This window comes from Klebsiella spallanzanii, assembly GCF_902158555.1.
Taxonomy (GTDB): Bacteria; Pseudomonadota; Gammaproteobacteria; order Enterobacterales; family Enterobacteriaceae; genus Klebsiella; species Klebsiella spallanzanii.
This window is the reverse complement of record NZ_CABGGS010000011.1, coordinates 1-48,511: the sequence shown is the minus strand read 5'-3', so window position 1 is coordinate 48,511 and position 48,511 is coordinate 1. Positions and strand designations below refer to the sequence as shown.

Below are 48,511 nucleotides of genomic sequence, written 5' to 3'. Positions count from 1 at the left end.
GCGTTTATTTTCGCTTTTCTCTGCCGGCGTTCATCGCTGAACCCCGCTAACCCGGCGGCCTGTAAGCCGTTGTTCCGTGTCAGTGGAGGCGCATTATAGGGAGTAATTCTGAAGTGACAAGAGGTAATTGCAAAAAACTTTTCGTTCGCTCAACTTTCCACCACAAGGATGATTTTACGCGCTACTTGCTGGTCATTTGCGCAATTTCCCGCGCAAATCGACCAACCTGTTGCCAGTCGGTATAAACAACCTCTTTACTGATATCTGTTTCCCCGCCAGTCATCCTCATAATAAGGCGAATCATAAAGCGGTCATACCAACGATAGCGCGGATAGCGAAGCGCCCCAGCAAACACCGCACTATGCTGCGGTTGCCACGGTGAGTTAAGCAAGAACTTACGTGTATAGCTATTGGTCTGCGGGGTGCGTTTCTCTGGTTTACGCGCCACAAGGTTAACCGAGAAAAAAGCTCCTGGCAGCGACTGCAGCGACTGTAGGTGCTTTTTCACAAATCGCTCCAGCGCCGGGTGAAAGTGGCCATAGCGGATTGATGCGCCAATCACAACGCGATCGTACAGAGGCCACGCGATGTCATGAGTACGGTTAAGGTCAATCGTATCGGAATCAATCCCCTGCTCTTTTAATTCGGATGCCAAATAAGAGGCTATTTCACGCGTTTGCCCGTCACGGGTAGAGAATAGAATTAAAGTTTTCACAGACACTCCTGTTATTCGCGCCAGAAAGTCGGAGTAAATAGCACCAGTAAGGTGAACACTTCCAGACGACCAAACAGCATATTAGCAATCAAAATCCATTTCGCGACCGGGTTCATCGTCGCAAAGTTATCCGCTACAACGCCCAACCCAGGCCCAAGGTTATTCAACGTCGCAACCACCGAAGCAAAAGCCGAGAAATCATCCACGCCGGTAGCAATAATCGCCAGCATACTGATGATAAATACCAGCGCATAAGCGGAGAAGAATCCCCAGACGGCTTCCAGGATACGCTCCGGCAGCGCACGGTTCCCCAGTTTAATACTGTATACCGCATTCGGGTGGACCAGGCGTTTCAGCTCACGGTTCCCCTGCTTGAACAGCAGCAAGATACGAATAACCTTCAAACCACCACCGGTTGACCCAGCACAACCGCCGATAAAAGCCGAGCATAGCAGGAGTACAGGGAGGAATAGCGGCCAGCGGGCAATACTATCGGTAGTGAAGCCCGCTGTCGTCGCCATCGACACAACCTGGAAGAACGCCTGGTTTATCGTCATTAGCGCTGAGCCATAGACGTTATGCAACCACAGCACCAGGGTACATACCACCACCAGCGTTAGCTGTACGCCGATAAACATACGGAATTCCGGATCGCGCCAGTACACTTTCAGGCTACGCCCGCTGAGCAATGAAAAGTGCAGACCGTAGTTACAGCCAGATATCAGCAGGAATATCGCAATAATGGAGTTAATCGTTGGGCTATTAAAGTAACCCACGCTGGCGTCATGAGTGGAGAACCCGCCAATTGCGATAGTTGAGAAGCTATGTCCGATGGCGTCGAATGCCGGCATTCCGGCAAACCACAACGCCAGCGCACAGGCCACAGTCAGTAAGACATAGATAAGCCACAGCGTTTTCGCGGTCTCAGCAATTCGTGGCCGCATCTTATTGTCTTTCAGCGGCCCAGGCATTTCAGCCCGATACAGCTGCATCCCCCCAACGCCCAGTATTGGCAGTATCGCTACCGCCAGCACGATGATCCCCATACCGCCGAACCACTGCAGCATCTGGCGATAGAAAAGAATCGCATGGGGTAACGAGTCTAGCCCCACCAGCGTGGTTGCCCCGGTCGTTGTCAGCCCCGAGAAGGATTCAAAGAACGCATCCGTCACCGTCAGGTTAGGCTGTTCAGCAAAGATAAACGGCAGCGCCCCCACACTACCCAGCACGGTCCAGAAGAGGACCACGATCAGAAATCCTTCGCGGGATTTCAGTTCGCCTTTCTCACGTCGGTTAGGCCACCACAGAAGTGAACCGATCGCAAGGGCAACAAAAAAGGTCTGGGTAAACGCCCGCCCCGCACCATCGCGATATATCAGGGCCACTAATCCCGGCAGGATCATCGTCCCCGAAAACAAAATGACCAACAGTCCAACGATTCGGGTTATCGCGCGAAAATGCATCTCTGGCGCTTCCTTTGATATGCAAAAAAATCAGGTGGGGATTATTCGTCAATCTTCAGTAATTGCAACGAACCGCGACTAAAATCAGCCAGTTTTGCTGAAAATAGCGCCACTTCAGCCAGAGGAAGCGCCACGCGCAGCTGAACAGACGCTTGATATTCGCTTTCGACAATTTTCCCTGAGAACTGAGCCAACAGCGTTTCAATCCCGGCTAACTGCCCGTATTCACACTGCAAAGTATATGCGGTCAGCGGCGTCTTGCGCTGCGTTGTGAGCTGCGCAAGCGCCTGATGAACACCGCCGCCGTATGCTTTCACCAGGCCGCCGGTGCCCAGCAGAATACCACCGTAGTAGCGCACAACGACAGCGGTTATCTCTCCGACGCCGCTACCCATCAGCTGCGCCAGCATTGGCTTGCCCGCCGTTCCTGCCGGTTCACCATCATCGGAAAAACCCAGCTGCTGTGAGTCATTCGGCGGCCCCGCCACCCACGCCACGCAGTGGTGTCGGGCATCAGGATGATCCGCCCTGACTGACTCAACAAACGCCTTTGCCGCCGTTACGCCGTTGGTATGCGCCAACAGCGTAATAAAGCGGCTCTTTTTTATCTCTTCAACAAAGGTGACCGGCTCAGCCGGTATCAACCAGCTTTCCATTACGCCAGTTTCAGGTCGCGCGTCATATTTTCGATGCTGTTTTCGTGGATCACCACGTTATCTTCAATGCGGATGCCGCCAAACGGTTTTAACGCTTCAATTTTCTGCCAGTTGAAGTGCTTGCTGAACTGCCCTTCGCGCCACGGCGCCAGCAGCGATTCAATAAAGTAGATACCCGGCTCAATGGTCAGCACCATTCTTGGTTGCAGTACGCGCGTGCAGCGCAGGTAAGGATATTTTGCCGGCGCAGCCAGGTGAGTACCGGTATCATCCTGCATAAAACCGGCGACATCATGAACCTGCAGACCCAGAGGGTGACCAATACCGTGCGGCATAAACGGCCCGGTCAGGTCATTTTCAACCATCGCTTCTTCGCTCATATCCTTGACTATCTGATGCTTACGCAGCAGTTTGGCAATGCGCTGATGGAACTGGATATGATAATCCACGTAGCTCACGCCCGCCTTCATAGTGCTAATCAACGCCAGCTGTTCATCATTAACGTCTTTAACCAGCTGCGCATAGTCATTATCGCCGTGAGCCGCCCAGGTGCGCGTCAGGTCAGCCGCGTAACCGTTGTATTCCGCCCCCGCATCCAGCAGGAAGCTACGCATTTCCGCAGGTGCGCGATGATCAAGCTTAGTGTAATGCAGCACGGAGGCATGCTCGTTCAGCGCCACAATATTGCTATAGGGGACGTCAGTATCACGATGCCCCGTCGCGGTCAGATAGGCCTGGTTGATATCAAACTCGCTCATCCCGGAGAGGAACGCTTCATGAGCCGCCTGATGACCGTTAACCGCTGATTTTTGCGCCTCGCGCATACAGGCTAGCTCGTAGTCGGTTTTATAAGAGCGATAGTAGTGTAGATAATCGATAACCCCTTTCGGGTTGACTTTATCCGCCGCAATGTCTAATCCCAGCGCACGTTCCGGTACCGGTCCGATATATGCGATATTGCCGCGTGCGGCAGGCAGCAGGCTACCAATACCCTCCGCTTTCGGCAGAGCAATCACTTCCACATCTTCAGTCCAGAATGAGGTCGGCAGCGGCTCCACGTTGTGCCAGTAATCAACCGGTAGATAAAACCACAGCTTCGGTTTGTTGACGCCGTCCACCAGCAGCCAGCAGTTAGGTACCTGCGTAACCGGTACCCAGGCTTTAAACTGCGGATTGACCTTGAACGGATACGGATGATCATCAAGAAAAACGTTGAACAGTTCACCGGAGTGGATCAGCAATGCGTCCAGCTTGAAACGAGCCAGAACATCACGAGTACGCTCTTGTAGGGTAACGATATGATTTTTATAGAGACCGGCCAGTGATTCCATCTTTTATCCTTTGATTTTATTGGATCGTGATTCTCCGCATCTTAGCACATTGGCCCCAGACCGGGCGTTTTTACCGGATGTGATCCGACCAGCATTTATTTAAAGACTTATTTGCAATTCTTTAACATAAATTCCACACTCCGTCTCATCTGGTACGACCAGATCATATTGCTGGATTCAGGAGACTGACATGCTCTACAAAGGCGACACCCTGTACCTCGACTGGCGGGAAGACGGCATTGCCGAACTGGTATTCGATGCCCCCGGCTCGGTCAACAAGCTCGATACCGCAACCGTAGCCAGCCTCGGTCATGCGCTGGACGAACTCGAAAAACAAAAAGATCTCAAAGGGCTGCTGCTGCGCTCAGAGAAAGCGGCCTTTATCGTCGGCGCTGACATTACCGAATTCCTTTCTCTGTTCCTGGTGCCTGAGGAGCAGCTCAGCCAATGGCTGCATTTCGCCAATAGCGTATTTAATCGCCTGGAAGATTTACCTGTCCCGACCATTTCCGCCGTCAACGGCTATGCGCTGGGCGGCGGCTGCGAATGCGTACTGGCGACCGACTATCGTCTGGCGACGCCTGACCTGCGTATTGGCCTGCCTGAAACGAAGCTCGGCATCATGCCGGGCTTTGGCGGCTCGGTGCGGATGCCGCGGATGCTTGGCGCGGACAGCGCGCTGGAAATCATTGCCGCAGGCAAAGACGTTGGCGCAGAACAGGCCTTAAAAATCGGCCTTGTTGATGGCGTGGTTAAACAGGAAAAACTGATCGATGGCGCGATAGCGATTCTGCATCAGGCCATTAACGGCGATCTCGACTGGAAGGCAAAGCGCCAGCCGAAGCTGGAGCCTCTTCACCTGAGTAAAATTGAAGCCGCGATGAGTTTTACCATCGCCAAAGGCATGGTGGCGCAAACCGCCGGGAAACATTATCCAGCCCCAATTACCGCCGTGAAAACCATTGAAGCCGCCGCCCGCTTTGGTCGTGAAGAAGCGCTGAACCTGGAAAACCAGAGTTTTGTTCCGCTGGCGCATACCAACGAGGCGCGGGCGCTGGTAGGTATCTTCCTCAACGATCAGTACGTTAAAGCAAAAGCGAAGAAGCTGACCAAAGGCATCGAGACGCCCAAACACGCTGCCGTGCTGGGCGCGGGTATTATGGGCGGCGGCATTGCTTACCAGTCGGCCTGGAAAGGCGTGCCGGTTGTCATGAAGGATATCAACGACAAATCGCTGACGCTCGGTATGACCGAAGCAGCCAAACTGCTCAATAAACAGCTTGAGCGCGGCAAAATCGACGGTCTGAAGATGGCTGGCGTTATTTCCACCATTCAGCCAACGCTGGACTACGCGGGTTTTGAGCGCGTGGACGTGGTGGTCGAAGCCGTCGTTGAGAACCCGAAAGTGAAAAAAGCGGTGCTGGCGGAAACGGAAGATAAAGTGCGCCCGGATACCGTCCTGGCGTCAAACACTTCGACGATTCCGATTAGCGAGCTGGCCAGCGTCCTGAAGCGCCCGGAGAACTTCTGCGGAATGCACTTCTTTAACCCGGTGCACCGGATGCCGCTGGTTGAGATCATTCGCGGCGAGAAAAGCTCGGACGAAACCATTGCCAAAGTCGTCGCCTGGGCAAGCAAAATGGGCAAGACGCCGATTGTGGTCAACGACTGCCCCGGGTTCTTCGTTAACCGTGTGCTGTTCCCCTACTTCGCTGGCTTCAGCCAGCTGCTACGCGATGGCGCGGACTTCCGCAAAGTCGACAAAGTGATGGAGAAGCAGTTTGGCTGGCCGATGGGCCCGGCCTATCTGCTGGATGTGGTCGGTATTGATACCGCGCATCACGCCCAGGCAGTCATGGCGGCGGGCTTCCCGCAGCGAATGCAGAAAGATTATCGCGACGCAATCGACGCTCTGTTCGACGCCAACCGTTTCGGCCAGAAAAACGGCCTCGGCTTCTGGCGCTATAAAGAAGACAGTAAAGGCAAGCCGAAGAAGGAAGAGGATGCCGCTGTCGACAGCCTGCTGGCGGAAGTCAGCCAGCCGCAGCACGATTTCAGCGAAGAAGAGATTATCGCCCGCATGATGATCCCTATGGTTAACGAAGTGGTGCGTTGTCTCGAAGAGGGCATCATTGCCAGCCCGGCGGAAGCCGATATGGCGCTGGTTTACGGTCTGGGCTTTCCTCCTTTCCACGGCGGCGCATTCCGCTGGCTGGATACGCTCGGTAGCGCAAAATATCTCGATATGGCGCAGCAATATCAGCATCTCGGCCCACTGTATGACGTGCCGGAAGGCCTGCGCAGTAAAGCGCGCCATAACGAACCTTACTATCCCCCGGTTGAACCTGCCCGCCCGGTAGGCGACCTGAAAACGGCTTAAGGAGTCACAATGGAACAGGTTGTCATTGTCGATGCAATTCGCACCCCGATGGGCCGTTCGAAGGGCGGCGCCTTTCGCCACGTGCGCGCGGAAGATCTCTCCGCGCACCTGATGCGTAGCCTGCTCTCGCGCAATCCATCGCTTGAGGCAAGCGCAATTGACGATATTTACTGGGGTTGCGTTCAGCAAACCCTGGAGCAGGGCTTCAACATTGCCCGCAACGCGGCGCTGCTGGCGGAAATTCCGCATTCAGTGCCCGCCACCACGGTCAATCGGCTGTGCGGTTCTTCGATGCAGGCGCTTCACGATGCGACGCGTATGATCATGACCGGCGATGCCAGCGTGTGCCTGATTGGCGGCGTGGAGCATATGGGTCACGTGCCGATGAGCCACGGCGTGGATTTCCATCCGGGCCTGAGCCGTAACGTCGCTAAAGCCGCCGGGATGATGGGGCTAACGGCAGAAATGCTGGCGCGCCTGCACGGCATTAGCCGGGAAATGCAGGACCAGTTCGCCGCCCGCTCCCACGCTCGCGCCTGGGCCGCCACGCAGTCCGGCGCGTTCAAGGCAGAGATTATCCCAACCGGCGGTCATGATGCCGACGGCGTGCTGAAATCATACGGCTATGATGAAGTTATTCGCCCGGAAACCACCATCGAAGCGCTGGCCGCGTTGAGACCCGCGTTCGACCCGGTTACGGGTACGGTAACAGCAGGAACCTCTTCCGCCCTCTCCGATGGCGCCGCGGCGATGCTGTTAATGAGCGAAAGCCGCGCCCGCGAACTGGGCCTGAAACCACGCGCGCGAGTACGCTCAATGGCGGTTGTCGGCTGTGACCCGTCAATTATGGGCTATGGCCCGGTTCCCGCCTCAAAGCTGGCGCTAAAAAAAGCCGGGCTCTCCACCAGCGATATTGACGTGTTCGAGATGAACGAAGCATTTGCCGCACAGATCTTACCGTGCATTAAAGATCTGGGGCTGATGGAGCAGATAGACGAGAAGATCAACCTCAATGGTGGCGCGATCGCCCTGGGCCATCCGCTCGGCTGTTCCGGCGCACGCATCAGCACGACGTTGATCAACCAGATGGAACGCAAAGATGCCCAGTTTGGTCTGGCCACTATGTGTATTGGTTTAGGCCAGGGTATCGCCACCGTCTTTGAGCGGGTTTAATCGAAGAGTTAATCCCCTAAATAGTTTAGTTGCCGTTCTTCCCGCCTGTCAGGGGCGGGTTTTTTATTTCTGCTATTCCGTTATTATCACAAGGAACGTCACGATTATTAAGGATAATAACGACTTATGAAAAAACTCCCACTCATCCTTTTGCTCACTACATTCTCTACCGCAGCCATTGCCAGCGAACAGGATAATGCTCAGGCATGCCTTTCGTGGGGAATCAATAAAATGGCGCAAAACCCGGAAAGCGAGCAGATAAAGAACCTCGCCATCACCCATATCAATACCGAACGCTACGATGAGAAGATAGGTAGCCAGCATATCGCGACGCAGTTGGACGCTACGCTGGAAAAAGAGGGAAAAACCGTCGGGAAAATGCTCTGTTTGCTGGAAAACGAACGGCCGCTGTACGTTTATTTTAGCGACGTCCAGTAAAACAGCATCCGGGCTAAAAGCCCGGGTGCTTTTAGGTCAGCTATCAGATAAACGCAAAGGCATCGCCAAACAGGCGGTCTTCGCGGGCACCGCGTTCGTTGCAGAACAGGTCGCGGGCAATCTTGGCCATCTCAAAGCGGCCAGCAATATAGATATCATGCTCGCCCAGCGTACCGTAATCCTGCAGAACGGCAGTCAGCACGGTTCCGGTACGGCCGCGCCACTCATCCTCAGGCTGTTCAACAACGGGCTCCACGCGCAGACCAGGATGCTGCACGCTTAACGCTTCCAGCTCGGCCAAATCGTAGAGATGTTTTGCTTCGCGTCCACCCCAGTAGATAGCGATATCCCGATTCGGATTGCGCGCCAGCGCGGTGAGCAGAATCGAACGCACGTAAGAGAAGCCAGTACCTCCGGCGATCAGAATCAGCGGGCGTTCTTCATCATCGCGCAGCCAGGCTTCGCCATGCGGCATATCAACCACGATTTCACGCTCTTTCAGGATACGATCCATCACCGCCATCGCATACAGGTTAAGTTCAGATGCGCCAATATGCAGCTCGATAAACTCCTGTTCCGATGGCGTAGAAGCCATGGAGAATGGGCGCTTATCGCGTTCGTCCATCACGACCATCAGATACTGACCAGCGCGGAAGGAAAACGCCGCTTCCGGCACTAATCGAACGCGATACACGGTATCGGTAATCGCCTCCACCGAGGTCACTTTACAGCTTAAGGTTGTCATGCGTCCCCTCTGTCGGGTCTATTGTGCAAAACAGCGGCGTAGCCCCGCTTACTGTTATTTGAAGATGGCCAGTTCATCCCAGATGGCGTCGACGCGCGCCGTCACCTCAGGATCTTTCTTAATGGGACGACCCCACTCGCGTTGGGTCTCACCAGGCCATTTATTTGTGGCATCCAGCCCCATTTTTGAACCCAAACCGGAAACCGGTGAGGCAAAATCCAGATAATCAATTGGCGTGTTTTCTACCAGTACCGTATCACGTGCCGGGTCCATACGGGTAGTAATCGCCCAAATCACATCATTCCAGTCACGCGCGTTGACATCGTCATCACAGACGATAACGAACTTGGTGTACATGAACTGACGAAGGAACGACCAGACGCCCATCATGACGCGTTTAGCATGACCGGCGTACTGCTTCTTCATGGTGACCACCGCCAGGCGATAGGAACACCCTTCCGGCGGTAGGTAGAAATCAACAATTTCAGGAAACTGCTTTTGCAGGATCGGTACGAACACTTCGTTCAGCGCAACGCCCAGTACCGCCGGTTCATCCGGCGGCCGCCCGGTATAGGTCGAGTGATAAATCGCATCTTCACGCTGGGTAATATGCGTAACCGTAAAGACCGGGAAATTATCCACTTCATTGTAGTAGCCAGTATGATCGCCGTACGGACCTTCGGGTGCCAGCTCTCCGGCTTCGATATAACCTTCCAGCACGATCTCGGCGCTGGCGGGAACTTCCAGGTCGTTAGAAACGCACTTCACGACTTCAGTTTTTGTTCCGCGTAGCAGGCCCGCAAACGCATACTCAGAAAGGGTATCCGGAACCGGCGTCACCGCACCGAGAATGGTCGCCGGGTCAGCGCCCAGCGCCACGGATACTGGGAAACGCTCTCCTGGATGCGCCGCGCACCACTCCTGAAAATCCAGCGCGCCGCCGCGATGCGATAACCAACGCATAATCAGCTTATTCTTGCCAATCAGCTGCTGGCGATAAATCCCCAGATTTTGCCGCTCTTTATGCGGGCCACGTGTGACCGTCAGTCCCCATGTGATCAGCGGTGCGGCATCTTCCGGCCAGCAGGTCATGATCGGAATGCGGGTCAGGTCAACGTCATCACCCTGAATGATTTTTTGCTGGCACGGCGCCCCGCGCAGGCGCTTAGTCGGCATATTCAGCACTTGCTTGAACTGCGGCAGCTTATCAAACAGATCGCGGAAGCCTTTTGGAGGCTCGGGCTCTTTCAGGAACGCCAGAAGCTTACCCACCTCCCGCAGGGAGCTGACATCCTCCTGTCCCATCCCCAGCGCAACGCGCCGCGGCGTGCCGAAAAGGTTGCACAGCACCGGCATGGAGTAGCCTTTGGGGTTTTCAAATAGCAGGGCCGGGCCGCCAGCACGCAAGGTGCGGTCGGCAATTTCGGTAATTTCCAGGTGAGGATCGACCGGCAGGGAAATCCGTTTCAATTCCCCCTGCTGCTCCAGTAATGTCAGAAATTCGCGTAGATCGTGGTATTTCATGGAGTTGTTATTGACCTCTATACAGGCGGCTGATTATACGGCGTTCGTTCAGGCTATGCTGTACTTTTGTTAAATTAGCGTGAAAGAACGCCGTAATTTAGTTTTCACCCGCAATGATTTCGCGATCGCACCGGGCTTTTGTTATGCTTGCTGTGAGTAGAATGGAAAGAGTCATTATGCAAGCCTGGTATTTACTTTATTGCAAACGTGGGCAGCTTGAACGCGCCCAGGAACATCTCGAACGTCAGGCCGTCAATTGCCTGATGCCGACAATCGAACTGGAAAAAATCGTCCGCGGTAAACGCACGACGGTCAGCGAACCCCTGTTCCCAAACTATCTGTTTATCGAGTTCGATCCGGAAGTGATTCATACCACGACCATCAGCGCAACTCGCGGTGTGAACAGCTTTGTACGTTTCGGCGCGCTGCCCGCTATTGTGCCATCCACCGTCATTCATCAGCTTTCCATCTACAAACCGGAAGGTATTACAGACCCGGAAACGCCTCATGAAGGCGACAGTGTACTGATTACCGATGGCGCGTTTGAAGGCCTGCAGGCTATCTTTACCGAACCAGACGGCGAAGCTCGCTCTATGCTGCTGCTGAATCTGCTTAACAAGCAGGTCGTGCAAAGCGTCAAAAATACTGACTTTTATAAAATCTGACGGCGCTTAAAAGCGTACGTTAAAGAGTCTTCTGACGTTAGCATCAGTAACTTCTTCCAGCCACTGGGCCTCTTCCCCACGCCACCCTGCGATACTGGCCAGAATATGCGGCAGGTATGCAGGCTCATTGCGGCGGGAAGCGGGTTTTGGTCGCATATCTCGCGGTAGCAGATATGGCGCATCGGTCTCAATCAGCAGGCGATCTGCCGGGATATCGCCCAGCAATTCCCGCAGCGCCAGCCCTCGACGCTCATCGCACACCCAGCCGGTAATACCGATAAATAAACCGCGATCCACGCATTCACGCATCTCCTCACGGCTGCCGGTAAAGCAGTGCAATACTGCACCTGGGAGCTTATCTAGCCAAGGATTCAGCAGAGCCAGAAAGCGCTCGTGAGCATCGCGGCAGTGCAAAAATACCGGCATCGACAGCTCCGCCGCCAGCGCCAGCTGGGCGCTAAACGCGGCCTCCTGCTCTTCAGGTGTGGAAAAGTTACGGTTGAAATCCAGGCCACATTCCCCCACCGCAACAACTTCCGGCTCGCGGGCCAGCGCAAATACCGTGGCCGCCACCGACTCCGTCCAGCTACTGCTGTCGTGAGGATGAACGCCTGCGGTTGACCAGCACCCGGAATAGCGGCGCGCCATCTGCTGCGCCTGCTCGCTTTCATGTATGTTGGTTCCCGTCAGCAGCATCCCGGTGACGCCAGCCGCCCGCGCACGCGAAATAACCTCATCACGATCGCGGGAAAACTGCGAGCTGGTCAGATTCACGCCGATATCAAACATCTTCACTCCCATATGACAACCGCCCTGACGGGCGGTTGGTGTTTATTCTTCTTTGCCCTGCGCCTCTTCGGCGGCGGCATCCTCGTCACGCGTCAGGCGCTTGCCAGTATAGAACCGCGCGAAGAAAACCCCGACTTCAAACAGGCAGTACATCGGGATCGCCAGCAGAGTTTGTGAAAATACATCCGGCGGCGTCAGCAGCATCCCGACCACGAATGCGCCAACCAGTACATAGGGCCTTTTCTTACGCAGGTCGTCCGGGGTGGTTACCCCCATCCAGCACAGCAGCACAATAGCTACCGGCACCTCGAATGAGACGCCGAAGGCAATAAAGAGCGCCATGACAAAATCGAGATAGCTGCGGATATCGGTTGAAACCTGTACCCCTTCCGGCGCTGCGTGGGTAAGAAAACCAAACGCCAGCGGGAAAACAACGAAGTAAGCAAAGGCCATACCGATATAAAACAGCAGCGTACTGGAGACCAGCAGCGGCATGACCAGCCGACGTTCATGCTTATACAGCGCTGGCGCCACAAAGGCCCAGACCTGATACAAAATGACCGGTACCGACAAAATTATCGACACCATAAAGGTCAGCTTGATCGGGGTGAAGAAAGGCGAGGCCACGTCCGTCGCAATCATCGTCGCGCCTACCGGCATCTGCCGAATAAGCGGCGCGGAAACCAGCTGGTAGATATCGTTGGCGAAATAAACCAGCGCCAGGAAAATAACCAGAATCGCCAGAATGCTGTTGATCAAGCGTTTACGCAGCTCAATCAGATGCGTGATTAGCGGTTGAGTATCGTCTACGCCCATTTTTACTGTTTATCACTCGATGCAGGGGAGGAGGAATCGGAAGCTGGCACGGCAACTTTTTCTTTCGCTGCCGGGATTTCAGTCTGCGAAGTGAGGGGCTCTTCAGCCACGTTTTCAGGGACGTGCTCTGGCGCGCTGGCCTGATGTTCAGCCGTCGCCGGCGTCACGTCTTTACGCTGCTCTTCACTCCCCTTCACGACCGGGTTATGAATGGTGTTGGCTTCGTCACTGGCTTTTTCAGGATCGTGGGCAGAGTAGGAGCGCTTCATAGATTCAGCCGCTTCTCGCAGTTCATCCATTGAGGCTTTTAGCTCAGGCGTCAGGTTATCCAGGCTGGCCTTCTCCACCTTTTTAAGGCTTTCCTGAAACTCTTGCAGTTTTAATTCCTGGGTTATTTCATTTTGTACGGTAGCCGCCAGCGACCGCAACGTGCGGATCCAGCTAACTACCGTTTTTACCGCTACCGGTAGTCGCTGTGGCCCCAAAACGATGAGGCCAATCACGAACACCAGCAGTAGTTCACTAAAACCGATATCGAACACGAATTACACCTGCTCTTTGTCGTGGCGTTTAGTCTCGTCTTTCTTTGCTTCATCTGGTTTGTCAGCGAGGGTTTTCGCCGCAAAATCTGCATCCGGTGCGGATTTCTCGGGTTTATCCTCATCGCTCATGGCCTTTTTAAAGCCTTTGATCGACGCGCCTAAATCCGAACCGAGCGAGCTCAGCTTTTTTGTCCCAAAAAGCAGAACCACGATGACGACAACAATGAGTAACTGCCAAATACTGATACCACCCATACACATTCCCCTATGACAGATGATGAATTATTAGGACGCATTATATACAGTCATACTTCAAGTTGCATATGCGTTGGCTACGCTCGTTTACCCGAATCACTTACCAGAGTAAGCTCATCGGGATGCGCTCACTTGCCGCCTTTCTGAAACTTGAATTATTTATGTATACACGTTATGCGCAGTGATAAAGGCGACGGCCGTCAGTTCGTCTTTCGCCAGCCGATAAGCCAGGTTACAACGCCAGCGGCCATCAGCCAGCCTGGCATCATGCCCCACTCAGGGCGGTGGATGAATAACAGCGTACCACTCAGTAATAAAACCGCGCCTATACCAAAAAGATAGCGGGACTGACCCTGGCGCACGTGCCGCACCTGGATGTCGCGCACAATGGTATCAACACTATTCTGCAACTGCTTGCTTTGCTGCAGGCTCTGGTACACCAGCTCAGGTATTTCCGGCATTCTCTCGATCCAGAACGGCGCTTTTTCTTTAAACGCCCGAACCAGCGCCGGAATGCCCACCTGATCTTTAATCCACGACTCAAGAAACGGTTTCGCCGTTTTCCACAAGTCTAACTGAGGATAGAGCTGGCGGCCTACACCTTCTACGTAAAGTAATGTTTTCTGCAGCAGAACCAGCTGCGGCTGGACTTCCATATTGAAGCGTCGCGCGGTATTAAACAGATTCAGCAAGACATGACCAAACGAGATTTCCGCCAGCGGCTTTTCAAAGATAGGCTCGCAGACGGTGCGGATGGCGAACTCAAACTCTTCAACGTTGGTATCCGGGGGAACCCAACCGGAATCAACGTGCAGCTCCGCAACTTTGCGGTAATCGCGGTTGAAGAAGGCAATGAAGTTTTCCGCCAGATAACGCTTATCTTCTTTGTTCAGCGAGCCGACAATACCGCAGTCAATGCCAATGTACTGCGGGTCCTCCGGATGGTTACGGCTGACAAAAATATTGCCCGGATGCATGTCAGCATGGAAGAAGCTGTCGCGGAAAACCTGAGTAAAGAAAACCTGTACACCGCGCTCGGCCAGCAACTTCATGTTGGTTCCCTGCGCTTCCAGAGCGGCGACATCGGAAACCGGTATCCCATAAATCCGCTCCATCACCATCATGCCTTCGCTGCAATAATCCGAATAGACCTCCGGGACATAAAGCATCGGGCTGTCTTCGAAGTTGCGGCGCAGTTGAATAGCGTTAGCCGATTCACGCAGCAGATTGAGTTCATCCAGCAACGTTTTTTCGTATTCGCGCACCACTTCCTGCGGGCGGAGGCGACGACCGTCCGGCAACAAGCGCGGCACCCAGCGCGCCAGGCGGTAGATAAGCTTCATATCCGCCTTGATGACCGGCACGATATCCGGGCGGATCACCTTAATCACCACCTCTTTGCCGTTCTCTTTCAGACGCGCGGTATGTACCTGAGCAATAGAGGCAGAAGCAAGCGGTTCGATAGAGAAATCATCAAACCAGGCCTCTACCGGCAGACCGCCCATCGCTTGCTCAATTTGCTTTTTGGCCTGCAGACCGTCAAACGGGGCAACGCGGTCCTGCAACATGGCCAGCTGATCGGCTATTTGCGGCGGGAACAGGTCGCGACGGGTGGAAAGCATCTGGCCAAACTTGATCCAGACAGGCCCCAGCTCCTGTAATGCAAGACGCAGGCGCTCGCCAAGAGCTTTATCTTTGTGGCGATTAGGCATCCAGAACAGCATCCGTCGCCAGATTCGTAGCGGCAGCGTAATGCGCATTTTGGGGATGAGCTCATCAAGCCCGTAGCTCAAAAAGGTGTGGATGATGAAATACAGGCGCCGTAATTCTCCTGGCGTCATTTGCCCTCCAGCGTTTCCAGCCGTTTTTCCAGCGCGGTCAGGGCTCGTTCCACCGCAGCGGTTTCCTCAGCAAACCAGGCTAATTCCAACGGACCCGGGGCCAGCCGCCACTCTTCGGTAATGGCTTCCGCGACATAGTGTTGCTGACGTTGAGCACCGTGCAGAAGAAAGCGAGCGCCGCCGCGCAAGACTTTACTGAAGCCCTCTGCAACCACATCCCCCGTATACGGAGCCAGCAGTTCAGCCGGGTCAAACTCAGCCAGATCGCACAGCGTGACGGTATTTTGCACCACCTGCAGGTCGCCCTGTACTTCAAGATCGCCGCTGCGAATCAGCGCCGTAAGCTGCTGGCGGTTGCGTAACTGCGGGAGCACGCTAAGGCGGGTAATCACGGTACAATCGGCTTCGCCTTCCCACGCTCCCAGCACATCGACCTGGCGTTCGCTAAAAACCAGTACCACGGGATCGGAAAACTCTTGCAGCTCAACGCGCAGCACTTTTCCCAGCAGACGCTGGCGAGCGGGTTTCAGCGCCCGATCGCGCCAGAGAACGGTATTAAGAACCGTCTCCAGACCGGCGGTAACCAGTGGTTTGAAAGGCATAGCGTCCCTCCTGTCAGAACTTATATCCACGGTGTAGCGCAACGATACCTGCCGTCAGGTTGTAGTAGTTGACGCTCTCAAAGCCTGCGTCCTGCATCATGCCTTTCAGGGTGTCCTGATCGGGGTGCATTCGGATAGATTCAGCAAGATAGCGGTAGCTTTCGGCGTCTTTAGCAACCAATTCGCCCACCCGAGGCAGGATATGGAAAGAGTAAGCGTCATAAGCCTTGCTGAGCGGCTCAATAATCGGTTTTGAGAATTCCAGCACCAGCAGACGACCACCCGGCTTCAGCACGCGATACATAGAGCGCAGCGCTTTTTCTTTGTCAGTCACGTTACGCAGGCCGAAAGAAATGGTAATGCAATCAAAGGTATTGTCAGCAAATGGCAGCGCTTCGGCATTAGCCTGGACGTATTCGACGTTACCAACAATGCCGATGTTGCGCAGCTTCTCACGACCCATTTTCAGCATAGAGTCGTTGATATCAGCCAGCATTACGCGACCGGTTTCACCGACCAGACGGGAGAATTTCGCCGTCAAATCGCCAGTACCACCAGCCAGATCCAATACGGTTTGCCCACGGCGCACGCCGCTGCAGTCGATGGTGAAACGCTTCCACAAACGATGAATACCAAACGACATCAGGTCGTTCATGACGTCATATTTTGCGGCAACAGAATGAAATACATGCGCCACCATGTCAGCCTTCTGCTCTTTGGCGACAGTCTGAAAGCCAAAATGCGTCGTTTCTTGTGAATCCTCAACCATCTCAATGCCTGCTTGCTTATCAAGAAAATGTTCGTCGAGTGTAACAGGTTTAGCGCACTTCCCATACGCTTCAACGCGGCTGAGCGCGGTCCTCATACATTGCGGCAATAGTAGGATCGGACGAAAAATCGTTATCTCCTGCTGGGTTACCATCATCTGTAAGGCGGTATTCATCATCCTGGGCCGTTGCCTGTTCAACTAAGTCAGGATTAATCCCACGTTTAACTTCCACGCCCAGGCCGCGGAATGATTCTGCCTGAACCAGCAGGTTACCGCGCCCGGAAGCGAGTTTTTTCATCGCTTGTCGGTAGTTATCCTGGGCTTTATCCAGACTCTGGCCGATAGCGGACATGTCGTCGACAAACAGGCGCATTTTGTCATACAGACGCCCCGCTCTTTCGGCAATTTTCTGCGCGTTACGGCTCTGGTGTTCATAGCGCCAAAGATTCGCAATGGTCCGCAGCGCCACCAGCAGTGTGGTCGGACTAACCAGCATAATGTTGTTCTTCAGGGCTTCGCTAATCAGTTCCGGCTGGCGATCGATAGCCAGCAGGAAGGCCGGTTCCACCGGGATAAACATCAGAACGTAGTCGAGGGAGCGCAGCCCCGGCAACTGCTGGTAGTCTTTGCGCCCCAGCAGGCGCATATGGTTGCGTACGGAAGCAATATGCTCCTGCAGCGCCGACTCGCGGGTGTAATCATCATCAGCATTGAAGTAGCGTTCATAGGCCACCAGGGTCATCTTGGCATCAATGACCACGTCTTTCCCCTGCGGCAGGCGGACAATTACATCCGGCTGCATCCGCGAACGGTTGTCCGTTTCGATGCTCACCTGAGTTTGATATTCGTGCCCCTCCCGCAGCCCGGAGGCTTCCAGTACGCGGGTCAACACCACCTCGCCCCAGTTGCCCTGAGTTTTGTTATCGCCTTTCAGCGCGCGGGTCAGATTTAACGCTTCCTGCGCCATTTGCGCATTCAACTGCTGAAGATTGCGAATTTCGTGAGCCAGGGTATGGCGCTCCCGCGCCTCCTGGCCAAAGCTATCCTGTACCTGACGGCGAAAACCATCCAGCTGTTCGCGTAGCGGCATGAGCAAGCCGTGCAGGCTCTGACGGTTTTGTTCATCCACCCGTCGGTTACTGTGTTCAAATATTCGGTTTGCCAGGTTTTCAAACTGCTCGCTAAGGCGCTGCTCGCTGTTGACCATCTGACGAATTTTATCTTCGGCATGCAGCTGCGTGGATTCAAGGCGGGTTGTCACTTCACGGAGATCGGCCTCCAGCGAGGTGTTGATATCGCGCAGGCTACGCAGCTCGTTATTGAGCAGCTCGCACTCTTCTCGCCAATGGGACTCCTGCACCAGCTGTTGCCGCGCCGCGCTCAGCTCAATATCCAGCTCGCGCCGCTCTTCAATGAGATCGGCACGGATTTGGTCGGCTTGAACTTTGGTCGCCAGCCAGCCCACGATAAGCCCTACGGCCAGCGCCACAACGGCACTAATAATAATCGAGATATCCACAACGCCCCCAACAGCAACCACTTACGTCACAAAATAGAATTTTGCTGTACAAACGTCCAGTTTAAAAGGGTTTTCCTGCGAGGCGCCACGCAAACATTCAACAAAATCCCATATATAGGGATGCAATCTTATAAATAGGGAATTTGTGCAGTAAATCACCGTTATCCAAAAAAGCATCAGACAGAATCACGACATATTCAGAGAGGTCGAATCGATGGAAAAGGAAATGCAACATACCGCAGGCGCCCAAACGTTACTGCGCGGATTAGCGGTTATTGATGCCGTGGCTGCGGGCTATAGAGACTTAAAATCGATTAGTGAGTTTACCTCTATGCCAAGAAGCACAGCGCATCGTCTGGCTTCGGCTCTGGTGGAGCAACGCTACCTGCGTTATGCCACGAATACCGGCTATGACCTCGGACCACGGCTGATTGAACTGGGCGCTCGCGCGCTGGATGCAACTTCATTACCGGCTCTGGCGCGGCCATGGCTACAAAAACTCGCAGATGCGACTAAAGACACGGTTCATCTGGGCGTCCGCGAGAAAGACGAAGTGCTGTATCTGGAAAAGATCAACAGCCAGCGCGGCCTCGAAATGCGCTCCCGTCCCGGGCACCGGATGCCTCTGGCGTTAACCGGAATAGGTAAAGCACTGCTTCTTAACGACGATCCGGATGCAATGCGCGAACTCTTTTTGCGCCAGGGTCAAGCACAAGACCTGGAGCGCTTCCAGGCCAATATGCAGCGCTATATACAACGCGGTTATGCGTTCGATCTGGAAGAAAACGAACCCACAATCCGCTGCGTGGCGGCCCCGGTTTATGACGCCCGTAATCAGCTTATCGCCGCGATATCCGTCGCCAGTACGGCAACCTATATGTCACGAGAGCGAATGGACGATCTCATCCCGCTTGTGCAATCCCATGCTCGGGCTATTTCAGCAGAGCTGGGCTGGGCCGGGTAATTCTGTACGTCTCACTGCGGCAAATGACCAAGGAGGTAAGGACATAAATGATGGACACCCAAAGCCGTTTATTAGCCCTGGACTGGGGAACGACATCGCTACGCGCATATCGTTTCGATAACAATGCCCAACCGCTTGAGTGCCGGGAACTTCCTTACGGAATCATGAAGCTTCCTGAACATAAAGAGGGGCACACGGCAGCGTTCCGCGAAGCATTTTTCACTGCCTGCGGCGACTGGCTGCAGGCAGGCGCTAACCCGAATGTTATCGCCTGCGGCATGGTTGGCAGCGCTCAGGGCTGGAAAGAGGCCACCTACCTGCCTTGCCCAACCAGCCTGGCAGGCCTTGCCAGCCAACTCTGTCGGCTGAATATTACCGACTCTGTGAGCCTCTCGATCATTCCCGGACTGGCCGTCTACGGCAGCGACCCGGAAGTGATGCGCGGCGAAGAGACGCAGATTTTCGGCATCTTATGCAATGAAAGTAACAGCGCCGACGAAATTATCATTGGGATGCCGGGGACCCATTCCAAATGGGCGCTAACGCAAAAAAACAGCGTATCAGGTTTTCATACCTTTATGACCGGCGAGGTGTTTGACGCCCTACGTCACCACACGATTCTCGGCACCACCATGCAGGCAGCGCCGGAAACCGACTGGCAGGCTTTTGATGACGGCGTTGCAACTGCGCTTCGTCAGGCGAAAGCCGGACTGCTTTGCACGCTATTTTCAACGCGGACGAAGCTCCTGTCGGGGCAAATTTCGGGCCAGCAGCAGGCCGATTATCTTTCAGGATTAGTCATTGGCCATGAACTGATCGGCGTTCGCCAAACGCTACTGGCATGCGAAGAGCGCCGTCAATGTACGCCGATCATGCTAACGGGCAACGCCGTCCTGTGTGAACGCTACCAGCGAGCGTTCCGCCAGGCAATTGCCGATCGCCCGCTGAAATTTATCGCCCAGGCCACCACCGCTGGTCTATGGCAAATCGCTTTACGCGCCGGGCTTATCAGCGGCGCATAACGGAGAAATAAAAATGGATTTAACGGGTTGCATCAAAAAGTATGGGCTTGTCGCCATTTTGCGCGGCATACAAACAAAGGAGGTGCAAGAAATTGGCCTTGCATTATATGAGGAGGGTTTTCGACTTATTGAAGTTCCGCTCAACTCCCCGACGCCTTACGACAGCATCCGGCTGCTGCGTCAGGCGCTCCCTACGGATTGCACGATCGGGGCGGGAACGGTTATGACCCCACAGCAGGTCAAACAGATTAAACAAGCCGGAGGAGAGCTGATCGTCATGCCCCATAGCGACTGTGCGGTTATTGCCGCCGCTAAAAACGCAGAGCTGCTCTGCGCTCCCGGGGCTGCGACCTTGACGGAAGCTTTTGCCGCCATTGAGCACGGCGCGGATGCCATCAAGGTTTTTCCGGCGGAGCAAATAACGCCAGCCGTCATCAAAGCCTGGAGAGCCGTCGTTCCATCCCGAATACCGCTTCTCCCGGTTGGTGGTATCACGCCGGAAAAAATGCCGGATTACGTGAGCGCAGGCGCGGATGGATTTGGGCTGGGCGGAGCACTCTATAAACCCGGCGACAGCGCCAACGATGTTCGTCAGGCCGCCAGGGGGTTTATCTCGGCCTGGCAACCATTCGCACGTTAAGCGTGCCGATATTTCTATACCCTAAATAATTCGAGTTGCAGGCAGGCGGCAAGTAAGAGAGTCCCGATGAGCTTACTCAAGTAAGTGATTCGGGTGAACGCACGTAGCCAACGCACATGCAACCTGAAGTATGACGGGTATAAACAATAATAAGGGATTAATATGATTAGACATCTTACCAGACCGTTACAATGCCTCTCCGCAGCGCTTGTTGCCGGAACGCTGTTAAGCGCGCTACCTGCACAAGCGGCTCAATACCCAACTAAACAGATCGATTTGGTTGTTCCTTATTCCGCTGGCGGCGGCACCGATCTGGTGGCTCGCGCCTTCGCCGACGCGGCAAAATCGCATTTACCCGTTAGCATCGGCGTGATTAACAAACCTGGCGGCAGCGGCGCTATCGGCTTTACCGAAATCGCCACCGCCCGGCCTAACGGCTATAAAATCGGGCTTGGCACCGTCGAGTTGACCACTCTGCCCAGCCTCGGGATGGTCAGTTTCAAGACCGACAGCTTTAAGCCAATCGCCCGTCTGAATGCCGATCCGGCGGCGATCACCGTTAGCGCCGATGCCCCATGGAATACCATCGATGAATTCCTTCAGTGGGCGAAAGAAAACCCCGGTAAAGTGCGTATCGGCAACTCCGGCACCGGCGCTATCTGGCATCTGGCCGCTGCGGCTCTGGAAGATAAAACCGGCGTTAAGTTTACCCACGTTCCTTACGATGGCGCGGCGCCTGCGGTTACCGGCCTGCTTGGTAACCATATTGAAGCCGTTGCTGTTAGTCCGGGCGAAGTCATTAACCACGTCAAGGGCGGCAAGCTGAAAACGCTGGCGATCATGGCGGACGAGCGCATGAAGAGTATGCCTGACGTCCCCACGCTTAAAGAGAAGGGTATCGATCTCTCTATCGGCACCTGGCGTGGCCTGATCGTAGCGCAAAAGACCCCACAGGATATCGTGGATACGTTGTCCGTCGCCGCCAAAGCCACGGCTGAAGAACCCGCGTTCCAGGATGCGCTGAATAAGCTCAACCTGAACTACGCCTGGCTCGATAGCGCCGCCTTCCAGCAGCAGATTAATGAACAGCAGGCTTACTTTGCTGAACTGCTGACTAAACTCGGTCTGAAAAAATAATAGGCAGGTACGGTTATGTCGATGAAAGCTGAATCATCCGCTTTAACCGTACCGCATCGCCGTGTCTCCCCGGTCGTGATGGGCGTGGGGGTTCTACTGTGCGTGATTGCGTGCGCGGTCATCATGACTGCGCACAATTTCCCGGCTACGGCGATCGAGACGGATATTGGCGCGGGCGCATTTCCCCGATTTTACGCAGCGGTACTGATTGTGTTGGCCATCCTGCTGGTTGCCAGCGACTGGCTGACGAATCGCGAAACTGCCGTTCGCCACGAACCATCCCACTATGGCCGCGTCGCTGCTGGGGTCGGGATAGTCGCAGGATATATCGTGCTATTAAGCTTTGTGGGGTATCTCATCGCAACGCCGCTTTTCTTAACGGCGCTGATGATAATTATGCAGCGGAAACGACTATGGCTGACGCTGCTGCTCGCCATCGCTATCACGTTGATTCTGTGGTTACTGTTTTCAATGGCGCTGCAGGTACCGCTGCCAGCGGGTTCTTTATTTGAATAGTCGGGGCCTGATATGTTTAGTAGCGAACTGTTGTTTCAAGGCTTAACGCATTTACTCTCCAACCCTATGGCGCTGGTGTTAGCCTCATTCGGCGTGATGCTGGGCATTATGATTGGCGCATTACCGGGCCTGACCGCCACCATGGGTGTCGCGATATTGCTCCCCTTCACTTACGGAATGGACCCCGTATCAGGTTTATTAATGATTTGCGGGGTCTTTTTCGGCGGCGTCTACGGTGGGTCAATTACTGCGATATTGTTAAAAATCCCCGGAACCCCGGCGGCGGCGGCAACGGCAATCGACGGCTACGAACTCACCCGACAAGGGAAAGCCGGGATGGCTCTGAGCGCAGCGACGTTCTCTTCCTTCGGAGGCGGTCTGTTGAGCATTATCGTGCTGATATTTTTGGCCCCGATCCTCGCCGGATGGGCATTAAAATTCAGCGCTTCCGAGTCCTTTGCCCTTGCCATATTTGGTTTAAGCATTATCGCCAGCATATCCGGTAAGTCGCTAATTAAAGGGCTAATCTCCGGCATCGGCGGTTTGCTTATTGCGACCATCGGCCTCGATCCTATGGGCGGTTTCCCTCGCTTTACCGGCGGTTTTGTCGAACTGATGAATGTGCCCTTTATCCCGGTGATGATTGGCTTGTTCGCCGCCTCCGAAGCGTTTAAGACGCTGGAAAGGGACGATACGGTTCGCCATGGCGCAAAAGTGGTTATCGGCAGCCTTCTGCTTCCGTGGAAGGTTATGCGGCGTCTGCTGGTGACGATTCTCCACTCTGCAGGGCTCGGTATATTTATTGGCATGGTCCCCGGTGCAGGTTCGGATATCGCGGCCTTTGTTGCCTACAACGAGACCAAACGTTTTAGCAAAACGCCGGAAAACTTTGGCAAAGGAGAAATTACGGCGGTGTCCTCCTGCGAAGCAGGCGCGAATGGCTGTACCGGCGGCGCGCTGTTGCCAATGCTGACGCTCGGCATTCCCGGCGATGCGGTCACCGCTATTATGTTGGGCGCGCTGACGCTACAGGGGATGCAGCCGGGGCCGCTGATGTTCACCGAGCACGGCGACATGGTGTACACGCTGTTTATGGGGATGATCTTCTGTTATTTCATTCTGCTGATTCTGGGGCTTTTGTCCCTGAAAGTCGTGAGCAACGTGGTCAAAATCCCGACCAATATCCTGACGCCGCTGATCCTTGCGCTTTGCGTAGTCGGTACCTATGCGCTGAATAACAGCCTGTTCGATGTCGGGATTATGCTGATCGCTGGCGTAGTGGGCTACTTTATGCAAAGAGGGGGCTATCCGGCTTCGCCTGTGGTTCTGGCGCTGATCATGGGACCGATGGCAGAAAGCAATCTTCGCCGCGCGTTGTCTCTGTCTGCCGGAAGCTGGGACTTTCTCTACACGCGTCCAATAACGCTGGCATTACTTACTCTCGCGACGATAACGTTGCTCACTCCGGTCATTCGTGGGCTTTGGGCATTTCGTAAGAATATACGGGCATAATAGAACTCCCGGGTATTTAAACCCGGGATAAGACTGCAGCCCCGGTATTAATCGCCGGGGCTTTTTTATTACAGCAGACGGCGCGCCGCTTCCACGACGATTTTCACCGCGTGGCTTTCGGTTTGCTTCATGGTTTCCGCGTTCGGGATTTCCTGCTGGGTACGGTTGACGATAACCCCGGCAACCATCCCTGCGCGCAGGCCCTGGCTGGCGCACATGGTCAGCAGCGTCGCGGATTCCATTTCATAGTTCATCACGCCCATGGCCTGCCACTCTTCCATCGAGCCTTTAAAGCGGCTAACGACGCGGCCAGAGAAGGTGTCATAACGTTCCTGGCCTGGATAGAAGGTGTCAGAAGAGGCGGTGACGCCAATATGGGTGGTCGCACCGATAGATTTCGCCGCTTCAACCAGCGCGGTAGTACATTCAAAATCAGCCACCGCCGGGAATTCCATTGGCGCGAAGTGCAGGCTTGCACCGTCGAGGCGAACAGAAGCCGTGGTCACCAGAACATCCCCCACATTAATGTGCGGCTGAATAGCGCCGGTGGTACCGATGCGCAGGAAGGTGCGGATACCCAGTTGGGCCAGTTCTTCCACGGCGATTGAAGTGGATGGGCCGCCGATACCGGTAGAGCAGACAATCACAGCTTTACCATCCAGCTCAGCGCGCCAGGTAGTGAATTCACGATGAGATGCCAGTTTAACCGGCTTATCCATCAGCGCGGCGATCTTTTCCACACGCTCCGGATCGCCAGGGACGATAGCCAGCGTAGCCCCTTGTAAATCGTTTTTGGTGAGGCCGAGATGAAAAACATCAGACTTGGACATATAAAACTCCTCTGTGGGTCGAATTATCAGCAGAAGCAAAATGGTACTTTACAGAAGCTGTCGGTTCCATTTTGTGACACCAATCACCATGAATGAAATTCATTGCAATGAATTTCCATTAAATAGTGATGCGCATCACACTAACAAGTTAAATTAATGAGACATGAACAAAAGATAGCCTGTTTCGGGCACTGTGCGTCCTGTTCATAGCAGCTATAGTTACTGATGCGCTAATACATTAATAAGGGTACGGAGAATACCATGACGACAATTAAGCAAACCGGTTTTGCACCTGCAGCCACGCCGCACGCCTCTACTGCCGTTCACACATCAGATGAGAACATCGTCTGTGGAGAGACATCGATCCCTTCGCAGGGGGATAACATGCCAGCATTCCATGCTCGTCCGGGCAACGTTGACGGTCCGCTACCGGTGGTTATCGTTGTTCAGGAAATTTTCGGTGTGCATGAACATATCCGCGATATTTGCCGCCGTCTGGCGAAGGAGGGATATCTGGCTGTCGCACCAGAACTTTACTTCCGCCAGGGCGATCCTAATGATTACAGCGACATCCCTTCTTTATTTCAGGGTCTGGTCAAAAAGGTGCCGGATTCTCAAGTACTGGCCGACCTCGATCACGTCGCCAGTTGGGCTTCCCGCCACGGCGGCGATGCCCATCGCCTGCTCATTACCGGCTTTTGCTGGGGCGGGCGTATCACCTGGCTGTACGCCGCACATAATCCGCAGCTAAAAGCCGCCGTCGCCTGGTACGGCAAGCTGGTCGGAGAGAAAACATTAAATTCACCTAAGCATCCGGTGGATATTGCCGTTGATCTGAACGCCCCGGTCCTGGGACTTTACGGCGCGAAAGATGACAGCATCCCGCAGGATACGGTTGAAACCATGCGTCAGGCGCTACGAGCCGCCAACGCGACGGCGGAAATCGTGGTTTATCCGCAGGCCGATCACGCCTTTAACGCCGACTACCGCGCCAGCTATCATGAAGAGTCAGCGAAAGACGGCTGGCAGCGAATGCTGGCATGGTTTGCCCAGTACGGCGGGAAGCGCGGTTGACCTCGCCTTCTGCGGTCCGGTAGCCCGGACAGGTGCGCAGCATCGACTCCGGGGGCCTGATGCATCGGTGCGGATTCTTCCCGATTAATGGAAAGGTCAGGCATAAATATGGCGGGCAATCAGCGCCGCCAGCGTCCCGTCCTGCTGCCACTGTCTCACCAACGCCTCCATCCGCTCATAATAGTGCGGAGCCGCGCGCGGCACGCAGATGGCCTGCTGAATCTGGCTATAGTTGTCAGGCAGCACACGAACGCTATCTTGCCCCAGAGCGGCAGCTTCCAGCAGCTGGCGAATATTCGCCACCATATCCCCCTTACCGGCCAGAAAAGCGCTGAGCGCCTGCTGAGTGGTGGGATATTCGCAAAGGCGGGCGTGTTTTAATGTCCGAATGAGCGGCAATGAATAGGCCGAACCTTTGCCGACGTTAATCGTCACGCCTTCCCGGTCCATCTCCAGGACGGAATGCACCTCTCTGCAGCTACGTACCAGCAGGGTGCAGTCAATCGTGAGATAGGGCGAGGTAAAGCGCAGTTCGTTCTCACGCGCGGGATCGACCGCTAAAAAAGCAATATCCCATTGATTATTCGAAGCATCGTCAACAATACATTTTGCTGCGGGGTAAGGTAACAGCCGCTCCGGCTGCTGGCAGAACTCCGCAATTTTCCGCGCCAGCTCGACGGTCAGCCCTCGCAGCTCCCCGTCGGTTGACTGTTCAGCGAGCAAAGCATTGCCTAAATTAATCGCAAAACGTAAAGCTGATGATGACATGACTCGTTCCTTATCCGGTTAAGCCGAACAGTTATCGCGAAAATAAATCAAAAGGTGCCGCCCACTCTTCAGGCTTGCGTTCAAACCACATTTCCAGAAATAAATTCACCAATCTCTCGGCCATTGGCGATAGCGGCACATCGTTGCGCCTAATCAGGCCAATGCTGCGACGGATAACCGGTTCGACAAGAGGAATGCTGACCAGCGATTCGTGCTGATGATGCGATATCGCCATACAAGGCAATGCGGCAATCCCCAGCCCGGCTTCCACCAGGCCTATCGCCGTTGAGTAGTGGCGCACTTCATAAAACCACTCCAGCGTCCCGGCGGTTTGCGCGATCTCTTGTTCAATCAGCATCCGGTTCCCGCTGGTACGCCTGACGCCAATCAACCTATGGGGAGCCAGTTCGTTCCACTCCACCAACTTCTTTGTTGCCAGCGGATGATCGCGACGGCAAACCAGAATATAGGGTTCATCAACCAGAGGGGTGAAGGTGATTTGGGGATGTGTGACGCGGTTCATATTGATACCGAAATCCGTCTCACCGCTCATCAGCGAATCTAAACTATCCATCGTCGCCTGTTCATGAATATGAACGCGGATATTAGGATAGAGCGAGTTAAATTTTTCCAGTACCTGGGGGAGAAAATAAAAAGTCGCCGTGGGAATGCAGGATAACTTAATGACCCCTTTCTGATGAGCGGCCAGTTCCTGAACGCTGAGAATGGCATTATCCATATAGTCCAGCAGCGCCCGCGCGTGCGGCAGAAGCGCTTTCCCGGCGTAGGTTAGGGTCACTTTACGCGTTGTGCGTTCAAACAAAGAAACCTTGAGGTTTTCTTCTAATTTTTTAACTCTACGCGTCAATGCCGGTTGCGATAAATTGAGTTCATCCGCTGCCCGAGTAAAACAACCGAAATCAGCAATAGTGACAAAGGCTTTTGTCCCTAATAGCTCGCTCTTCATGGAGGATCCTTTTTACAGAAATGAAACATCAGGCACATAAAATAATACGTATCTACCACAATATTACTATGATTAATTTCTGCCAACCAACACAGAAATGTAATAAAGGCAAAACCTAAAAAAGCGCTACTCCACTGGCTTTGTGATGCAGTTCATTATTTTTAGCCTGGCGGATGCATCATCTTCCCCCCTTTCATGACCTGAATGCGATCCCATACTCACCAGTATTCATCGTTTATTAACACATTGGTTATAAATCATGCCCGACAGGCCCCATTTTGTTAAAGCTGGCAACATACGGAACATATTATTAATGCGTATTGGTTATCAATTGACACAAAAAAATGATTTATATCCCTCTCGCCAAAATGACACCATAGCAGCAACTATAGAATTACTCATGAAAGTATATTCACATAACAAATAAAAAATACGAATTAAGAGAACAATATTCTTACTTTAATAAAGGAACACTTATGTCTGTATCTTATGTTGGAAGCAGAACTACGGCGTTACGTAATGCCAGAGGGAAAGGGCTTAGCGTATGGAACATTGATGATAATACCGGCGACTGGACGAAAATCCAGACGTTAAAAGAACAGGAAAATCCATCCTATCTGACCTTCGATAATACGAAAAATTTCTTATATTCCGTCCACGGTGATTATACCGAAGTGACCAGTTACGCAATTAACCCTGAGGATGGAAAACTTACTTATATTAACAAAATAGCGCTTGAAGGTGGTAAAAATCCGGTATTTATCACCGCTGATAAAACCAATCGCTATTTGTTAGTGGCAGCGTTACAAGGTGGTGCCGTTTACGTCATCCGCCGGGAAGAAAATGGCGCCCTGGGCGAAGTCGTATCCGTCTGGCGTTTTCCTGGTAAAACCGATGAAACCATCTCTCATGCGCATCAGTGCATCTGGGATCAGGAAAAAAACTATCTTTTCGTGCCGCAGCAGGGCCGTGTTATCGGCTACGCTGGCGTCAGCGTACTTAAATTCAACCCAGAAAATGGTACGTTGATCGAAACCGATTACTTCCGTGCCAGAGAGTATTCTGAACCACGCCATATGGCGATCCATCCTAATAATCAATATTGCTATTTGGTTAATGAAAAAGACAATACCGTAACCTGGTTCTTCTTCGATCAAAATAGCGGGAAAATTGAACCACAGCAGATTATCCCGGTACTGCCGGAAACCTATACCGGCGAAGGGCAATCCAGCGCCGTACTGGTTGATAAAAGTGGAAAATGGGTGATTGAATCGACCCGTATTCACGAATCGCTCTCCATCTTCCGTATTAATCCGCTGACGGGCTATCTTACCCGTGTAGAAACCATGAAAGTGCCGGGGCTGACGCCGCGTTTTATTACGTTTAATGATGACGGCGATCGTTTATTTGTCGCTAACGAAGATAGCGATACCATTATCCAATATGCTTTCGATAATATCACCGGCAGCCTGACGCAATTACAACCCGTTATTGAGACGGAAAGCCCAGTTTGTATCCTGTTTAAATCGCTGTAATCGGGAGTCAATATGCCTAATCTCGCGATTATTTCGCTGTTAGCGATATTTATCGCCATTATCATTGGTTTTTATAAGAAGACCAATGTGGGAATTATTATGGTGGCCTTCGCTTTTATCTTAAGCCTGGCCTACCACATTCCAACGGCAAAGTTATTCAAAGGTTTTAGCGTTTCTTTATTTCTGACGATGCTGGGGGTGACCTATTTATTCAGCATCCTGCATAACAATAAAACCCTGGAGATATTATCAAAAAAGATTGTTGGTTCAGTACATAAACGCAATCTTCTGCCCGTCGCTATTTATATCGTCGGCTTTGTGCTGTGCGCCGTGGGCCCTGGCGCCATTCCGGTTCTGGCAATCGTTCCGGTTATTGCGATTCCTATCGCGTTTCAGGCCCGGCTCAATCCGATCATGATGGCGATTATCGGCCAGTGCGGCGTATTTGGCGGACGCATGACGCAAATCACGCCGGAAGGCGTGCTGGTCATGGAATTGATGGAGAAACAGCAGCTTACACCATCACTGTTCCCGGTCTGGCTGTGCCTGTTCATCACCTCCGTTCTGATGGCCATACTTTGCTACGTCTGGTATCGGGGCTGGCGCCTTGATGATCTGGATATCAATGCCGCAGGGAGTACGAACAATGTCACGCCGAAATTTACGACCGTTCACTGGTGCTCTTTAGCAGGACTGGTCGCATTAATCCTCTGCGCTGTAGTGTTCTCTCTAAATGTTGGTTTAACCGCTTTCGTGATTGGCGCCCTGCTCTCCGCTTTGGGTGCAGGCGATGAAAACTCAGCGATCAAAGGCATTCCATGGTCAGTCTTAATTCTGGTATGCGGCGTCGGCCTGTTAATGAACGTAGTGATGGAGTCCGGCGGTATTTCGCTGCTGGCGAAAACCTTAACCACGGTAATGAATGAAACCACCGCTTCATCGGTAATGGTCACTACTGCCGCCATTATGTCCTTTTTCAGTTCTGGATTAGGCGTGGTTTTCCCGACATTAATCCCGACCTGTCAGGGTATCGTCGAACATTTAGGCGCGAATATTTCCGCTATTGAACTGGTCGCCATGGTCGTCGTTGGCGGTACCGTTTCCGGCGTCAGCCCGGTATCCACCACCGGCGCACTCATTATGTCCGGCGTCGCCACCAATAAAGAAGCAGAGCAGAAATACACCCCCAGCAAAATGTTTATCGAGCTATTCGGCTGGGCTTTTGCCGCCATGATTCTGAGTTTTGTTATGGCGATTATCGGTATTTACGCTCTATTTTGTTAACGGATTAGAAAATGAAACAGAATATTACCCAGAAAATTATTGCTCAACATTTGCTGAGCGGCGAAATGATTGCCGGTGAAGAAATTAGTATCCGCATCGATCATACTTTAACCCATGATGTCACCGGCACCCCGGCCTATCTGGCCTTCGAAACGCTGGGCATTCCACAGGTAAAAACGGAGCGTTCGGTCAGCTATATCGACCACAATATGCTGTATACCGATAATAAAAACCCGGACGACCATATTTATTTACAGACCGTCGCCAAAAAACACGGCATTTATTTATCCAAAGCCGGAAACGGCATTTGCCACACGGTACACTTCGAACGCTTTAGCCGTCCGGGGATCACGCTGTTGGGTTCCGATAGCCACACGCCAACCGGCGGCGCGGTTGGCGCAATGGCGCTGGGCGCAGGCGGTCTGGACGTCGCGCTGGCGATGGCGGGCGAGCCGACCTGGCTGAAAATGCCGCGAGTGATTAACGTGCGCCTGCACGGTCGTATGCAGCCGGGGGTTTCGGCAAAAGACATTATTCTGGAGATGCTGCGCCGTGAAACGGTTAAAGGCGGACTGGGCAAAGTCTACGAATATACCGGCGAAGGCGTGGAGCATATCAGCATCCGCGACCGCTCAACCATCACCAATATGGGCGCGGAAATGGGCGCGACCACCTCTATTTTCCCCAGCGATGAAGTGACCCGTGAGTTCTTTATTAAAGAGAACCGCGAGCAGGACTGGATTTCATTACAGCCGGACGAAGGCTGCGAGTACGACGACTATATTGATATCGACCTTAACACGCTGGAGCCGCTGGTGGCGATGCCGGATATGCCGGATAACGTGACCGAAGCGCGCAACTGCCGCGACGTGAAAATCAACCAGGTATTCCTCGGCAGCTGCACCAACGCCTCCTATACCGATTTCGCCAAAGCGGCGGCGATTATGGAAGGCCGCTTTACTCACCCGGAAGTGAGCTTTGTCGTCGCGCCGGGTAGCCGCCAGCTTTATCAGATGCTGTTACGCGACGGCATCATCGGCAAACTCATTGCTGCGGGCGCGCGCGTTATCGACTGCGGCTGCGGCGCCTGCTGCGGTATTGGCCAGGCGCCTTCCACCGATGGCGTTTCTCTGCGCACCTCTAACCGTAACTTCAAAGGCCGCGGCGGTCATTTGAACGCGAAGCTATACCTGTCCAGCCCGGAAGTCGCCGCCGCATCGGCCATTACCGGCTACATTTCCGACCCGCGCGATGTGGTTGATGTCGCGGTGCTCAACGATATTGTCGAACCGCATGACTATATCATCGACGATCGGCTGATCCTGGCCCCGGCAGAAAACGGTGAAGAAGTCGAAGTGATCCGCGGACCGAACATCAAACCGATGCCGATCAACGAACCGCTGCCGGATACGCTGACCATTCAGGTTTCTGCGGTGCGCGACGATAACATCACCACCGACGATATTACCCCTGCCAACGCGCAGTTCTCCGCCCTGCGATCCAACATCCCGGAGATCAGCAAATATTGCTATGGCCGCATCGATCCAGAGTTCCACGATCGCTGCAAAGAGCTGGACAAAAGCATCATCATCGGCGGCGAAAACTACGGTCAGGGCTCCAGCCGCGAACATGCGGCCATCGCGCCGATGTACCTGGGCGTCAAAGCGGTCATTGCCAAATCGATGGCGCGTATCCACAAAAACAACCTCGTCAACCACGGCGTGGTGCCGCTGATCTTCGCTAACCCGGAAGATTACGCCTGTTTCGAGACCTTTGACGAACTGCGTATCGAAAACTTCCATGAAGGGCTGCGCCAGCGCTGTGTGCTGCTGAAAAACGTGACCAAAAACCGCGAAGTTTCGCTCAAAGTCGACCTCACGCCGCGAGAAATCGAAATCGTGATCGACGGCGGCCAGCTGCGCCACGTCGCCAGTAAGAACGCGAAGTAACGACGGTCAAACCGGCGCAAAAATCACCATGTTGGCATAAGGAAATGCCAACATTTTGCCTTTATCAAGGAGTCTCAATTGGATGATTAAAATTTAGCCCCTCAGGAACCCCTATGAGAAAATTCAGAACGGTCTTTATGCGCGGCGGCACCAGTAAAGGCTGCATGTTTTTAAAAGACGATCTGCCTGCCGATCGCGGCCAGTGGGATCATATCTTTCTACAGGCGATGGGCGACCCCGACCCGAAACAAATTGACGGTATGGGCGGTACGGTTTCCTCCAATAATAAAATCGTCATCGTCTGGAAAAGCGAACTGCCTGACGTGGATGTGGAGTACCTTGTCGGCCAGGTTATCGTTGGCAAAAGCCAGGTCGACTACAAATCCAACTGCGGCAATATGACCGCTGCGGTCGGCCCCTACGCGATTGAAGAAGGTCTGATCCCGGCCGTTGAGCCCATCGCCACGGTCAGAATGCTCAACCACAATACCGGAAAACGCATTGATATCACCGTGCCGTGCGAAAACAACACCTTCGCGCTGGACGGCGATTGCCAGATTGCCGGCGTTGACGGCACCTGCGCAGAACTGAAAGTCAATTTCCTCAATCCAGCCGGTTCGAAAACCGGCACGTTGCTGCCAACCGGCAATACTCTCGATGTTTTATCTATCCCCGGCCACGGCGACATTGAAGCCACGATCCTCGACATCAGCAACCCGATGGTGCTGGTGCGCGCGGAAGATATCGGCCTGACGGGCAGCGAATTGCCGGATGACATCAACCAGAATCAGGCCGTCAGCGACCTGCTGGAAAAAATTCGCGGTACTGCGGCCTGCCTGATGGGCTTCGCCCAAGATCTCGACGACGCGCGCGACAACAGCCCGGCGGTGCCTAAAGTCGGTATGGTCACCACGCCGACAAGCTATGCGGATATTTCCGGCCAGCCAACCCAGCAGCAGGAAATGGATTTATGCGCCCGCGTGATTTCCGTTTTCAAATGCCACAAAGCCTGCCCTCTCACCTCCGCCAGCGCCATTAGCGTGGCGGCGTTTCTTCCCGGCAGCCTGGTGCAGCGCATCGTCACCGTCGACGACTGGAACCAGGGCGTACGCATCGGGCACCCCAGCGGAGTCATGAAAATGTATCCGTCGCTGGTGCAAAACGGCGATAGCACGGACGTGCCCGGCGTCGCCGTACAGAGAACGGCCCGCAGAATTATGGACGGCATGGTGTACATCCGCGACTAAATCCAGCCGCAACGTGAGCGAATTAACCAAATTATAAAAGGAACAATTATGATCAAGCTTTCCGATGGCGGGGTTTACCTGCTGAACGGCACCGAAGTGGTTGAAGAGAAAAACGCCCCGGCATCTCTGAACAAAGCCGAAGCGCAAAAAGGCACCATCTCATGGTCAATCCTCAACGCGCACAACACCTCCGGCGATATGTCACAGCTCAAGCTGAAGTTTGATGCCCTCACCTCCCACGACATCACCTTTGTCGGCATTGTGCAGACGGCAAAAGCGTCCGGCATGACCTACTTCCCGATCCCTTATGTGCTGACCAACTGCCATAACTCGCTGTGCGCCGTCGGCGGCACCATTAACAGCGATGACCATATGTTCGGCCTGTCAGCGGCGAAAAAATATGGCGGCACCTACGTTCCCCCGCATCTGGCGGTTATCCACCAGTATATGCGCGAAATGATGGCCGGCGGCGGCAAGATGATCCTCGGTTCCGACAGCCATACCCGCTACGGCGCGCTGGGAACGATGGCGATCGGCGAAGGTGGCGGCGAGCTGGTCAAGCAATTGCTTAACGACACCTATGACGTGGCTTATCCGGGCGTCATCGCGATTCATCTGACTGGCAAACCGCAGCCGGGCATCGGGCCGCACGACGTGGCGCTGGCGATCATCGGCGCGGTCTTCGAGAAAGGCTACGTGAAAAACAAAGTGATGGAGTTCGTCGGACCGGGCGTCTCCACCATGGATACCGATTATCGTAACGGCATCGACGTGATGACCACGGAAACCACCTGCCTCAGCTCCATCTGGCGTACCGATGCCGACACCCACTGCTTCCTGGCGAAGCATGGCCGCCCGGAAGCCTATCAGCGCCTGGATCCGGCCGATGTTGCATACTATGACGGCTGCGTACATGTCGATTTAAGCGCCATCAAACCGATGATCGCCCTGCCGTTCCACCCGAGCAACGTCTACACCATTGACGCGCTGAACGACAACCTGACCGACATCCTGCACAGCGTCGATCAAGAAGCCAAACACATCGCCGGGGAGCAGATCCCGTTCTCGCTGTTAAAACATGTGGAAAACGGCAAACTGCGGGTTCAACAAGGCATCATCGCCGGCTGCGCGGGCGGCAACTACTCCAACGTCTATGCTGCGGCGCAGATGCTGCGCGGTAAGAGCTGCGGCAACGATGCCTTCTCGCTGGCGGTCTACCCTTCTTCCCAGCCGGTGTTTATGGATCTGGTGAAGAAAGGCGTGATTGCCGATCTGATGGCGGCAGGCGCGATTATCCGTACCGCCTTCTGCGGCCCTTGCTTCGGCGCGGGCGACACCCCTTGCCACGACGGGCTGAGTATCCGCCACACCACGCGTAACTTCCCGAACCGCGAAGGCTCCAAGCCGGGCGTAGGCCAGATGTCCGCCGTCGCGCTGATGGACGCCCGCTCAATCGCCGCCACGGCGGCAAACGGCGGCCTGCTTACGCCATCCACCGATTTACCGCCGGTTGAAGTCCCGGAATACGACTTCGATCCGACCCCGTACCACAGCCGCGTCTACATCGGCACCCACCAGAAGCTCAACGATGCCGAACTGGTTTACGGCCCGAACATCAAAGACTGGCCGGAAATGGAGCAGCTTCACGACAACATTCTGTTAAAGGTTGTCTCGCGCATCATGGACCCGGTAACCACCACCGATGAACTGATCCCATCCGGTGAAACCTCATCCTACCGTTCCAACCCGCTGGGGCTGGCCGAATTCACCCTGTCCCGCCGCGACCCGCAATACGTCAGCCGCAGCAAGGTGGTCCATGCGCTGGAGAGAACCCGTGCGCAGGGAAAAATCCCCGAAGAGCTACAGCCGGTGTTCGCCCAAATCCAGTCCATTCCAGGATTCGCGGAGATTAAACCGCTGGACGTAGAGATCGGCAGCATGATTTACGCCGTGAAGCCCGGCGACGGCTCCGCCCGCGAACAAGCGGCAAGCTGCCAGCGCGTGCTGGGCGGCCTGGCGAACATCGCCGAGGAATACGCCACCAAACGCTACCGCTCAAACGTCATCAACTGGGGAATGCTGCCGTTCCAGATGGTAGGTGAACCGACCTTTGACGTGGGTGACGCTATTTTCGTTCCCGGCATTCGCGCCGCGCTGGATGCCGACTCGCGCACCTTCCAGGCCTTCGTTATTCGCCAGGACGGCCAGGTGCAGGAGATTGAGCTGACGATGGCGCCGGTCACCAAAGATGAACGGGAAATTATTAAGGCAGGCTGCCTGATTAACTACAACAAAGCTCGCAACAATCAGTAAATCTATGGAGTTGTTATGACGTTTATCGAAGAAGCTCAGGCAAAATTCGCCGAGTTAATTACCTCAGAACTGGCGCGCATTGAAGCGATGAAGCAGGCTGGGGAAGCGAAAGACTTTTCGCAGCTGGAACGTATCGTCGTCGGGATCCTGCCCGGCGACGGCATCGGTCCGATCATTATGAAACAGGCGTTGCGGGTACTGGAATTTCTGGCAAAAGATGAAATCGCCGCCGGTAAACTGGAGCTGCGTCCGGTCAGCGGCATGACCATCGAAGACCGCGCGCGCCTGGGCCAGAGCCTGCCTGATAACGTGCTGGAGCAGGTTAAACAGTGCGACGTGCTGCTGAAAGGCCCAATGGTGACCCCGCGTCCGGGCGAAGAGTGGCCGAACATGGTCAGCGCGAATAGCCTGCTGCGCCGCTCGCTGGATCTGTTTGCCGCGGTACGCCCGGTCTCGATCCCGGAGAAAAATATCGACTGGACGTTCTTCCGCGAAAACATTGAAGGCGAGTATATCTGGGGCAACAAAGGCATCCAGGTGACTGACGATCTGGCCGTGGACTTCAAAGTCCAGACCACGCCGGGCACCGAGCGTATCGCCCGTCAGGCGTTCGAGTTTGCCAGGAAGAACGGCAAAACCAACGTCACGGTGATCACCAAGTCCAATATCGTTAAGCTGGCGGACGGCAACTTCCTGCAGGGCGTACGCAAAGTCGGCGCAGAACATTACCCTGATATCGAAGTGCAGGATCGTCTGGTCGATGCCATGTGCGCACGCATGGGCGATGAGGCCTTCTGCAAAGGGCTTCAGGTTTTCGTCCTGCCGAACCTGTACGGCGACATCGTCACCGACATCGCCGCCGAGCTTCAGGGCGGGCTGGGCACGGCCTCTTCGGCTAACATTGGTAGCCGCTATGCGATGTTCGAAGCGATCCACGGCACCGCGCCGGGTCTGGTCAGCGAAGGACGCGGCGAGTATGCCGATCCGTGCAGCCTGATCCGCGCCGTCGGCATGCTGCTGGCGCACATCGGCTACGGCGAGAAGAGCCGCCAGCTCAGCAAAGCGTTGCTCCAGTGCACCGTCACCGAACGCAAAAAAGTCGTCACCACCTACACCAAAGACGCCAGCGCGGCGGAATTCACCGACTACCTGCTGGAAACCTTAGCCAGACAGGCTTAAGGCACACCAAAGTCCCGGCGAAACCGCTTTCGCCGGGCTTATCACCCAAGATAAAAGGATGACGATCGTGCTGGAAGAATACCGCCAACATCAGTCTGCCCGCGCCGCAGAAGGGCTTGTCGCCAAACCGCTGGATGCCGGGCAGGTACAAAAACTCACCGAGCTGCTGCAACACCCTCCCGTCGGCGAAGAGGCGTTTTTATACGACCTTTTTGTTAATCGCGTCCCGCCCGGCGTCGATGATGCCGCGAAAGTGAAAGCCGATTTTCTGACGGCGCTTGCCGAGGGCAAAGCCGTTTCGCCGCTTATCGGCAAAGAGCAGGCGATTACCCTGCTGGGCACCATGCTCGGCGGCTACAATATTCCGCCGCTGATCGCCGCATTAGATAACCCCGAATTAGCCTCTGCCGCCGTCGCCGCCCTCTCCTACACCTTGCTGATATTTGATAACTTCCAGCTCGTGGAAACCAAAGCCGCCGCGGGCAACCGCCATGCTCAGCAGGTCATGCGCGCCTGGGCCGATGCAGAATGGTTCTTAAAACGCCCTGCCGTTGCCGAAAAAATCACGGTTAGCGTCTTTAAAGTGCCGGGCGAAACCAATACCGATGACCTCTCACCGGCGCAGGACGTCTGGTCGCGCCCGGATATTCCGCTGCACGCGCTCACCATGCTGAAAAACCCGCACGAAGGCATTGAGCCGGACCAACCTGGCGTTATCGGCCCGCTGCAAAAAATCGCCCAGCTCAAAGAACAGGGTTTTCCGCTGGTTTACGTCGGCGATACGGTCGGCACAGGTTCTTCACGTAAATCCGCCGCCAACTCGGTACTGTGGTTTATGGGAGAAGATATCCCATACGTACCGAACAAACGCGGCGGCGGTATGGTTATCGGCGGCAAAATTGCGCCGATTTTCTTCAACACCATGGAGGACTCCGGCGCGCTGCCGATTGAAGCGGATGTCAGCCAGTTGAATATGGGCGACGTCATCGACGTATATCCCTGGCAGGGCGAGATACGTCGTCACGACAATGATGTGCTGTTAGCGAACTTCACGCTGAAAACGGACGTGCTGCTTGATGAAGCCCGCGCCGGAGGGCGTATTCCGCTGATTATCGGCCGCGCGTTAACGGCCAAAGCCCGCCAGGCGCTTAACCTGCCGCAAAGCGATGTTTTCCGCCAGGCCCATGCGGAGCAGGAGAGTTCACGCGGCTTCTCGCTGGCGCAAAAGATCGTTGGCCGTGCCTGCGGCGTGGCAGGAATTCGCCCAGGAACCTACTGCGAACCGAAAATCACCTCCATCGGATCGCCCGATACCAGCGGGCCGATGACCCGCGACGAGCTTAAGGACCTTGCCTGTCTGCGCTTTTCCACCGATCTGGTGATGCAGTCTTTCTGCCACACCGCCGCCTATCCAAAGCAGGTGGATGTCCAGACGCACCAGACCCTGGCGGACTTTATGCGCGAACGCGGCGGCGTGTCGCTACGCCCAGGCGATGGCGTGATCCATTCATGGCTCAACCGCATGGTACTACCGGATACCGTCGGAACCGGCGGCGACTCCCATACCCGCTTCCCGATCGGTTTATCCCTGCCGGCAGGCTCCGGTCTGGTAGCTTTCGCCGCCGCCACCGGCGTCATGCCGCTGGATATGCCGGAATCGGTACGCGTGCGCTTCCACGGCAACATGCGCCCCGGCATCACCTTGCGCGATCTGGTCCACGCGATTCCGTACTACGCCAGCAAGCAGGGTCTGCTGACCGTCGAGAAGAAGGACAAGAAAAACATCTTCTCCGGACGCATCCTGGAAATCGAAGGGCTGGCGGATCTCAGCGTCGAACAGGCATTTGAACTCACCGCCGCCACCGCCGAGCGCTCGGCGGCAGGATGCACCATAAAGCTCAATAGCGCGCCGGTTATCGACGGTATCAAAGGCAATATTGTGCTGCTGAAGTGGCTGATCGCCGAAGGCTATGGCGATCGCGAGACGCTGGAGCGCCGTATTCTGGCGATGGAAAACTGGTTGGCCGATCCGCAGTTGCTGGCAGCCGATGCCGACGCGGAATACGCCGCGACGATCGATATCGATCTCAACGAGATCCGCGAACCGCTGCTGTGCGCGCCGAACGACCCGGATGATGTCAGGCCGCTATCCGCCGTCGCGGGCCATCCTATAGATGAGGTGTTTATCGGTTCCTGCATGACCAATATTGGCCACTTCCGCGCGGTCGGCGAAGTGTTCAGCGCCCACAAAGGTCAGCTTCCGGTACGTCTGTGGATCACGCCGCCCACGAAGATGGACGCCAACACGCTAAAAGATGAGGGCTGGTTCAGCGTATTCGGCCAGCGCGGGGCGCGTATTGAAATCCCCGGCTGCTCGCTGTGCATGGGGAATCAGGCGCGAGTAGCGGATGGCGCGACGGTGGTTTCCACCTCCACGCGCAACTTCCCCAACCGTCTCGGGGCCGGAGCCAACGTCTACCTGGCCTCGGCGGAGCTGGCGGCGGTTACCGCACGGCTCGGTAAACTTCCACAGCCGGAAGAGTATTTTGCCCTCGCAGAAAAGATAGATAAGCGCGTTTATCATTATCTGCAATTCGATCGTCTTGATAGCTATGCGCAGAAAGCCGCTGAAGTGATTTTTCAAACCCACGGCTAAATGATTCCCCCCGCTCGGATCATAAATGCACGTTTATGATCCGAGCAAATCATCACCTGAGCTGAATCTTAAACAACAATTAATGCAGTTCTTTTATTAATAGCCTTATTAAAGGCATTGGTTTTATTAACTTAATTATGGCACCCTGCGTTGCAAGTCAGAACATTATTTATCCCGATAGGTGCTGTACTGGAATTCATATTCTTCGCGATACCAGGTTTCGCCCCACAGGATCAGTTTGTCATCGCCTGCCAGGCAAGTATGTTGACGCACCATCACCGGTCGGCTGCGTTTAATATCCAGAAATTTTGCCACTTCTTGCCCCGGCAGAGCAACGCGAACCTGGTTATGAATGGTATGAATAATAATGCCCAGTTGTTGTTCAAATAGCGTCTGTAACGCCAACGTTTCCAGCGAAGCAACGGCAATATTGGCCGCTATTTCGGCATCAAGATAGCGAATTTCGACCGCCAGCGGTTTTCCGTCGATCAGGCGTAAACGGACGAGACGGTATATTTTCGCGCCGGGATTAAGCTGTAAATGCGCCAGTAAAGCCGGGGTTGACGGGACTTCGCCAAAGAAGAAAACCTGGTACTGAATAGAAAGATTACTTTCCTGCAAGTCTTTCTCAAAAAAGCCAAGTTCTTGTTTTCTGACGCGGGTGACAATCGGCACGGTTTTGACGAACGTTCCTTTGCCGCGCACGCGCTCAATAAGCCCTTCGCTTAATAAGCCGTGCATAGCATGAACCACGGTGGCGCGGGTGGTGGAAAACTGTTGGGCCAGTTCATTCTCAGACGGCAGCTTGTGGCCAGGCGGATAATCACCCCGCTTAATGCCGCTGCGAAGCTGTTCCTGGATCTGCACGTAGATCGGTAAAACGTGAGCCATGTTGGAGTATCTCTTTTTGCCAGGTTGTATAGTCAACTTAAAGTTGAGTAGTCAACTATTCAACATAAGGTTGGACATTCTGGCTCTGCACAGGGCCAGTGACAATCATTTTATCGTTATCTCACTGAAAAAGGATAAAATTTAGATGCATTTTGATACTCATGCTCATGTTTTTACCACCGGTTTGCCGCTGGCAGAGCATTGTCGCTATGTGCCAGAGTATGATGCGACTCCGGCGCAATACCTTGCTCAACTCGATCGCCATCATGTCGATAAGGCGATCCTGATCCAGCCCAGTTTTCTGGGTACTGATAATAGCTATATGCTGGAAGCGATTCGCCAGTCGCCGGACCGTTTTTATGGCGTTGCGGTTATCGATCCGAATACGCCATTAAGCGCGATGGAAGCGCTAAAACAACAGGGCATTATCGGTGTACGTTTGAATCTTATTGGTCAGGATCTGCCGGATTTAACGGCACCGGTCTGGCAGCAGCATCTGCGCAATATTAAAGCGCTTGGCTGGCATATTGAACTTCATCGCCCGATTGCGGATTTAGTCCCTCTGCTTGGCGTACTGCTCGCCGCCGACGTAAAAATTGTTATTGACCACTTTGGCCTGCCTGTGCAAAAAGAGCAAGATCCGGGGTTTGTTTATCTTCTTAAGCATGCGGAAACCGGTAAAATATGGGTAAAAATCTCCGCCAGTTATCGAAACGGTAGTGAGGAAAAGCCGACAGACAATACGAAAATGCTAGTTCCACTACTATTAAAACACTTTGGTCCTGAACGCTTATTATGGGGCAGCGATTGGCCGCATACGCGCTACGAAGACAGTATGACCTATACGAAAGCAATAGAAGAAATCTATAACTGGGAATTAACTAATATTCAACGCGATAACATCTTTGGCCTGAGCGCTACAGAGTTAATTAATGGGTAAGTATTAACCCAAAAGCAATACAACACATATCATTACAATAACATATATTTTGAATAAAACTGTGCGCATTGCTGTCATTCACAAAATATATGAATAAAAACCGATATCAGACCCGTTATTCGGCTATTACCCGTTGCCGATAACACGGTAAAAGGACTTATCATGAACATCAGCATGATAGTAATACTCTCTATTGTTATCTCGATTGCATTAGGCTACAGGACAAAGATAAACACCGGTTTATTCGCCATTGCATTCGCCTACCTTATAGGTTGTTTCCTGCTGGATATGAAGGCCGGGGAAGTTATCAAAACATGGCCAATCAGTATTTTCTTTGTTATTTTTGCCGTTTCACTTTTTTATAACTTTGCGTTAATTAATGGCACATTAGAAAAGCTGGCAATGTATTTACTTTATTTATGCCGCCACTTCCCTAAATTTTTGCCATTGGTCATTTACTTTGCTGCTACTTTTGTCGCCAGCCTGGGGGCGGGTTTCTTTACCGTTCTCGCCTTTTTCGCGCCGTTGACGCTGCTTTTGTGCCGCAAAACGGGGATGAATAAGCTGGTTGCTGCCGTCGCCGTCAACTATGGCGCCCTGGGCGGGGCGAATTTTATGACCAGCGCCAGCGGTGTCGTATTTCGCGGACTTATCGATAGCGCAGGCTATAACGCAAACTCCTTTATCTACGCGTCCTCTATTTTTCTGGTTTCTTTCCTCTTGCCGATAGTTATTATCTTACTGTTAATCTTCCTGACTAACCGGGGAAATAATGGCGTTACCGGCTCATTGCAGGTTGAAAAACCGGACGCGTTCGATAGCAAACAAAAACTAAACCTGCTGCTTATCTTTGCCATGCTGGTGGTGGTTCTGGCGTTCCCGGTAATGCATCTCATCATGCCGGACTCCGCTAACATCAAATTTATCAATGCCAGAGTCGATGTTGGCCTGGTCTCGATTGTGTTTGCCGTTATCTCTCTGTTCCTCAAGCTTGGCGATGAGAAAAAAGCCATTGCCCTGGTGCCATGGAACACGCTGATCATGATCTGCGGCGTCGGGATGCTGATTCAGATCGCCATCAAAGCCGGGACCATCGATATGCTGGCGAGCTGGGTAGGCTCAAGCCTGCCTGCGACCGTTGTTCCCTTCGCACTGGCGATTATCGGCGGCATGATGTCATTCTTCAGCAGTACCCTCGGCGTCGTCTGTCCGGCCCTATTCCCGATTATTCCGTCAATTGCGGCCTCCACCGGTATTAACGCCATGGTGCTATTTACTGCCACGGTTATTGGCGCACAGGCAACGGCAATATCACCGTTCTCTTCTGGCGGTAGTTTGCTGCTGGGTTCGTGCTCAGAGGACAAGGAGCGTAATGAACTGTTTCCCACGCTTTTATTTAAAGCGGTGCCGATGTGCGTCATTTTCGCGCTTATCAGCGTCGCCATCATGATGATATTTTTTTAATTAAGGCAAAAGAGGGTCGATAATGGACGCCACCACGATAATGAGCAGAGTGAACCACAAGCACGCTACTAAAATAGCCGAAGTGGCTCATTTTCTTCAGGCTAATAATCTGGATATCGATCCTCATATTGCCAATTTTGTGGTACTTCGCCAGCAGGGGAATATCGTCGCCTGCGGCGGGGTAGATGGCGAAATCATTAAATGCGTCGCTATTTCCCCGCAGCTCCGCGGCCAGGGCGTATTGCTCAAGCTGGTCACCGAACTGATTAATATCGCCATAGAGGGCGGCAACAGCACATTATTCGTTTATACCCGTAGCCATAACGAGCATCTATTTCGCCATTGCGGTTTCACCACGCTGGTTTCTATTCCTGACTGCATGGTGTTAATGGAAAATAGCGGCTCGCACCTGACACGTTATTTACAACAACTGGCGCAATGGCGTAATCCCGGCAAGCGCATTGCCGCCATCGTGATGAACGCCAATCCGTTCACCAACGGCCATCTGCACCTTATTCGCTATGCCTCGACCCATTTTGACTGGCTACACCTGTTTCTGGTCAATGAAGATGCCGCCCAGTTTCCGTTTGCCGACCGCCTCGCGCTGGTACGTGACGCAACGCAGGGTATCGCGAAACTGACGGTGCATCCCGGCTCGCAATATATGATTTCACGCGCCACTTTTCCGGCCTATTTCCTGAAAGAGCAGGCGCTCGTCGAACGCTGTTACACGCAAATCGACATCACGCTTTTTCGTCAATATATCGCCCCGGTATTGGGTATCACGCACCGCATTGTCGGGAACGAACCGTTCTGCCCGATTACCGCCCGCTATAACCAGGATATGCGCCATTGGTTAAGCACATCAGAACTGCCTTTCGCGCCGCTGGAACTTGTTGAGATCTCGCGGCTGCAATGGCAAGGCACGCCCGTTTCCGCCTCCCGGGTCCGCCGCCTGCTACAGCAGAATCGTTTAACCGAGGTCGCCCCGTTGGTACCTGACACCACCCTACGTTATCTGAAACGCCAGCAGAACACTGCTCTGGCGAACACGATCAAGACCCCCACAGGAGCATTATGAAACAGATTGTCCCCGCCGTGGCCGGGACTCTGGAGTCCAGCGATGCATTGATCCGCATCGAACCGCTGGCTCCCGAGCTACCGCCGGAAATTGAAATCACCAGTTCGGTACAAAAACAGTTTGGCGACGCCATTCGCGCCACCCTGAATGCCGTCTTGCAGCAGCATATGATTCGCGGCGTCGTCGTGATTGTTGACGACAAAGGTGCGCTGGACTGCGTGCTGCGCGCGCGTCTGGAAACCGCTCTGATGCGCGCTGGCGCGCTGACTACCGCCTGGGGAGAAAAATAATGACGCCAGAACGTAAAAACCGCCTGCGCCGCAGCATGCTGTTCGTCCCCGGCGCGAATGCCGCCATGCTGAGTAACGCGTTTATCTATCCCGCTGATGCACTGATGTTCGACCTGGAAGACGCCGTGGCCGTTCGCGAAAAAGACGCCGCCCGCCGCCTGGTTTACCACGCTCTTCAGCACCCGCTTTATCGCGATATCGAAACCATCGTTCGCGTCAACGCCCTGGATTCGCAATGGGGCATCGATGACCTGGAAGCCGTGGTGCGCGCCGGGGTCGATATCGTCCGCCTGCCGAAAACCGACACCGCAGATGATGTTATTGCGATGGAAAAAGAGATTGCCCGCATCGAACTGGAATGCGGACGCAAGCCCGGCAGCACCGGCATGCTGGCGGCGATTGAATCGGCAAAAGGCATCCTGCAGGCTCCGGCTATCGCCCTGGCCTCGCCGCGCTTAATCGGCATCGCGCTGGGCGCGGAAGATTACGTGCGCGATATCCGTACCGAACGCTCCGCTGACGGCATCGAGCTGCTGTTTGCCCGCTGTACCATCCTGCAGGCGGCGCGCGCGGCGGGGATCCAGGCGTTTGATACCGTCTACAGCGACGCCAACAACGAAGAGGGCTTCCTGCACGAAGCCGCGCATATCAAACAGCTCGGCTTTGACGGCAAATCGCTGGTCAATCCGCGGCAAATTACCTTGCTGCATAACCTCTACGCCCCGACGCAAAAAGATGTCGATCACGCTAAGCGCGTGGTTGAAGCGGCAGAGGCCGCTGAACGCGAAGGCCTGGGCGTCGTCTCTCTCAACGGCAAGATGATCGACAGCCCGATTATCGCTCGCGCCCACCTGGTGCTGTCCCGCGCTGAACTTTCCGGCGTCCGTGAGGAGTAATACCGCCATGAACCACACTCAAGACTTATCCCACATCATCGGTGAACTGATGCCATTTGCCGATACCGACAAACAGACCCAGCGCCAGCAGCGTCGGGCCAAAACCTGCGCCTCGCTGGAAGAGGCCGTGCGCCGCAGCGGACTGCGCGACGGCATGACCATCTCCTTCCATCACGCCTTTCGCGGCGGCGACCTGACGCTGAATCTGGTGATGGACCAACTGGCGGCAATGGGTTTTAAAAATCTCACTTTAGCCTCCAGCTCCCTGAGCGCCTGCCATGCGCCGCTGATCGGCCATATTCGCAACGGTGTAGTGAGCCAGGTTTATACCTCCGGGCTGCGCGGCCCGCTGGCGGAAGAGATTTCCCGCGGGCTGATGGCGAACCCGGTGCAAATTCACTCCCACGGCGGCCGCGCCCATCTGGTGAAAAGCGGTGAGCTGAACATCGATGTCGCCTTCCTCGGCGTTCCGGCCTGCGACGACATGGGCAACGCCAACGGCTATACCGGCAATGCCACCTGCGGCTCGCTCGGCTATGCGATGGTTGATGCGCAGCACGCGGATCAGGTGATCCTGCTGACGGAAGATATCCTGCCCTACCCGCACCACCCGGCGAGTATCAGGCAGGATCAGGTCGATCTGGTGGTTCAGGTGGAATGCGTGGGTGACGCAGAAAAAATTGGTGCCGATGCGACCCGCATGACCTCCAACCCGCGCGAGCTGCAAATTGCGCAGAACGCCGCGCAGGTGATTGAGGCTTCAGGATATTTCCGCGAAGGCTTCTCGCTGCAAACCGGTACCGGCGGCGCGGCGCTGGCGGTGACCCGCTTCCTCGGCGAAAAAATGCGCCGCAAAAATATCCGTGCCGATTTTGCGCTGGGCGGCATTACCGCCACCATCGTTGGCCTGCATGAAGAGGGCTACATCCGTCGCCTGCTTGACGTACAGGGGTTTGATAGCGTCGCCGCACGCTCGCTGGCGCGTAACCCAAATCATATCGAAATCAGCGCCAACGAATACGCCAACTTCAGCTCCAAAGGCGCGTCGGTTAACAAACTGGACGTGGTGGTGCTGAGCGCGCTGGAAATCGACACCGGCTTTAACGTTAACGTGCTGACCGGCTCGGACGGCGTGCTGCGCGGAGCATCAGGTGGACACTGCGACACGGCGGTGGGCTCGGCGCTGTCGATAATCGTCGCTCCGCTGGTGCGCGGACGCATTCCGACCGTTGTCGATAAGGTACTGACCCGCATCACCCCCGGCTCCAGCGTGGATGTGCTGGTGACCGACCACGGCGTGGCGGTCAATCCGGCGCGGCCCGAGCTGGCGAAGCGTCTCCAGGCCGCCGGGCTGAAAACCGTCACCGTAGAATGGTTGTGCGACCGCGCGCGCCAGCTGACGGACGAACCGCAGCCGATCGCCTTCACTGATAAACCCATCGCCATAGTGCGCTATCGGGACGGTTCGGTGATCGACGTCGTTTATCAGGTTCGCGATTAATGATGCGAACGATGCCTCTCGAATCCTGGGGCGCGCCCATCGCGCGTCAGGAAAAACTGCCGCAGGCTTACCGCAGCCGCTATTACGCCCGGCTGGCCTGCCGGGCGATGCAAACGGAAGCCCGGCTGACGCCTAAACCCGGCCTGGTTGACGGCAGAAATACCGGCGCTCATCAGGATATGGCGCTGCCTGATTTTCTGCGTAGCGCCAACGCTATCACCCGTATTCTCCCTCAGTTTGTCGACGAGGGAATTGCCAGCGCAGCGCTCGATACCCACGGCGTTCTGGCTCGCCTGAAGCCCATCGGCCTGCGCTGCGAGACGAAAATGTTGCAGGCAACGGGAGGTATCAACACACATAAAGGCGCCATCTTTACGCTCGGGCTGTTTTGCGCAGCGCTGGGGCGCCACGAGGCTTTGGGGCAACCGCTCACCCCCAACGCACTGGCGGCAACCGTTGCCAAATTTTGCCACGGCATCGTTGAACGCGAGCTGGTGGAGCTTCGCGGCCTGACGCCGCTGACCGCCGGGCAGCGACTGTTTATTACCTTTGGCCTGACCGGCGCGCGCGGCGAGGCGCAGGCGGGATACCCGCTGGTCATCGACCACGCTCTGCCCCGCTATCGTCAGCTGCGCCGAGAGGGACTGAGCGAAGAACTGGCGCTGCTTAATACCCTGCTGCTCATTATGTCGCGCAACGACGATACCTGCGTCGCCTCACGCGGCGGCATCAAAGGGTTGCACTGGCTACAGCGTCAGACGCAGCAGTTGCTCAACGTCGGAGGGATCCGTTCGCCCGAGAACCTCTCCTTATTACAGCAGCTCGACGATCTCTGTATTTCCCGCAACCTCAGCCCCGGCGGCAGCGCTGATTTGCTGATGTTGACCTGGTTTCTTTCACACTTTCACGAAGAGGAGAGTCAATGACTGACAATACTGTACTGCTGGGTGAAGGCTTCACCCTGATGTTTCTCGGCATGGGATTCGTGCTGGCGTTTCTGTTCCTGCTGATTTTCGCCATCCGCGGCATGTCCGCCGCCGTCAACCGCTTCTTCCCCGAACCGGTCCCGGTACCGAAGGCGGCACCTGCCGCCGCCGCGCCCGCGGACGACTTCGCCCGCTTAAAGCCGGTGATTGCCGCCGCTATCCACCACCATCGCCGACTTAACCCTTAATTCACGGAGGAATCCATGACCGTTGCCATTACCGATGTCGTCCTGCGCGACGCCCACCAGTCCCTGTTCGCCACCCGCCTGCGCCTTGACGATATGCTGCCGATTGCCGCTCAGCTCGACGACGTGGGCTACGGCTCCCTCGAATGCTGGGGCGGCGCCACCTTTGACGCCTGCATCCGCTTTCTCGGCGAAGACCCGTGGGTCCGCCTGCGCGAACTCAAAAAGGCCATGCCGAAGACCCCCCTGCAGATGCTGCTGCGCGGCCAGAATCTGCTCGGCTACCGCCACTACGCCGATGACGTGGTGGAGCGCTTCACTGAGCGTGCCGTCAAAAACGGCATGGACGTGTTCCGCGTCTTCGACGCCATGAACGACCCGCGCAATATGAAGGCGGCCCTGCAGGCGGTGCGCAGTCACGGCGCCCATGCCCAGGGCACCCTGAGTTACACCACCAGCCC

Annotated in this window: 44 protein-coding genes and 1 pseudogene; 27 read left to right on the top strand and 18 right to left on the bottom strand. The window is 54.6% G+C overall.

Annotated features, from left to right (window positions below; translation table 11 throughout):
• Window positions 1-181 precede the first annotated feature (181 nt).
• From hemG to pepQ, 4 genes are read right to left on the bottom strand one after another with little or no spacing between them, the layout of a single operon-like run.
• Entirely contained in the window at window positions 182-715 is a 534-nt protein-coding gene (gene hemG / locus FN082_RS11180; protein WP_139537425.1) for a menaquinone-dependent protoporphyrinogen IX dehydrogenase, read from the bottom strand.
• Between the two features lie 11 nt (window positions 716-726).
• Complete coding sequence (gene trkH, locus FN082_RS11175; protein ID WP_139537424.1) at window positions 727-2,178, bottom strand: Trk system potassium transporter TrkH; 1,452 nt, start codon at window positions 2,176-2,178, stop codon at window positions 727-729.
• A 41-nt stretch (window positions 2,179-2,219) separates the two neighbouring features.
• On the bottom strand, window positions 2,220-2,834 hold the full coding sequence (locus tag FN082_RS11170; protein WP_142981579.1) for an IMPACT family protein: 615 nt from the start codon (window positions 2,832-2,834) through the stop codon (window positions 2,220-2,222).
• Window positions 2,834-4,165: a Xaa-Pro dipeptidase gene (pepQ, locus tag FN082_RS11165; RefSeq protein ID WP_142981578.1), complete on the bottom strand. Its 1,332-nt coding sequence runs from the start codon at window positions 4,163-4,165 to the stop codon at window positions 2,834-2,836. The genes FN082_RS11170 and pepQ overlap by 1 nt, the downstream gene beginning before the upstream one ends.
• 190 nt (window positions 4,166-4,355) lie before the next feature.
• Here pepQ and fadB point away from each other — a divergent pair, with 190 nt between their 5' ends.
• The 3 genes from fadB (at window position 4,356) to FN082_RS11150 (ending at window position 8,156) form a co-directional block, all read left to right on the top strand.
• Complete coding sequence (gene fadB, locus FN082_RS11160; RefSeq protein ID WP_142981577.1) at window positions 4,356-6,545, top strand: fatty acid oxidation complex subunit alpha FadB; 2,190 nt, start codon at window positions 4,356-4,358, stop codon at window positions 6,543-6,545.
• A 9-nt stretch (window positions 6,546-6,554) separates the two neighbouring features.
• Window positions 6,555-7,718, top strand: a complete 1,164-nt coding sequence (gene fadA, locus FN082_RS11155; protein WP_142981576.1) for an acetyl-CoA C-acyltransferase FadA — start codon at window positions 6,555-6,557, stop codon at window positions 7,716-7,718.
• Window positions 7,719-7,844: 126 nt separating this feature from the next.
• The gene (locus tag FN082_RS11150) at window positions 7,845-8,156 is read left to right on the top strand and encodes a hypothetical protein (RefSeq protein WP_139537419.1); all 312 of its coding nucleotides are present in this window, start codon (window positions 7,845-7,847) and stop codon (window positions 8,154-8,156) included.
• A gap of 43 nt (window positions 8,157-8,199) precedes the next feature.
• On the opposite strand, the gene fre is transcribed toward FN082_RS11150, so the two are convergent.
• Both fre and ubiD read right to left on the bottom strand, forming a co-directional pair.
• Window positions 8,200-8,901, bottom strand: coding sequence for an NAD(P)H-flavin reductase (gene fre / locus FN082_RS11145; protein ID WP_112217105.1), 702 nt, complete (start codon window positions 8,899-8,901; stop codon window positions 8,200-8,202).
• Window positions 8,902-8,955: 54 nt separating this feature from the next.
• On the bottom strand, window positions 8,956-10,425 hold the full coding sequence (gene ubiD, locus FN082_RS11140) for a 4-hydroxy-3-polyprenylbenzoate decarboxylase (RefSeq protein WP_139537418.1): 1,470 nt from the start codon (window positions 10,423-10,425) through the stop codon (window positions 8,956-8,958).
• A 176-nt stretch (window positions 10,426-10,601) separates the two neighbouring features.
• Here ubiD and rfaH point away from each other — a divergent pair, with 176 nt between their 5' ends.
• On the top strand, window positions 10,602-11,090 hold the full coding sequence (gene rfaH / locus FN082_RS11135) for a transcription/translation regulatory transformer protein RfaH (RefSeq protein ID WP_139537417.1): 489 nt from the start codon (window positions 10,602-10,604) through the stop codon (window positions 11,088-11,090).
• Window positions 11,091-11,096: 6 nt separating this feature from the next.
• Here rfaH and tatD read toward each other — a convergent pair whose 3' ends face one another.
• The 8 genes from tatD to rmuC all read right to left on the bottom strand — a co-directional run bounded on the left by tatD (window position 11,097) and on the right by rmuC (window position 18,223).
• Window positions 11,097-11,891, bottom strand: a complete 795-nt coding sequence (gene tatD / locus FN082_RS11130) for a 3'-5' ssDNA/RNA exonuclease TatD (RefSeq protein ID WP_185932114.1) — start codon at window positions 11,889-11,891, stop codon at window positions 11,097-11,099.
• A 30-nt stretch (window positions 11,892-11,921) separates the two neighbouring features.
• Window positions 11,922-12,695, bottom strand: a complete 774-nt coding sequence (tatC, locus tag FN082_RS11125) for a Sec-independent protein translocase subunit TatC (protein ID WP_004097593.1) — start codon at window positions 12,693-12,695, stop codon at window positions 11,922-11,924.
• A gap of 2 nt (window positions 12,696-12,697) precedes the next feature.
• The gene (gene tatB, locus FN082_RS11120) at window positions 12,698-13,237 is read right to left on the bottom strand and encodes a Sec-independent protein translocase protein TatB (RefSeq protein WP_139537415.1); all 540 of its coding nucleotides are present in this window, start codon (window positions 13,235-13,237) and stop codon (window positions 12,698-12,700) included.
• A 3-nt stretch (window positions 13,238-13,240) separates the two neighbouring features.
• On the bottom strand, window positions 13,241-13,492 hold the full coding sequence (tatA, locus tag FN082_RS11115; RefSeq protein ID WP_139537414.1) for a Sec-independent protein translocase subunit TatA: 252 nt from the start codon (window positions 13,490-13,492) through the stop codon (window positions 13,241-13,243).
• Between the two features lie 200 nt (window positions 13,493-13,692).
• The gene (gene ubiB, locus FN082_RS11110) at window positions 13,693-15,333 is read right to left on the bottom strand and encodes a ubiquinone biosynthesis regulatory protein kinase UbiB (protein ID WP_139537413.1); all 1,641 of its coding nucleotides are present in this window, start codon (window positions 15,331-15,333) and stop codon (window positions 13,693-13,695) included.
• Window positions 15,330-15,935, bottom strand: coding sequence for a ubiquinone biosynthesis protein UbiJ (gene ubiJ / locus FN082_RS11105; protein WP_142981574.1), 606 nt, complete (start codon window positions 15,933-15,935; stop codon window positions 15,330-15,332). Before ubiJ ends, ubiB begins: the two co-directional genes overlap by 4 nt.
• Window positions 15,936-15,948: 13 nt before the next feature.
• The gene (gene ubiE, locus FN082_RS11100) at window positions 15,949-16,704 is read right to left on the bottom strand and encodes a bifunctional demethylmenaquinone methyltransferase/2-methoxy-6-polyprenyl-1,4-benzoquinol methylase UbiE (RefSeq protein WP_139537411.1); all 756 of its coding nucleotides are present in this window, start codon (window positions 16,702-16,704) and stop codon (window positions 15,949-15,951) included.
• A gap of 70 nt (window positions 16,705-16,774) precedes the next feature.
• Entirely contained in the window at window positions 16,775-18,223 is a 1,449-nt protein-coding gene (gene rmuC, locus FN082_RS11095; RefSeq protein WP_142981573.1) for a DNA recombination protein RmuC, read from the bottom strand.
• Between the two features lie 226 nt (window positions 18,224-18,449).
• Here rmuC and FN082_RS11090 point away from each other — a divergent pair, with 226 nt between their 5' ends.
• The 6 genes from FN082_RS11090 (at window position 18,450) to FN082_RS11065 (ending at window position 24,014) form a co-directional block, all read left to right on the top strand.
• Window positions 18,450-19,187: an IclR family transcriptional regulator gene (locus tag FN082_RS11090; RefSeq protein WP_235891615.1), complete on the top strand. Its 738-nt coding sequence runs from the start codon at window positions 18,450-18,452 to the stop codon at window positions 19,185-19,187.
• Window positions 19,188-19,234: 47 nt separating this feature from the next.
• The gene (locus FN082_RS11085; protein ID WP_235892122.1) at window positions 19,235-20,209 is read left to right on the top strand and encodes a 2-dehydro-3-deoxygalactonokinase; all 975 of its coding nucleotides are present in this window, start codon (window positions 19,235-19,237) and stop codon (window positions 20,207-20,209) included.
• Window positions 20,210-20,222: 13 nt separating this feature from the next.
• Window positions 20,223-20,849, top strand: a complete 627-nt coding sequence (locus FN082_RS11080) for a 2-dehydro-3-deoxy-6-phosphogalactonate aldolase (protein WP_142981572.1) — start codon at window positions 20,223-20,225, stop codon at window positions 20,847-20,849.
• Window positions 20,850-21,011: 162 nt separating this feature from the next.
• Entirely contained in the window at window positions 21,012-21,986 is a 975-nt protein-coding gene (locus FN082_RS11075) for a Bug family tripartite tricarboxylate transporter substrate binding protein (protein WP_139537407.1), read from the top strand.
• Window positions 21,987-22,001: 15 nt separating this feature from the next.
• Window positions 22,002-22,502: a tripartite tricarboxylate transporter TctB family protein gene (locus FN082_RS11070; RefSeq protein WP_139537406.1), complete on the top strand. Its 501-nt coding sequence runs from the start codon at window positions 22,002-22,004 to the stop codon at window positions 22,500-22,502.
• Between the two features lie 12 nt (window positions 22,503-22,514).
• The gene (locus tag FN082_RS11065) at window positions 22,515-24,014 is read left to right on the top strand and encodes a tripartite tricarboxylate transporter permease (protein ID WP_142981571.1); all 1,500 of its coding nucleotides are present in this window, start codon (window positions 22,515-22,517) and stop codon (window positions 24,012-24,014) included.
• A gap of 68 nt (window positions 24,015-24,082) precedes the next feature.
• On the opposite strand, the gene udp is transcribed toward FN082_RS11065, so the two are convergent.
• Window positions 24,083-24,844: a uridine phosphorylase gene (udp, locus tag FN082_RS11060; protein ID WP_004097583.1), complete on the bottom strand. Its 762-nt coding sequence runs from the start codon at window positions 24,842-24,844 to the stop codon at window positions 24,083-24,085.
• 261 nt (window positions 24,845-25,105) lie between these two features.
• On the opposite strand from udp, the gene FN082_RS11055 reads away from it, so the two are divergent.
• A complete protein-coding gene (locus tag FN082_RS11055; RefSeq protein ID WP_139537404.1) occupies window positions 25,106-25,918 on the top strand; it encodes a dienelactone hydrolase family protein in 813 nt (270 codons plus the stop codon).
• A gap of 96 nt (window positions 25,919-26,014) precedes the next feature.
• On the opposite strand, the gene FN082_RS11050 is transcribed toward FN082_RS11055, so the two are convergent.
• The gene (locus tag FN082_RS11050) at window positions 26,015-26,686 is read right to left on the bottom strand and encodes a transporter substrate-binding domain-containing protein (protein WP_142981570.1); all 672 of its coding nucleotides are present in this window, start codon (window positions 26,684-26,686) and stop codon (window positions 26,015-26,017) included.
• Between the two features lie 31 nt (window positions 26,687-26,717).
• Window positions 26,718-27,653 carry a LysR family transcriptional regulator gene (locus tag FN082_RS11045; RefSeq protein WP_142981569.1) on the bottom strand — a complete coding sequence of 312 codons (936 nt, stop codon included), beginning with the start codon at window positions 27,651-27,653 and terminating at the stop codon, window positions 26,718-26,720.
• Between the two features lie 476 nt (window positions 27,654-28,129).
• On the opposite strand from FN082_RS11045, the gene FN082_RS11040 reads away from it, so the two are divergent.
• The 7 genes from FN082_RS11040 to acnB all read left to right on the top strand — a co-directional run bounded on the left by FN082_RS11040 (window position 28,130) and on the right by acnB (window position 39,816).
• On the top strand, window positions 28,130-29,188 hold the full coding sequence (locus tag FN082_RS11040) for a lactonase family protein (protein ID WP_142981568.1): 1,059 nt from the start codon (window positions 28,130-28,132) through the stop codon (window positions 29,186-29,188).
• Window positions 29,189-29,200: 12 nt separating this feature from the next.
• Window positions 29,201-30,472, top strand: a complete 1,272-nt coding sequence (locus FN082_RS11035; RefSeq protein ID WP_142981567.1) for an SLC13 family permease — start codon at window positions 29,201-29,203, stop codon at window positions 30,470-30,472.
• A gap of 11 nt (window positions 30,473-30,483) precedes the next feature.
• Complete coding sequence (locus FN082_RS11030) at window positions 30,484-32,421, top strand: aconitate hydratase (RefSeq protein ID WP_142981566.1); 1,938 nt, start codon at window positions 30,484-30,486, stop codon at window positions 32,419-32,421.
• 113 nt (window positions 32,422-32,534) lie between these two features.
• Complete coding sequence (locus tag FN082_RS11025; protein ID WP_142981565.1) at window positions 32,535-33,668, top strand: 2-methylaconitate cis-trans isomerase PrpF family protein; 1,134 nt, start codon at window positions 32,535-32,537, stop codon at window positions 33,666-33,668.
• A gap of 48 nt (window positions 33,669-33,716) precedes the next feature.
• Entirely contained in the window at window positions 33,717-35,981 is a 2,265-nt protein-coding gene (locus FN082_RS11020) for a hydratase (RefSeq protein ID WP_142981564.1), read from the top strand.
• 15 nt (window positions 35,982-35,996) lie between these two features.
• Complete coding sequence (locus tag FN082_RS11015) at window positions 35,997-37,160, top strand: isocitrate/isopropylmalate family dehydrogenase (RefSeq protein ID WP_142463264.1); 1,164 nt, start codon at window positions 35,997-35,999, stop codon at window positions 37,158-37,160.
• Between the two features lie 67 nt (window positions 37,161-37,227).
• Window positions 37,228-39,816: a bifunctional aconitate hydratase 2/2-methylisocitrate dehydratase gene (acnB, locus tag FN082_RS11010; protein WP_142981563.1), complete on the top strand. Its 2,589-nt coding sequence runs from the start codon at window positions 37,228-37,230 to the stop codon at window positions 39,814-39,816.
• 165 nt (window positions 39,817-39,981) lie between these two features.
• On the opposite strand, the gene FN082_RS11005 is transcribed toward acnB, so the two are convergent.
• Window positions 39,982-40,707 carry a GntR family transcriptional regulator gene (locus FN082_RS11005; protein WP_142463263.1) on the bottom strand — a complete coding sequence of 242 codons (726 nt, stop codon included), beginning with the start codon at window positions 40,705-40,707 and terminating at the stop codon, window positions 39,982-39,984.
• 145 nt (window positions 40,708-40,852) lie between these two features.
• Here FN082_RS11005 and FN082_RS11000 point away from each other — a divergent pair, with 145 nt between their 5' ends.
• The 9 genes and pseudogenes from FN082_RS11000 to FN082_RS10960 form a co-directional block, all read left to right on the top strand.
• Window positions 40,853-41,647 (top strand): amidohydrolase family protein, encoded by a 795-nt coding sequence (locus FN082_RS11000; protein WP_142981562.1) that lies wholly within the window; start codon window positions 40,853-40,855, stop codon window positions 41,645-41,647.
• 162 nt (window positions 41,648-41,809) lie between these two features.
• Window positions 41,810-43,111: an SLC13 family permease gene (locus tag FN082_RS10995; RefSeq protein WP_142981561.1), complete on the top strand. Its 1,302-nt coding sequence runs from the start codon at window positions 41,810-41,812 to the stop codon at window positions 43,109-43,111.
• A gap of 22 nt (window positions 43,112-43,133) precedes the next feature.
• A complete protein-coding gene (gene citC, locus FN082_RS10990; RefSeq protein ID WP_142981560.1) occupies window positions 43,134-44,192 on the top strand; it encodes a [citrate (pro-3S)-lyase] ligase in 1,059 nt (352 codons plus the stop codon).
• The gene (gene citD, locus FN082_RS10985) at window positions 44,189-44,482 is read left to right on the top strand and encodes a citrate lyase acyl carrier protein (protein ID WP_142463259.1); all 294 of its coding nucleotides are present in this window, start codon (window positions 44,189-44,191) and stop codon (window positions 44,480-44,482) included. Before citC ends, citD begins: the two co-directional genes overlap by 4 nt.
• Window positions 44,482-45,378: a citrate (pro-3S)-lyase subunit beta gene (gene citE / locus FN082_RS10980; RefSeq protein ID WP_142463258.1), complete on the top strand. Its 897-nt coding sequence runs from the start codon at window positions 44,482-44,484 to the stop codon at window positions 45,376-45,378. Before citD ends, citE begins: the two co-directional genes overlap by 1 nt.
• Window positions 45,379-45,427: 49 nt before the next feature.
• Window positions 45,428-46,879: a citrate lyase subunit alpha gene (gene citF, locus FN082_RS10975; protein ID WP_407929239.1), complete on the top strand. Its 1,452-nt coding sequence runs from the start codon at window positions 45,428-45,430 to the stop codon at window positions 46,877-46,879.
• Window positions 46,879-47,805, top strand: coding sequence for a triphosphoribosyl-dephospho-CoA synthase CitG (gene citG, locus FN082_RS10970; RefSeq protein WP_142981559.1), 927 nt, complete (start codon window positions 46,879-46,881; stop codon window positions 47,803-47,805). Before citF ends, citG begins: the two co-directional genes overlap by 1 nt.
• Complete coding sequence (locus FN082_RS10965; protein ID WP_142981558.1) at window positions 47,802-48,053, top strand: oxaloacetate decarboxylase subunit gamma; 252 nt, start codon at window positions 47,802-47,804, stop codon at window positions 48,051-48,053. The genes citG and FN082_RS10965 overlap by 4 nt, the downstream gene beginning before the upstream one ends.
• Before the next feature lie 15 nt (window positions 48,054-48,068).
• Window positions 48,069-48,511, top strand: a pseudogene (locus FN082_RS10960) (sodium-extruding oxaloacetate decarboxylase subunit alpha); the annotation flags it as partial.

What these genes read in the sequence shown, in the direction of transcription:
- FN082_RS11050 (WP_142981570.1), bottom strand. Translation starts at nt 26,686, where the DNA reads ATGTCATCATCAGCTTTACGTTTTGCGATTAATTTAGGCAATGCTTTG.
- citF (WP_407929239.1), top strand. Translation starts at nt 45,428, where the DNA reads ATGCCATTTGCCGATACCGACAAACAGACCCAGCGCCAGCAGCGTCGG.
- FN082_RS10995 (WP_142981561.1), top strand. Translation starts at nt 41,810, where the DNA reads ATGAACATCAGCATGATAGTAATACTCTCTATTGTTATCTCGATTGCA.
- citG (WP_142981559.1), top strand. Translation starts at nt 46,879, where the DNA reads ATGATGCGAACGATGCCTCTCGAATCCTGGGGCGCGCCCATCGCGCGT.
- fadB (WP_142981577.1), top strand. Translation starts at nt 4,356, where the DNA reads ATGCTCTACAAAGGCGACACCCTGTACCTCGACTGGCGGGAAGACGGC.
- FN082_RS11150 (WP_139537419.1), top strand. Translation starts at nt 7,845, where the DNA reads ATGAAAAAACTCCCACTCATCCTTTTGCTCACTACATTCTCTACCGCA.
- tatD (WP_185932114.1), bottom strand. Translation starts at nt 11,891, where the DNA reads ATGGGAGTGAAGATGTTTGATATCGGCGTGAATCTGACCAGCTCGCAG.
- ubiD (WP_139537418.1), bottom strand. Translation starts at nt 10,425, where the DNA reads ATGAAATACCACGATCTACGCGAATTTCTGACATTACTGGAGCAGCAG.
- ubiJ (WP_142981574.1), bottom strand. Translation starts at nt 15,935, where the DNA reads ATGCCTTTCAAACCACTGGTTACCGCCGGTCTGGAGACGGTTCTTAAT.
- FN082_RS10965 (WP_142981558.1), top strand. Translation starts at nt 47,802, where the DNA reads ATGACTGACAATACTGTACTGCTGGGTGAAGGCTTCACCCTGATGTTT.
- FN082_RS11025 (WP_142981565.1), top strand. Translation starts at nt 32,535, where the DNA reads ATGAGAAAATTCAGAACGGTCTTTATGCGCGGCGGCACCAGTAAAGGC.
- citE (WP_142463258.1), top strand. Translation starts at nt 44,482, where the DNA reads ATGACGCCAGAACGTAAAAACCGCCTGCGCCGCAGCATGCTGTTCGTC.
- citD (WP_142463259.1), top strand. Translation starts at nt 44,189, where the DNA reads ATGAAACAGATTGTCCCCGCCGTGGCCGGGACTCTGGAGTCCAGCGAT.
- FN082_RS11005 (WP_142463263.1), bottom strand. Translation starts at nt 40,707, where the DNA reads ATGGCTCACGTTTTACCGATCTACGTGCAGATCCAGGAACAGCTTCGC.
- FN082_RS11040 (WP_142981568.1), top strand. Translation starts at nt 28,130, where the DNA reads ATGTCTGTATCTTATGTTGGAAGCAGAACTACGGCGTTACGTAATGCC.
- ubiE (WP_139537411.1), bottom strand. Translation starts at nt 16,704, where the DNA reads ATGGTTGAGGATTCACAAGAAACGACGCATTTTGGCTTTCAGACTGTC.
- tatA (WP_139537414.1), bottom strand. Translation starts at nt 13,492, where the DNA reads ATGGGTGGTATCAGTATTTGGCAGTTACTCATTGTTGTCGTCATCGTG.
- fre (WP_112217105.1), bottom strand. Translation starts at nt 8,901, where the DNA reads ATGACAACCTTAAGCTGTAAAGTGACCTCGGTGGAGGCGATTACCGAT.
- FN082_RS11070 (WP_139537406.1), top strand. Translation starts at nt 22,002, where the DNA reads ATGTCGATGAAAGCTGAATCATCCGCTTTAACCGTACCGCATCGCCGT.
- FN082_RS11030 (WP_142981566.1), top strand. Translation starts at nt 30,484, where the DNA reads ATGAAACAGAATATTACCCAGAAAATTATTGCTCAACATTTGCTGAGC.
- FN082_RS11055 (WP_139537404.1), top strand. Translation starts at nt 25,106, where the DNA reads ATGACGACAATTAAGCAAACCGGTTTTGCACCTGCAGCCACGCCGCAC.
- ubiB (WP_139537413.1), bottom strand. Translation starts at nt 15,333, where the DNA reads ATGACGCCAGGAGAATTACGGCGCCTGTATTTCATCATCCACACCTTT.
- FN082_RS11170 (WP_142981579.1), bottom strand. Translation starts at nt 2,834, where the DNA reads ATGGAAAGCTGGTTGATACCGGCTGAGCCGGTCACCTTTGTTGAAGAG.
- pepQ (WP_142981578.1), bottom strand. Translation starts at nt 4,165, where the DNA reads ATGGAATCACTGGCCGGTCTCTATAAAAATCATATCGTTACCCTACAA.
- FN082_RS11020 (WP_142981564.1), top strand. Translation starts at nt 33,717, where the DNA reads ATGATCAAGCTTTCCGATGGCGGGGTTTACCTGCTGAACGGCACCGAA.
- FN082_RS11035 (WP_142981567.1), top strand. Translation starts at nt 29,201, where the DNA reads ATGCCTAATCTCGCGATTATTTCGCTGTTAGCGATATTTATCGCCATT.
- FN082_RS11090 (WP_235891615.1), top strand. Translation starts at nt 18,450, where the DNA reads ATGCAACATACCGCAGGCGCCCAAACGTTACTGCGCGGATTAGCGGTT.
- FN082_RS11065 (WP_142981571.1), top strand. Translation starts at nt 22,515, where the DNA reads ATGTTTAGTAGCGAACTGTTGTTTCAAGGCTTAACGCATTTACTCTCC.
- FN082_RS11085 (WP_235892122.1), top strand. Translation starts at nt 19,235, where the DNA reads ATGATGGACACCCAAAGCCGTTTATTAGCCCTGGACTGGGGAACGACA.
- rfaH (WP_139537417.1), top strand. Translation starts at nt 10,602, where the DNA reads ATGCAAGCCTGGTATTTACTTTATTGCAAACGTGGGCAGCTTGAACGC.
- trkH (WP_139537424.1), bottom strand. Translation starts at nt 2,178, where the DNA reads ATGCATTTTCGCGCGATAACCCGAATCGTTGGACTGTTGGTCATTTTG.
- FN082_RS11015 (WP_142463264.1), top strand. Translation starts at nt 35,997, where the DNA reads ATGACGTTTATCGAAGAAGCTCAGGCAAAATTCGCCGAGTTAATTACC.
- tatC (WP_004097593.1), bottom strand. Translation starts at nt 12,695, where the DNA reads ATGGGCGTAGACGATACTCAACCGCTAATCACGCATCTGATTGAGCTG.
- FN082_RS11000 (WP_142981562.1), top strand. Translation starts at nt 40,853, where the DNA reads ATGCATTTTGATACTCATGCTCATGTTTTTACCACCGGTTTGCCGCTG.
- FN082_RS11080 (WP_142981572.1), top strand. Translation starts at nt 20,223, where the DNA reads ATGGATTTAACGGGTTGCATCAAAAAGTATGGGCTTGTCGCCATTTTG.
- fadA (WP_142981576.1), top strand. Translation starts at nt 6,555, where the DNA reads ATGGAACAGGTTGTCATTGTCGATGCAATTCGCACCCCGATGGGCCGT.
- citC (WP_142981560.1), top strand. Translation starts at nt 43,134, where the DNA reads ATGGACGCCACCACGATAATGAGCAGAGTGAACCACAAGCACGCTACT.
- FN082_RS11045 (WP_142981569.1), bottom strand. Translation starts at nt 27,653, where the DNA reads ATGAAGAGCGAGCTATTAGGGACAAAAGCCTTTGTCACTATTGCTGAT.
- FN082_RS11075 (WP_139537407.1), top strand. Translation starts at nt 21,012, where the DNA reads ATGATTAGACATCTTACCAGACCGTTACAATGCCTCTCCGCAGCGCTT.
- udp (WP_004097583.1), bottom strand. Translation starts at nt 24,844, where the DNA reads ATGTCCAAGTCTGATGTTTTTCATCTCGGCCTCACCAAAAACGATTTA.